This is a genomic window from Komagataeibacter oboediens, from assembly GCF_018491655.1.
GTDB lineage: Bacteria > Pseudomonadota > Alphaproteobacteria > Acetobacterales > Acetobacteraceae > Komagataeibacter > Komagataeibacter oboediens.
This window is the reverse complement of the sequence record NZ_JABLUU010000014.1, coordinates 57,672-107,278: the sequence shown is the minus strand read 5'-3', so window position 1 is coordinate 107,278 and position 49,607 is coordinate 57,672. Positions and strand designations below refer to the sequence as shown.

The window sequence follows — 49,607 nt, the reverse complement described above, 5'->3', positions numbered from 1 at the left end:
GGCAGCCGTGCCATTTGTCAGCGTAAGCGTCGGCCCGTTGTTCTCGTCCACTGACGACAGACCTGCCCCATTGGCAACCGTCGCATCTACGGGTGCATTGGAGAAGTATTCGTACTCGTCGCCCACGGTTTCGGAATCACCATCGTCACTGACCGTCTGCGTCGGGATGAAATACAGCGACCCGTTGGCATCCGAATATCCGGTGCTCTCGACCGTCTGCTGGAACTGATCGGTAACCTGACCCTCTGCCTGTTGCGTCACGGTGTCGGTGAACTGGCCATTGCCATTACTTGTCAGCGTATCGGTCTGCTGCCCGGAGGGGAACACGGACGCATCCGACGTGCCAAAACCGGAGCTGTTGTAGCCACTGGCATTGGCCTCATCAACGCCCTCGATTTCAACACTGACATCACCCTGCGTATCAGGGGCAATGATCGTGTCCCCATTGCTGTCGGTTGTCGTCGGGCTGTTGATCGCGGTGACGGGCAGGACCTGAGTAGACTGCTCATAATAGTACACGTTGCCGTCGCCTGTCATTTCCGGCTGAAGGTTTGTGGTGTACGTTTCGTTTGTCGTGGTATCGGCCATGCTAAAATTTCTCCACCGTAGCCATTACTGCTTGCATTTCCACGTTATCACCTTTTTTTAATTAAATGCTATATGGAAAAGGAACTTTTTACCGGGCATAGTTAGGAATCATTATCAGTTTTGAAATTATCCATACCACACGGTTAACAATCATTATCAGTCATGTATCTGAAAATTCAGAACATCACTGGCATCATGACCTGATTACCCGGCTTTTATCACCGCATGGCGCGTTTTCTACCACGATGCCCGCAGGGCGAGGAAAACCGATTTCCACCCTGATCTGACATCCCACACGCCCGGCCCGCGCCGGTCGGGGCTGGCATGGTGCCACCTCTGTCCATGATGCGGAAACCGGCCACCTCGTGGGCGCGGAACGGGACGGCGTGCCGCCTGTTGGCCGGGCAGCGGCCTGCCGGATGACGCGGCCCGCCATTGCAATGCCATTGGCGACAGGCTGGCGAATCTGGTCAGGACAGACCGGCATGACAGACGCCCGCCATTGAAAATACCCACCTGTGATTTCGGGACCCCGCCCGCATCCTGAATGGAGAGTGCGGGAACACGCCCCCTGTCCGTTCCGCGTCCCGCCATGGCGCGCGGAACCGGCAAGGGGCCATGACCGGCCATGCGCGCCGCACCCCTGAACCGTGCAACCCGGCCCCTGTATGGCGCACCCCGCCATGGCCGCCCCTGCCGCCGCCACCGCAGTCCTGCATGGCGGCTTTTTTCGTTTTTTCAAGGAAATGAAATTCATGGCCATCGCCAATTTCCCCGCCTCCCTGCAGCCGGTCATCCAGCAGGGGTTCCTGTCGCGCGCGTTTCAGGACGCGCTGCAGTCGCGGCTGGGCTTCCGCTCGATCGCGGACCAGATGGAATTCCCCGCCCGCATCGGCCAGACCATTACCGACACCCGTGCGGGCCTGCTGCCGCCCGCGACCACGCCGCTCAACCCCGCCGCCAACACCAGTTTCGACAACGGCATGACGCCCGCCGAATGGTCGGTCGAACAGTACACCCTGACCATAAACCAGTACGGCAACACCATGGACCTCAACCAGGTGACGGAAGGTGTGGGCATCGCCAACCAGTTCCTGGCCAATGCCTCGCGCCTTGGCATCAACGCGCGGCAGACGCTGGACCGCCTTGCGCGCAACGCGCTGTTTGGCGGGGCGCAGAACGGGGTGGGGGGCTACCTTGGCGGCAATACGCGCGTCACCACCACGCTGGGGGCTGCGGGCAGCACGGTTGCGGTGGACGACATCCGCGGGTTCCAGAACATCCTGTCTGACGAAGGACAGGTGGTGTCCGTTGGCGCATCGGCCGGCATGACCGTCACCATCGGGTCCGGGTCGTACACCCTTGTGGGCACGACAGCGGATGCCACCAGCACCTCCACCGCGCCGGACGGGGTTTCGGGCACGCTGACGTTCTCGGCATCCGTCAAGGTGGCGGACGGCACGGCGGGCAACGCGGTCATGGCCGCGACCGCGCCGCTGGTGCTGCGGCCCAACGCGCGCGCCACCACGGCGGCGCTGGCTGCGGGCGACCTGCTGACGGTGCAGTCGATCCTTGGCGCGCTGGCCACGCTGCGTGACAACAACGTGCCCACGCCCGATGGTGGGGTGTACCACTGCTATCTGGACAATGCGCAGCTTCTGGGCCTGTTCCGCGATGAGGATTTCAAGCTGCTGTATCGCGGGCAGTACGGGTCCGACACGTACCAGACCGGCCAGATCTTCGACCTGCTGGGCGTGCGGTTCATTCCCACGACCGAGGCCCCGCAGCAGGCATCGCTTGGCGCGGGCAACATCCATCGCGCCATCATCTGCGGGCAGGGCGCGCTGATTGAAGGCGATTACGCCAATATCGGCACCCATTACGCGCCGCTGCTGGATGGCGGCGAACTGACGGATGTGGACGGCGTGTGCATGATCACCCGCCCCGCGCTGGACCGTCTGGCGCAGATCATCGCGCAGTCGTGGTCGTGGATCGGCGGTTTCGCCCTGCCCACCGACCTGACTGCCGATACCTCGGTCATTCCCACCGCCACCAACAGCTACCTCAAACGCGGGGTGGTGATCGAAAGCCTTGGCGCAGGGGCATAAGACGACCCCGCCGGGCGGCGGCACACCCGCCGCCCGTACGATGCGGGGCAGGGGCAGGACAGGCACGGTCCGCCCCGTTCCCCGCATCTGGCATGCTGGCGCGCATCCCACGGCATGGCAGGGGCGACGCCAGCCACTGGACCGGACGGGCCGCCCGCATGAATACAGCGGGCGGCGTCGCCTCGGGAACGATGATACCACGGTGCAGGGGGCGGAACGACGCTCCCACATGCTGGCCCGGACGGTAACACAGACATGCTGGCGGTTATTACCGACAGGTACGCACCCGACAGGACACGACCGGAACAGCGGCCCCACGCCACCGCGGTAACGACGATGCCACGGCGCAGGGGACGGAACGATGCCCCGCATGCCAGCCTGAACGGTGACGCAGGCATGCGGATAGCCGTTGCCAGCAGGTACGGCTGCGGCAGGGCAATCCGGCACAATGGGGCAATATCCCCGGTGATACATGCAGTGCGCCTGGACAACACCGGCACATCCGCACGGCCACGTCCTGCCATACCGGGCCAGCCCCGTTGCGATCGTGTGACCCCTTTACCCGTCCGGGACAGCGCGTAGGTGGCGGGGCCGGCAGGCATGCATACAGGCCCGCGCCCTACACCACGGCCCCGTGGCAGTCCGGCATACGGGGCGCTTCATGCACAGGAGGCGGCAGGATCAGGCATGACCGATACAGATACGACAACGGCGGCCAGCGGGTCCGCCACGAATACCAGTGACACGGCGGGACCGGGCCCATCCACCGCCGTTACCCCGGCGGGCGCGGTCCCCACTGCGCCACCCACCGCCGCCACGGTCGCGGATACGCCGCTGGTGGATGACGAACTGGCGCAGGCGCGGCGTTACATGGGCTATCCCGCCATGGGCGGTCAGGACAGCGGCATGCAGTCGTGGCGGTTTTTCCGGGTGTATGGCTTCAACGAATGGCGGCTGCGCAACCTTGCCCCCGCCGAATGCGCGCAGGCCCGGGCGTTCATCATGCAGTGCCAGATGCTGGAGGGCGCGATCATGGCCGCCACCGCCAACCTGGACACCGACCGCGCGGCGGTGTGGACACGCAACCGCACCGAGGTCACGGACCGTTTCACGCTGTACACGCGCTGGCGGGTGCAGCTGTGCAATTTCCTTGGCATTCCGCCGGGGCCGGGCCTGCGTGGCATGGGGGAGATCGTGATCTGATGGACCAGCCAGCCCTGTGCCACCTTGCCGCGCGCGGTTTCGCCCGGGCGGCGGCCCGCGTGGGGGCGCCCGCGACACATTACCGCCCCGCCACCGCCACCGACCCGTGCGCCACGGCCCATGCACGGGTCATGGCGGCGTTCAGCAACGACCGGACCTTCGGCTTTGCCGGACCTGCCCTGTGGGACGTGCCCTTCGTCTATGCGCTGATGGATACGACGGACGTACAGGCGGGCGACATCCTGACCTGCGCGGGGGAGACATATTTCATCGCCCGCGCCGAACCCTTCCGCCCGCCCCTGTGCGTGCTGTGCAATGCGGTGGTGGACATCACCACGACCGTGGCACAGGCCACGGATGTGGCGGACCCCGGTGGCTATGGTACATCGGGGGACGCCACCACGCAGGTGGCCTGCGCCAGCGGCTGGCCCGCCATGATCCGTGCGGGCGGCGGGGCGGGCGTGCCCGGTCCCGCGCAGCCCGGCACGATCCACGCGGGCGGGTTCGAGATGTTCCTGCCCCTCATTCCCGGCATTAGCGTGCAGCCCGCCATGTGGGCGCGCGATGCGAACGGCCCGCGCTACACCATTGGCGGCGCGCGGGCGGGACCATGGGGCACACGCTGCCTGCTGGGCCAGCAGCAGGTCTGACCGCGGTCGATACCGATCATACTCCCCCCGAACGGGGCGGACAGGCATCTGTATGCTGACCTGCCCGCCAATATGGTTACGGGGCATGGGTCACACCCTGCCACGGCGCCGGCAGGCGGACGCTGGCGTGACATGCCGCCCCGACCATAAGCCAGCCAGCATGCGACAGCCGCACACCCTGTCCGGAGCGCATGGACACCGCGCAGCCGCCCAGCGCGCATGGCATCCGGCGGCCGCGTGGTGGGGCAGCGACGGTAGCCCGCGCCTGACCGGCCAGCCCGGTGTCACGGGCAATGCGCATGGCCTGCATGTCGCGACCGCCGGGGATGCCAGCATCACCGCCACTGCACGGCATATGCGCGGTGGCGGACAGGTAACGGGAGCCGACATCTGACACATAACCGCTTGATAAATGACCGTTTCCGGCGGGCGCCTTTTTTCAGAAAACGGCGTGTCCCGAACCGTCGTGAATAAAGCGTCACGGGTTGTTCCACACGGCCTTCGGGACCGGGCCACCAGTCCGTCACCACCAGACCAATGCGCAATATGGCGCGGCACATGCCGCCCCATGCGCACCAGCTTGCCCCACGCCACAGGGGTGCAGGAGCCGATATGACATGGCCGACATTTCCACCATCTCCACCACCATCGCGGCAGCCCTGGCTTCGGCCCTGTGCCCCGATGGCACGGCGCAGGCGGCCGCGACCGGGCGGCCGCTGGTCATCCGCCGTGGCAACCTGACACAGGCCGACCTGGGCGATGCCGCGCGGACATTGCAGCAGGGGTGCGACTTCATCACCATTGCCGACAGCGCCGAAAGCTGGGTGCGGGTGGACGAACCGCTGGGCCGCCCGTGGCGCATGGACACCACGCAGCCTGCCACCGCGCACATGGCGATCAGCGGCGACACCGCCACCGTAACGGTGGATGCGGGGGCCACGCCCGGTGGCACGGTGGGGCTGCGCGTGACCGGCCTGCCCGGTGTTGCGGGCGATGCATGCAGCCTGCACGTCGCGACCGCGGGGGATACGGCGGCCACCATCGCCGCCGTCATTGCCGCGGCCCTGCCCGGTGCCGTCGCCAGCGGGGCGGACATCACGCTGCCCGCCATGACCACGGTGCAGGCCATCAACGCCGGCACGCTGGCCGCCCGCTGTGTCGCGCGCAGGCAGCAGCAGGTATTCATCATCACCGCATGGGCGGCAACGCCTGCCGCGCGTGACGCGCTGGGCTGCGCCATTGCGGATGCGCTGGCGCTGACCGACTGGCTGACGGATGAAAACGGGTCCACCTTCCGGATCGAGGCCCGCGCCACCACCAATGACGACACCGCCATGAACCGCGGCGTGTTTTCCCGTCCCGCGCGCTTCCTTGTCACCTACGACACCGACCTGACCCGCGTGGTCCCGGCCATGCTGGCCGGTGGCACGGGGATCGGGCCCGACGTGGTGCGGGGCGACGTGCTGGTGGGTACGCCCGCGCCATGACGGCCGCGGCACGGATAAAGCCATCCGTGCCGGTCTTCCGCAACGCCCCGCCTGCCGGGGTCCGGCCATGTGGGCCGGGACCGGCCGGGCGGGCGTTCCGCGTGGCGGCGGGGCGGGGGCGCACCCGCGTCCGGCCCGCCGCCGCATATCCCCCGTCTTTTCACGTGGCCATGCCGCGCAACAGGGAAATACACAGACATGACCATTTACCAGTCCGGGCAGCTCAACACCAACAGCCTGACCGTGCCCGACCTGTATGTGCAGGTCCAGCGCCCGCAGACTCTGGCGCTGAACGGCGTGCCGTCGGGACGGATCGGCGTGGTCGGCACCGCCGCATGGGGGCCGGTGGGCACGCCGGTCATCGTGGGGGCAATGGGTGACTGCCTGTCCGCCTTTGGCCCCAAGCAGGCGCTGGCGACCGATATCGGCACGGCGGTCAACATCGCACTGCTGCAGGGGGCGGCGGATTTCCGCTGCGTGCGCGTGACCGATGGCACGGACGCCGCCGCCACCGGCACGCTGGATGGCATCAGCCTGACCGCCATCCATACCGGCAGCGCGGGCAACGCCATTGTCGCCACCGTGACGCAGGACACGATCATCACCACCAGCTATACCCTGACCGTTACCCACGCGGTTCTGGGCAGCCGGACCTATCGCGGCGCCACGTGGTCCACGCTGGCGGCGGCAATGGCGGCGGACGGCACGGCGCTGGTGCGCGCGACCCTGCCCAGCACGGTCCCGGCGCTGGCGGCGGGCACGATCACGCTGGCGGGCGGGACCGATGGCGCGACACCGGGCACGGCGGCCTTCACCGGCACGGACGGCGTGGCGCGGACCGGCATGTACGCCCTGCGCGGGCAGGGCTGCGCGCTGGGGCTGCTGCATGGTGTCAGCGACAGCACGTCATGGACCACGCAGGCAGCCTTTGGCCTGGGTGAGGGGATGTACATGATCGCCTGTGGCCCGGCGGGCGACACCATTGCCAACGCAGCGGCGCAGAAGGCGGCGGCAGGCGTGGACAGCTACGCCGTCAAGCTGATGTTCGGTGACTGGCTGTGGTGGGATGACGACACCAACGGCAGCATGCTGGTGTCCCCGCAGGCCTTTGCCGCCGGTATCCTTGGCGGCCTGTCGCCCGAGCAGTCGGGCCTGAATAAGGAACTGTCAGGCGTGATCGGCAGCCAGAAGGCGGGGCTGGTGTCCAGCGGGCAGGCCGCGACCTATTCCACGGCCGAGCTTTCGGCCCTGTTCGGTGCCGGGATCGACGTGATCTGCAATCCCGCCCCCGGCGGCAGCTACTGGGCGGTGCGTGGCGGGATCAACACCAGTTCCGATGCGGATACGGATGATGACAGCTACACCCGCCTGACCAACTACATTGCCGAAACCGTCAATGCGGGCATGGGCACGTTCGTGGGCGCGGTGATCAGCCCCACGCTGTTTGGCGACATTCGCGCCGTGCTGCTGGGCACGCTGTCCAACATGGTGGGCAGCGGCGTACTGGGGGCCGCCACGGATTACGCGGTGGTGTGCGACACGACCAACAACCCGCAATCCGCCACGGCGCTGGGCTACGTGCGTGCGGACGTGCAGGTGCGTTACCAGGGCATCAACCGCTTCTTTGTCGTCAACCTGCAGGGCGGGGCGAGTGTAACGGTCAGCACCGGCACACCCGCCGCCTGAGGGCGTTACGTCGCGCGACGGTTTTCTTCCGACAGCACGCGACCGCAGAGTTCCCTTATCTCCTCATGCGTCAGCTTTTCCGGGTGGCTCAGCCCACGCGCGGCAATGGCGGCGAGGTCTTTCGTCGGTGGTTTTTCGGGTGTGGTGCCCATCAGGGTGCTCCATGCGGGGTGAGAAACCATGTTCACGCCGGCGTGACCCGTCCCGCCAGATGAAAGAACGCATGACACCCATACACGACAATAATGGGCCACACGCGCGGTGGCCCTTTTTTCATGGAGCGACACATGTCCGCCAAACCCTTCAATATCGGTCGCGACTGCCGTGTGGTGCTGGTCTATGACGGCAGCCGCGTGGACCTGCCCACCGTAACCGGCTTTACCGCGCAGCAGCGCACGCACCAGCTGACGTCCAACCCGCTGAACGACATGCCCATGTTCTATGACGTGCCGGGCGGCTGGGGCGGGCAGTTCACCTTCCAGCGCGATGGCGCGGGGGCGGATGACCTGTTCGCCGCCATCGAAAGCGGCTTCTGGTCGGCGGGCACGGTGGTGCTGGGCAGTATTTACCAGTACGTGACGGAATGCGACGGGTCGCTCAGCACGTATGAATTCGTGGGCGCGTCGCTGCAGCTGTCCGATGCGGGGCATTACCAGTCCGAAACGCTGGTCAACCAGACCATTACCTTCACCGCGCGGGCGCGTAACCGCATTTCCTGACGGATTTCAAGAAACAGCCCGTTGAGGAAACCGGCTTCAGGGGCCGCCTTTTTCCACAAAGGCACTTCCTGAAGCCGTCCGACATCCACAGGACCGCCGCGCAGCGTTCCTGACAGCCGGAGAGCCATGGCATGAGCGAACACACCATAAAAACCAGCGATGGCCGGACCATCACCTACCGCGAGCGCGGGCCCGGGGATGTACTGGCGCTGCTGGAATTCGGGCCTGACAGCCCGTCACCCGCATGGGTGGAATATGCGCTGATGGTCTGCAGCGTGGAGGCGATTGACGGCGTGCCCGCCATGCGCCCCAAAAACCGCGTGCAACTGGAACAGCTGGCCAACCAGATTGGCAATACCGGCATCACCGCCCTGTCGGACGTGCTGTTTGGCGCGGATGGGGCGGATATTGCGGCAGCGGAAAGCACCACCGCAAAAAACTGAGCCGGCACCCCGCCTTGATCGAGGTCGCGGCCCTGGTCGGGAACGGGGTGCCGTGGGATGTGGCCATGGCCATGCCGCGCGTGCGGCGCATGGCCTTTCTTGTCGCCTTTGGCGAACTGGCGGGCGGGCGATATGACTGGACCACGCAACAATGGGATTACCCCGATGGCTGATGCCTGCCGCGCCGCGGCGCGGTTGCTGGCCCGGCTGCCGGGGCGGGGCCGCCTGCCGCGGACGGGCCAGCAGCAGGGCAGGCTGGCACGGATGGCGGCGGTGGCCGGGCGTGTGGGCCGCGCCCGCGCCATGTGGGGCAGCGTGGCGTTTTTCCGTCGCCGCCCCGGGCGGGATACGCCGCGGCAGGGGGCAGCCGGCATGCCCCTGCCGTCATCATCGGGCAAGCGTGCGTTCCCTGCCGTGCAGGCGGCGGCAGTACGCCCCGGTGGCGGACGCGGCGGGGCAGGTACGCCCGCTGCCATACGGGATGGGCGGGACTGCCGCCCTCCACCACCGGCAACCATGCGCCGTCGGGCACGAAAGGGGGCGTATCCGCGCCTGCAACGCCCCGACGGGGCGGGCATGCGGCCCGCCGTGGCGCTGTCGCGGCGCGCGGTATCCGGGTCTGTGCGCGTGCCGCAGGGGCAGCCTGCCGCACCGGTCCCCCATCCCGCTCCGCCCGGTGCAGGCCCGGCGCGACGGGGAACCGGTCAGGCCACCGCCATCATTCCCCCATTCACGCACCCGGCGGGTGGCAGGACAGACCCGGCACGGGTCCGCCACACCCGTCGCGCGCCCAGGGGCACGTCGGCAGCCCTGTCCCGCGGCAGGCCCCGTGTCGTCCACCGTGTTGTTCCACGGGCACCGGCCATGACCGCGCGGATGTCGGCCATCGCCGCGCGAAACGGCAGTAATCCGCGCGAACCTTCGCCGGTGCTGATCCGTACGGCGCGGGAACCCGTTCCCGGCACCGTGCCGGGGACAGGGCAGGCAGGGAGCCGCCCGGCCCGGTTCCTGCGCCCCGATGGGGCGGCGGGCCGGTTTGCGCGCGCGCTGCCCGACCGGCAGCCTGCGGGCCGGCATACCGTCACCATCCCCCGGGCGGCGATGCCCGGCCTTTCCGTCGCCCGCGTTATACGGGGCGGGCCCGTGCCCGTTGCGGGTGGGCCAGCCAGACCCCGCAGGCCGGGCCTGATTCCGCATGTCGCGCGGGTGCGGGGCGTTGCCCCGTTGCGCGTCCCGCCGCCGGGGGCGGTCATGCGGGGCAGGCCGCCCTTCATCAACCCCGCCCCGGTGGAACGGGCAGGCAGCATCCCGCCCGTCCCGCGTGGCGACAGGCCGCCGGTCGTGCAGGTCACCATTCCCGTCACGCTGGACCACCAGGCGGTGGGACAGGCCATGGCCCGGATCGACACCGCAGCCGCCCGCCACGAACTGCGCGCCACCGGCACCGCGCCCGATGTCATCCGGTATCCACAGATGCCGGGCCGGGCGGTGGGGATCTGATCGCCGGGGGGGGGGCTGGACGTTGTCTGGAGCAGGCCACTGATAAAACGTTTCCGGTCGGCATCCCTGTCATAAGTGTTCTGAAACAGGCCCCGCCAGAAACACCCCTGCGGGTGCCGGGTATTTTCGGGATATTTCCCGCCGCAGCCTGACAGGCGGGCACGGGTCCATGCGCGCCGCATGCTTCCAGCCTGCATGATCTGGCGTTAGACAGGGGCAATGATGGCATGGCTGCGCGATACCGCGCGCCACGGCCCGTTCCCCCATTTTCCGTTTCATATTCTTCATTCCGCCCACGCACCGCCCGCGGGCGGTGGCATGCGCGCCGGGGGAGGCCACTGATGTCCCTGACCCTTATGAACGCACAGACCGCGATCGGCTCGATCGGGCGGCTGTGGGCGTCGGCCCCCGTGACCATTGGCGGGCTGACCCTGACCGGCATGGAGGTGCCGCACCTGATCCGCGATGGCGGCACCCAGCAGGTTGCCGTCCACCGGCTGCCCGGTGGCAACCGGGTTATCGACGCGGTGGGCAACGACCCCGACCGGCTGGAACTGTCGGGCACGTTTGTGGGGCCCACAGCCATCGAACGGGCATGGATGCTCAAGCAGATGCGCATTGCGGGCCAGCCCGTGGCCTTTACCGGGGCGGGGCTGTCGCTGCTGGTGCGCATCGTGCAGTATTCGTACGACTACACGCAGAAGGGCATCGTCATTCCCTACCGGCTGGTGCTGGAACAGCCGCCGCAGGTGGCCGCGGCATCCGGCGTTACGTCAGGGCTGTCGGCGCTGGTGGGTGATGATGCGGGGGCCGCCCTGTCGGGCCTGACCGGCGCGCTGGATGATGTCGCGACCATTGCGGGCAATATCACCGGCCAGCTTTCGACCGTCATGGGACAGGTCACGCCCATTGCCGACATGACCGGCGCGGGCGGGGTGTTCGCGGGGGTGCAGGACCAGCTTGGCATGGTTGGCGGCCTGTCGGGGGCGGGGGTCAATCTTGCTGCCGCCCCGGGCAGCGCCGCCAGCGTCATATCGGGGCTGGAGGCATCGGGCGCGGGGCTGACCACCGCCATGGGCCTGACCGGCGCGAACCTGGACGCCATAAGCCTCACCAGTGTCGGCAGCCTGTCCACCCTGACCCAGAATGCGGAACTGCACGGCAGCGCGCTGACATCCGGCGCGCTGGTCAACCGCGCCTATGCCAACACGCTTTCGGCCACCGGCGGCACGCAGGACGGCCCGCTGGTCACGACGCAGTAGGAACCAGACAATGGCAAGTACGATCAAGGTCACGGCCAGCGACATTTCCCTGTATCACGTGGCGGCGGCCCGGCTGGGGGACGCAACGCAGTGGTGGCGCATCGCACGGCTGAACGGCATGGACGACCCCGACCTGTCCGGGTTCACGACACCCGTCAGCCTGCTGCTGCCCGGGGTTGACGCATCACAGGACAGTGGCGTGCCGGGGGTTACGTCATGAACGGCGGCCTGAATGGCACGGCACCACCCGTCTGGCGCATGCCGCGTGCGCGCGTGCTGGTGAACGGGGCGGAGCGCGCGGAAACCGGGCTGGAGGAATTCACGCTGGTCCGCACGCGCTACAGCCGCGCCGATACGCTGGACATGACGCTGGCGGTGGACCGGACGCGCATCCCGTCAGGCGGGCTGTGGTTCGACCTGCAGCCAGACGCGCAGGGCGGCGCGCTGCCCGATATCGACATTACGGTGCAGATGCGCGACGCCGCGCGCGACGGGGCGCAGTGGGTGACGGTATTTCGCGGTATCGTGGACCATGTGGGCCTGCTGCCCGCCGCGACATCGGTACGGGTGCAGTGTCGCGACTACCTTGCGAAACTGCTGGACATGCGGGTGCGGGCGGGGTGGCTGAACATGACCGGGGCCGATGTGGTCCGGGCCATGGTCACCGCTGCCGGGCTTGTGCCCGATGTCACCATGACCGACGCCATGGTGGGGCAGTTCTGGCAGGTGGAGCACAAACGCATGTCCGCCACCACCCACAGCCGGTTCCAGACCGCCTTTGACCTGGCCCGTTACATGGCCACCATGGCGGGGTGCGACCTGTATGCCGATGGGACCACCATTGTCTGCGCGCCATGCCCCACCGCCACCACCGCCAATACCCACGTGCTGGACTACACCGACAGCGGCCCGGACAGCCCTGTGGCCATGGGCGCGTACGGCCTGCATTTCGCCCGGGATTATCAGGTGGGACGCGGCGTGATCGTGCATGTCATGAGCTGGGACAGCCGCCAGCGCACGCGCGTCGAGTACTACTGGTCCGCAACTGGCGGCGCGACCACGCCGGGCGACAGCGCGGGCACGCTGCACAGCTTTGCCATGCCCGGTGCGCGGCTGGATGACCTGCGGCGCCTGGCACGGCAGAAATACAGCCAGATCACGGCGCATGCCCGCACCATAACCGGCACCATACCCGGACGGATCACGCTGGCGCCGCGCGATTTCATGCGCCTGACCGGCACGGGCACGACATGGGACGGCACGCTGGATGTGGATGCCGTGACCAGCAGCTTTTCATGGCAGGGCGGCTTTTCCCAGCAGGTCACCCTGCGCGCACGCACCATCACACAGGACGGGGGAACGGATGACTGACACGCGCATGATCGCCGCCGGCATGACCGGCACGCTGGCGCAGCCGGGGTTCGGGCTGGTCAGCGCGGTGGACCCGGTGAACCACGCGGTCAGGGTGGTGGCCCAGCCATCGGGCGTGGAAACCGGCTGGCTACCTTACGCCGCCATGCAGGTGGGCAGCCTGCGCATTGCCTGCGTGCCCGACATCGGCACGCACGTGCTGGTGGTGCATGTCGAAGGCGACGCCGAACATGGCGTGGCGGCCGTACCGGTCTATGACGCCGTGGTCATGCCGCCCGTATCCCCCGCCACGGGCAAGCCGGCCCAGCCGGGCGAGATGCTGGTCATGGCAGGTTGTGGCGCCCCCCCGGCAGATGGCGCCGCAACACCGGGGCAGGCAGCGCGGGACGCGCCGTGGTGGCACCTGACCCCGGATGCAATTCACAGCGGGGCAGGCGGCACGACCGAAACGCTGACCGGCAGCGGCAAGGCGTGGATTGCGGGAGCGGTCACCATGACGCTGGATGGCAACGGCCTGTCCGTTACCGGCGGCCCGATCACGACCGACAGGGACATCACCGCGCAGGGTACCGTAACCGGGCAGACGGACGTCAGGGCCGCAGGCATTTCCGGCCATGCACACACCCACCCGGTCACCAGCGCACCCGGCACGACAGGAGCACCGCAATGAACACAACAGTCACCACGCGCGCCGGCCACCCCCGGTGCGTGACCGCGCGGAACCCAGCCGCCGCCATGCACCGGCACGGACCACGGCATGGCGCGGCATGGGGGCACATGCACCCGCCGGTCATGTCATGAGCGCGCTGTCACATACCATGGGCGGTGACCTGGACCTGTCGGCTACGGGTGGAATTGCCGTGGTCACGGGTGCGGAACAGACCCGTCAGGCGCTGCTGCGCAGGCTGTGCACCAATGCGGCGGCCTATATCTGGCAGCCGGATTATGGCGCCGGACTGCCCGCGCGCGTGGGCACGGTCTTGGATGAAGCCGGCATCCGCGCCCTTGTATTGGAACAGGCACAGGGCGAGGCAGGCATTGACCCGTCGCAGCCCGTTACCGTGACCATCACAAATCCCCGGGTCGGGGCGTACCTGCTGGCCATATCCTACACCGACGCCACGACCGGCACGGTGCAGGAACTTACGCTGGGCACGTAGCCGACCAAACGTGATCGGGCCGGTGGGCGGGGCAGGTGATCCATGCCGGACATCGTGCCGTGGTCATTGCCCGCCGGGTCCCCCTGCATGTCCCGGCCATGCGGGTCCGGTCACGCCTTTACCTACCCTTTCATGCCCACAGGCATGACGGCGCGACCCGGCACGGGAAAGCCCGCCATCCCCTTTCATGCTGCAGCCAGCAGCCCCAGCGCTGTAGCCGACCCGGGCGGCAGGCAGGACATTCATCCGGCGCTTCATACCCATCAGCCTGAAACGCTCATGCGCCGCGCCAGATGGCAGCGCACGGGTGATCCCGACATGATTCCGGCCACGATGCACGCAGGAGCCGGGTGACGGAATGGCCGCAGGAAGTGACATCGGGGCATTGCACCGCCCGGTGCCCATTACCCTGTGCCGATCCCCGGCGGGCGCAGGCGGTGTCGCCATTATTTCCGGCCAGGGGCGGGACAGGGTGGCGGGCAGTCCGCCCCATGCAGGCCGCACCACAACACAGGGATCATTCCCCAACCAGAACGGAGAATCCGGGTGGCCATCACCTTCCAATCCTTCAAGACCACGCTGGGCAACATGGTGGCGGCGGCGCAGGGGGCGTGTCCCGCGCTGCTGGACCTGAACGTGGGGTCCGCAGGCCGCGCCATGCTGGAAGCCGTGGCGGGGCTGGGGCTGTGGTTCCAGTTCATCGCGCTGCAGATCCTGTCGCGCACGCGGCTGGCCACGTCCATCGGGTCGGACGTTGACAGTTTCGTTGCGGATTTCGGCCTGTCGCGCCTGCCGGGAACGGCGGCCACCGGCATGGTCACGTTCACATCGTTCACGCCGGGCAGCCAGTCCGCCACCATTGCGGCGGGCACCACGGTCAAGACGGCGTCGAATGTCGTCTATACGGTGGTGGAGGACAGCACGAATACGGCATGGTCGGCGGCGGACAGCGCCTATATCCGCCCTGCGGGCACGGCCTGCGTCACCATCCCAGTACAGTGCGCAACGACCGGGACGGGCGGCAATGTCGCGGCGGGCGCTGTGTGCCTGCTGGGCACGGCGGTTTCAGGCATCGATACGGTTACGAACGCCGCCGCCCTGACCAATGGCAGCGACGGGGAGACGGATGCGGCCCTGCGCACGCGGTTCGTGTCCTATATCAACAGCCGGTCAAAGGCGACGGTATCCGCGATTGAAAACGCGGTGACGGATGTGTCCGCCGACCTGATCTATCAGGTGGTGGAGAATGTCGATACGTCCGGCGCGACACTTCCCGGCAACGTGGTGGTGTTTGTCGATGACGGATCGGGCGACGTGTCCGACAGCGTGATTGACGAAGTCTATGCGTCCGTGGATGCCGTGCGCCCGGCCGCCGTGTCCATTCAGGTCGTGCGCCCCAATGTGGTGCGCCCGCCCGTGACCATGACCGTCAGCGTGAACGGCACGGGCGACCTTGCCACCGTGCAGGCCACGATCAGCACCAGCATCGCCACCTACCTCAACGGCCTCGCCATCGGGGATGCGGCCAGCTATTCGCGCCTGATCCAGATTGCCTATGCCGCCAGCACGTCCGTCACCAACGTGACCGGCGTGACCCTGGCCGGTGGCACGGTTGACCTGCCGGCACTGACCGGTACGGCCTATCGTGCGGGGACGGTGTCCTTTGGCTGACGTAACGCAGAACGGTTTCGCCCTGCGCATCCGCAGGCTGCTGCCGACCGGCTGGTTTCCATCCGCGCCCGCCGCGGGCGAGGCGGAACAGGCCCCGGTGCTGAATGCGCTGCTGCAGGGTTTCGGCAGCGTATTCACATGGATATGGGCCATGCTGTCAGGCACGGCGGACCAGACCCGGCTTGCCACCATGAGTGGCGCGTTTCTGGACATGTTCGCCGCCGACTTTTTCGGCACCATGCTGACCCGCAACCCGGGCGAGAGCGACGACGCCTTCCGCGCCCGGATCGAGGAAGCGCTGTTCCCCTCATTGGGCACGCGACCCGATGTGGTGAACGTGATTGCCGATGAGGTCGGGCAGGCCGGGCGCGTGATCGAACCGCGCAACGCAGCCGACTGCAAGGGGATTGCCAGCATGGCCAGCCCGGCCATTGGCGGCGGATACGGGTATGGCGTCGCCGCCCTGCGCTACGGGTCACGCGGCGCACCCTTCCAGCTATTCGCACAGTTGCCAACCGGCGACACCAGCCAGCCCGCAACGCAGACACTGGACCGCATTGCCGATGTGATGCCCGCAGGCACCATCGCATGGGTTCAGGACGTGGAGACCCCTGAATAATGGACAGACAGATCGTTTATCCGGCACAGATACCGCTGGACAGTGACCAGTTGAACGCCCAGCGCAATGCGTATGTCGGTCTGGGCCAGCTTGCGGCCATGGCCTATGGCTGGGCCACGGTTTCGGCCAGTGGCTTTGCCTGCATGCCGGGCGGCAGCGGGCTTGCAGTGGTGGTCGCGCCCGGTTCGCTGCTGGCCCCCGGCGTGGTGGACAAAACCGCCTATGGCACGTTGCCTGCCATTTCCAGCGCGCTGGTGCGGCAGTATGGCAGCCGCGATCCCGTCACGCTGGACGTGCCGGGGGCGGGGGCAACCTACAGCGTGTATGTCACGCCCGCCACGGTGGATGCGGATGATACCGTACTGCCGTTCTATAACGCCGCCGACCCGTCCGTGACCTATGCCGGTGCCGATAACAGCGGAAAGACCGCGCCCACCGTGCGGCAGGATGTGGCGCAGCTCGGGATTGGCACGTCGGTGCCAGCGGGCGCGTATCCGCTATGGACCGTGACCGTGCCCGCCGGGGCGGCAGCCATCACGGCAGCCATGATCACGCAGGCCGGTGGCGCGCCGTTTTACGATACCATCCCGCAGTTGCAGGTCAGCGTTGACAGTCGCGTTCCCACGGCTGCCGACGATACGGGTGCGGTCAATGGCAGGGTCAGCGCCCTGTATTACGACAAGGTCCAGCAGCAGCCCGTCGTCTATGCCCCGTCCGCCACATCATCGGGTCTGGCATTGCTTGTGTCGCAGACGTTCGGCGCGACCGGCTTCAGCACGGTTTCCAATTTCGTCTATCGTGCCAGCGATGGTGCGCTGCAGATCAATGTGGGGTCAATTTCTGCCGGCGTAGTGGCCGACTTCGCTCCTGTCGCATCGGTACAGGCCAACCTGTCGTCCTTTCAGACCACCCAGACCAATACCAACGCCACGCTGTCTGCCGACATCAGCCAGTGCGTGTCGGGCGTTTATGGTGTCAGCACCGCATCGGGGGACAGGCAGGGCAAGGGGCTGTATCAGGCAGGTGGAAGCGGGCGCCCCACCTTCGTCTACAACAACGGCGCCACCGACGTTTATAGTGCGCTGGCCTATTACGCTGACGTGACGGCGCTGTCTGCCACGCTGTCCACGGACATAAGCAACTGCGTGTCGGGCGCTGCTGCGTCCGGGGATGCGCAGGGGCTGAAACTGTATCAGTCCGTTGGCAGTGGACGGCCGCATTTTTTCTATACGGGCGGGGATGAATACCTTGCCACCTATACGGATGTGACAACCGTTCAGGCCAACCTGACATCGTTCCAGACCAGCCAGGCAAACCAGAACAGCACTTTCGCCACCGAGATCGCATCAAAGGTCGGCACCAACATCACGAATGACGGTGTCAATTCACCCATTACCTATCTGGGCCACAATAATGCGTCCGGTGCGCCTTTCGTTATCAGTTCCCTGGCGGGTTCGTACCGGATCATCCCCTCGCGTCCGGGGGCTGGATTTAACTCCATTTCCAACATGAGCACGGACGGCTCCGGGAATATTATTCTTAAGGACAGTTCGACTGCAGATGCCTATGTATATGCCCCAACCAGCACCGGAACGATAGCTGCCAACGGCAATATTTCGGGCGGCTGGTGGGTAAAAACGGGCAATATCCTGCGCCAGTGCCTGAAGATAACTTCGACCACGGTTTCAGGCACAATCCAGATCACGTTCCCTACAGCGTACGCCGACGTTCCGACCGTCTCCGCGGAATGGGCCGATCTCGATGGCAATTCGGCATGGGCCAATGTCCTCACCCAAAATGGGGCGCCTGTAATATCTGCAACAGGCGTGAGCCTATGGGCGCGCGCCCTGGGGCAAGGTGGCGCACTGGCTGATTCCGCCGGGTGGGGCTGGGTGACCGTTGAAGGCCCTGTATCAGGCTAACACCAAGGGAAATTATCATGACAACGCAGAACTACATCCTCTACCGCACCGCTGCCTTCATGTACCAGCCGGGCTATGCCTATACGCAGGGCGCGACGCCTTTTGTCCCGGCAGCACAGGTTTCGTCCCCGGTTGGCGCGGTTGTCGGAACCCAGCAGATGGCCAGCCTGACTGGCGTAACCGCACCCGACGGGTTCGCCTATGCGCTGGATGCGGACGGCAGATACCCGCCGGGCAGCATCTATACACCGTCCACGGAATATACGCTGTCCGGTAACTCCACGGCGACGGCGGGAACCGCCCTGACGCTGACCCTGACACCGGATAATGACGGGCCGGGCACGGATACGACGGTCACGCTGTCCGACGGAAACGCAGGCGGGACGTTCTCGGCCGATACCGTGACGTTCAACGGCTGCACGAACACGGCCCGGACCGTGACCTATACGCCCAAGGCGGCAGGGACGGTCACGATCAGCGCCACGAACACCGGCGGCCTGACCAACCCGGCCAGCCTGAGTGTTGCGGTTGCCGCCGCCACGGCCTGACCGCCTGCACAATCCGCGCCTGCCCGACCGCCCGCGAGGCGGTTTTTTTATGAGAAAATGAATGAGCGAATACATGAACCCGCCTCCCGCCGGGCAGGCTGCTTCTGTGCGATGTGCCACGGCAGAGGAAATGGCGCAGGTGCGAGAGCGACTGGCGAAGGTGGAAGGCGGTCACGACAATCTGCGTGATGGCCTGAATACCTTATCGCGGCAGTTTTCCGACTTGCGGCGCGACCTGACCCGCACCGTGTCCGAAAATGCCGACCAGACCCGGCGTGAAGTGATGGGCCGTGTCGACACGATGGCTGATAACGCAGCGGAACGGGACACGGAAATATCCGGCCGTCTGTCCAGAATTGAGGGCGGTCTGAAACTGACATCGTGGGTGACCATGACCTTCATCGTGCTGGCCACCGGCCTGCTGGGCTGGGGACAGATTGGCGATGCGGCATGGTCGTTCTGCAAGCGTGCATTTGGATACGGAGCATGACCGGCCTGAACCTGCCGCAGTTCAAGGCGGAAATCGTCGTCCCCACCCTGAACGCCATTGGTCTCGGCGGGGATGCCGCGGTCAACCTGCTTACAGGCACTGCCCTTGTCGAAAGCAGTCTGGTCTATCTGCGCCAGGTGAACGGCCCCGCGCTGGGTCCGTGGCAGATGGAGCCTTTCACGGAACACGACATCTGGATCACGTTTCTGCCTGATCCGCGTCTGGGCAGCCTGAAAACGACCATGCAGGCCATGCTGGCGCGGGACATACCGCACACTGACCAGCTTATCACAAACTGGCGATATGCCTGCGCGATGGCGCGGCTGAAATACTACCGGTCGCCTGATCCTCTGCCAGCCGCCAATGACGCGCCGGGGCAGGCCCATACGTGGAAGCGGATCTACAACACATCGCTGGGGGCAGGGGACATTGATGCCAGTCACATCGCCCTGTTCCAGCAGGCCATTGAGGCATGACATGAACACCACCGCAAAACTCGGCGGCCTCGGGGCCGTCATCGCGCTGCTGCTGACCGAGGTGCCGGAGCAGTATGCCTTCTACGTCGCCCTGTTCATCATCGCCTGCGGGGCGTTGACCGCGCTGGTGCCGCCGCCGCATGCGGGCAGCCGGTGGGCCGTGGCCTATCAGGTCATGACCACCATCGGGCTGAACATCGGCTGGGCGGAAAACCACTTCAAGCCGGGACAGTCGGGCGTGCGGGTGCCGCTGGCGGACAAGCCCGCGGCCAGGCAGGCCGTGCAGGCTGCGGGTATTCCCGTCCTCAACCGCAGGGGCGCGCCGGAACCGGCGGCGACAGACTGAAAACAGAAGGGGGATGCGGTCCCGATGCTAGGTGGATGGCCGATGCTGTCCGGGACCGCACGCCTGATCATACGGGACTTTGTGGCAATTATATGAATGGAACCGTTATGATTGCCCGGTTCCATGCTTTTTCTGCCAGCCGCCCCACGGGCGGCTTTTTTTTCGAGATGGAGCAAGACCATGGCCCACCTGTCCCCCGATCCCGCCCGCCGCATGGTGCTGCGCACAGGCTGCGCCGCGCTGGCCGCGGGCCTGCTGGCGGCATGCACGCGCGCACGTTCGGGCAGTGTGACCACCGTGACCCTGAACGTGGCCGACGTGGTGGATTACGGCAATGCCGTCCTGTCATTCGCAACCACCGCAATCGGGCTGACATTCGTCTCCACCGCCATGGGGGCGGCGAACGTGGCGCTGGCGAATGCGGTCATTGCATCACTCAGGGCAGCGCTGGCCGCGTTCCAGTCCGCCGCGGGCGCCAGCATGTCCGTCACCTATGACAGCGCCAGCGTGAAGACGGCGTTCGACAGCATCCTGACCGATGTCGGGAAGGTGGACACGCTGATCATTTCCGTCATTACCGGCACGGCCACCAACCTGACCAGCAGCGTGGTGTCCGACGCAAGAACGGCCGCCGGTGCGGCGCAAACGCTGATCGACCTGCTGAAGGCGATGGTGGACATGTCCGGCCCGCGCCTGCGTGGCATGTCGCCACCGGGCGGGGCGGCGGCGATTGGCGAAATCGCCATCTTTGCGGCGATGCGGGGATGAACGTCCACGCGCTTGCCGGTCTGGGGCTGTTCCTGACCGGCGCTGCGTTTTCGCAGGTGCTGGCCTTCGGCATTGCTGCATGGCGGGAGGGGCGGCGCAGGCGGCAGATTACCGACACGCTTGGCCCCCCGCCGCCTGACTGACGCGGTACCAGATCGGCATGCGGTGGCGCGATCCGGCCCGCACGCCACGCAACCGGCATGGGGGGCGGGCAGTTGTCATGTGCATGACGGTCCTGCCACATTTCGCCTATTCCGCCCCCGGTGAGGGATGGCTGCAGCTGGGGGAGCTTGCACTGGCGTTCGTGCTGTCGGCGCTGGTGGGGCTGGAACGGGAATTCCGGCAGAAAAGCGCCGGGCTGCGCACCTATACACTGGTGGGGGTCGCGGCGGCGCTGTTCATGCTGGTGTCGAAATACGGATTCAACAACATTCTGGACAGTGGCCGGGTCGTGCTGGACCCCTCGCGCATCGCGGCCCAGGTGGTGTCGGGCATCGGGTTTATTGGCGGGGGCGTGATCTTCATGCGCCGCGATGTGGTGCGCGGGCTGACCACGGCGGCGTCGGTATGGCTGACGGCGGCGCTGGGCATGGCGTGCGGGGCGGGGCTGATCGCGCTGGCGGTGGCGACCATGGTCGGGCACTTCATCATCATGCTGGTGTTTCCGCGTCTTGTGCACCTTGTCCCGCGCGACCATGCGGCGCGCTCAGCAGGGCTGTACATATCCTATCCTGATGGGCAGGGGCTGCTGCGCAGCATCCTGATCCGCTGCACCCAGCTGCGCTTTACCATCCACCGCGTCCGCATCGAATCCCCCGCGCCGCCTGCTGGTGACGCATTGCAGGACCTGCGCCATCGTCATCCCGACCCGGCACCCCCGGCGGCGGATGCTGCTGCGGGCCATGCCACGGTCACGCTGTTCATAAAGGTGCGGGGCAGGCGACCGCTGTCGCATCTGGTCGCCGCGTTATCGGATATCGAGGGCGTGATTGGCGTGGAAACCGAAGACGCCGATAACGACCCCGACTGACCCGCCACGGGCCGGTATCAGGCCGGCAGGTCCACCCCGCCGTCGGCCGTACGCGTCACCGGGCCGGTCGCCACCACCGCGCCAATGGGCAGGGGCGCATACAGGTGGGGAAACAGCTGCCCCCCGCGAGAGGGTTCCCACCGCACCACCGCCGGGTCCAGCAGCGACAGGTCCACCGCCACCAGCACCAGCCCGGACCGGCCACTGAAATGCCGGTCCAGCGTGTCGGCCACCTGCGGGCCGGCGGACAGGTGGATGAACCCGTCGGCAAGGTCGACAGGGGATCCGGCAAGGCTGCCGGTACGGGTGAAGGAATCGTATTCGTCGGGCGTCATGATCTTGTAAACGATACGGTCGGTCATGGGGTGTATCCTGTCGTCTGCATGGCGTGACCATAGGCCAGGGGCGCATCCCCGCCAACCGCGCCGGAACCCCCGGCAATGGCGACAGGGAAAAAAAATAGTACCTGAACGGGCTGAAATGGGGTGGCCTTTGCCGCCCCGACGCGGCACCCTAGGGCCAGCCCGACGCCGCAAGCCGTGCCGCGCGGACCCCAGACAGAGGCTTTTCGTTGCGATGCGCCCCCATAACGACAACACCAGCCCGGATGTGCTGCATTTTCCACGCCGCAACATCTTTTCGCCACAGGAGGCATCGCACTACCTTGGCATTGCGCCGTTGCGCCTGCGTATCATGAAATGGCTGCGCTGCGGGCCGAAGCCCATCTCCATCAATCGTGAAACATTCTATACCGAAGCCGAACTGCGCAGTTTCCGCCTCGGCCTGATCCGCGCGGTGGGGGTGGAGGAAAATGGCGGTCCCTACCGCGAACGGTACATGGCCGACACGCAGGGGGAAAAACCGGTGATGGACCCGCTGGTCACGCTACTGTCTGCCAACCTGATCCGGCGGCGGGCGATCGGGCTGTCGCTATGGGGCCTGCTGGTGCTGGGGATCGGCATTGACCTGATCCTGTTCTGACCCACCACGTCATGCGCGGGACAGGGGAGCAGGCATGAAAAAAGGGGCGTCCCGGCATGGGACGCCCCTTTTCGCGCTACGATAGCTGCAGATTACTGCTGCTGACCGTCGTGATCATGCTCACCGTGTTCGCCATGTTCACGGTCACCATGTTCACCGTGTTCGCGATCGCCGTGCTCACGGTCACCATTCTGGCCGTTTTCACCGTTTTCGTTGTGGTGCTTGCCATGATGCTTGCCGTGGTGTTCGCCATGACGGTTCTGGTCGTTACCGTTGTTGTCGTCAGCATGAGCAACAACCGGGAGCGACAGACCAAGAACGGCTGCCAGGATCAGGGACTTTTTCATACTATATCGTTTCCTTAGTTTTAACCGGTTTCTAAAAACCTGCTCTATACATATAGAAGGATAACCAGAAATGAGAAGACCTGTACCAATAAATTATTTGTAACAGAATGCATCATGCCCCTGATCGGGCTGAATATTTACAATAATCCGGTATACTCAGGCTTCATCCGGCATGAAACCCTCATCAGCGCGGATGGGCGATGTTTCATGCGTGCGGACGTAGCCGCGACGGTTCTTCCATGCATGGATCAGGGCTTCGCGCCATTCTTCATGCGGCTCTTTACGGGTTTTTTGGGGGGAAACGGCTTGCGTATTCATGATCCGGAAACCTCTTAAAAAGCCAGCACAAGCGCGGGCAGGAACAGAGTAACAAAAACAGCGGACTGTAAATGTGATAATTCTGTGAATCCGTCCGACCATGCCGAATTCGGGGCGACGGGAACATGTGTTATGGTTCTGTTAAGATATTAAGACGGTCTCTGGGCTAATATTCACGAAATATCACGAATGACAGGAACTTATTCCTGTTCTGCGAATGCTTTCCGGAAACGGGTCCGAAGTAAGACAGGCCGAATCTGTTTGTAACAATATTGGCCCTATCAATCGCCGCTTCGCTTCCCGATATCTTGGGTGTCAATCCATAGGAGACATCATGAAACGTACAATCCTGCTGGCGCTTGCCCTTGGCGCGTCCCTTCCGCTTGCAGCGCAGGCACAGTCCTTCGACCAGAACCAGGGTGGCGAGCACCGTGGTGGCCGTGGCGGCGAAGGCGGCGGATGGGGACAGCGTGGTGGCGAAAGCCGCGAGGGCCAGAACGGCGGTGGCTGGGGCAACCGTGGCGGCCAGAACGGTGACAGCCAGAATAACGGTGGCCAGAACGGCGGCGGCTGGGGACAGCGCGGTGGCGAAGGCCGCGAAGGTCGTAACGGCGGTGGCTGGGGCAACCATGGCGGCCAGAACGGCGACAGCCAGAATGGCGGTGGCCAGAACGGTGGCGGCTGGGGACAGCGCGGCGGTGAAGGCCGTGGTGAAGGTCATAACGGCGGTGGCAACGGCGGCGGCTGGGGCGGTCGTGGCCATGGTGGCCACAACGACAGCGACAGCAGCAGTTCCAACTAACGCAGCGCGCGGGGACCGGTCCGGCCGGGCCATCCCCGTCTGCCTGCTCGTCGCGGCATGAATTCATGCCCGAGCGGGTAGCCGCAATGAAAAAGGCGTATCCTGCCCACCCGCCCCATCATATGGGACGGCGCGGGACAGGGTGCGCCTTTCGTGCATGAATGGATGCGGGCCGCCGGGAACAGGGTGGGCTACGCCCCGCCATGATGGGGAATGGCGATCCGGGCCGGACTGCCGCATGCCATGGCCCGGATGCACCAGCCCTGTCCGCCTGCCGTCATTATGCCAGCAGGGACAGTGTGCCACGCGGGTTTACGCGCAACGTGCGACCGGGGCCATCCACCCGCCGGCGCGTTCCGGTTCATTCATCCATATTACCCGTGGGCGGCGTGGACGAAGATGACGGCGCGGCCCCGCCACCACGCGTGCCGGGAATGTCCGGGTTGCTGGGGTCCTTGCGCGGGCAGGGGTGGGAATGGCCATGCGCGGTGTCCTGCGTCCTGCATGCGCTGTCCGGTGTGTGGGAGGTGGAGGTGCCCCCGTCCCGGGGCATGGTCTCGACGGGCATTCTGGGCGGCGTGTTGCCCTGCGCGTGGGCCGCTGTTCCCATACATAGCCCAAGGGCCAGAAGTGACGCGATATGAAGGGGTCGTGCGATCATTGTCCTGATCCTTGTCCGGTCACGTCGCGGCATGCGGCGTTTCTTTGTAACGCCCGTCATTATTTCCGGTTTTATTTTATATTCATCCCCCGCCGCACGAAAACGGCCCGGTCCGTCCATCCATGCCGCCATATCCGTCGCAACCCATGCAGGGGGGCGACGTTCACCCGGCAGTGCGACAACCGACCGGAGGCACGACATGACACCGGATATCAACGCCAGGAAAATTCGTTACGCCGTGATCGGCGGCGGCCAGATTTCCCAGCAGGCCTTCATGCCCGGCATGGCGCGGGCAGGCAATTCCGTGCTGTCCGCGCTGGTGACGGGCGACCCGGAAAAGGCCCGCAGGCTGGCAGCACGGTACGATATTCCCGCCTGCCATTATGATGACCTGCCGACCCTGCTGCATTCGGGGCATATCGACGCGGTCTATCTGGCAACCCCCAACGCGCTGCACCGGCAGTACGCCGTGCCCGTGCTGGAGGCGGGGCTGCACCTGCTGGTGGAAAAACCCATGGCGACCAGCGTTGAGGACTGCGAAGCCATTCTGGATGCACAGAAACGTGGCGGCGGCAAGCTTATGGTCGCCTACCGCCTGCATTGCGAACCGGGCACGGTTGACCTGATTTCACGCTGTCGCAATGGGGATTTCGGGCACCTGATCGCCTTTGATTCCATGTTCGGACAGAACTTTGCCGAAGCCAACCATCGCGGCCATAGCGGTTACTGGTCCGGCCCGGTGCCCGACATGGGCACCTATCCGCTGAACGCGGTGCGCAACCTGTTTGCCCGCGAACCGCTGGAGGTCCACGCCGTGGGCACCAAAACGCCGGGGCGAGGGTTCAATTTTGATGATACGGTATCCGTCACCCTGCGCTTTGCCGAAGGGCGGATGGCCCATTTCCTTGTCAGTTACGCCTGCGCGCCGGTCGAGAATTTCTCGCTGGTGGGTGACAGGGGCAGCGTCACCGCCGGGCCGTGCTATATGTTCGGCCCCGATGTCGGCATCACCTACACCACCACCATAGATGGCCGGAAGGAAACGCACCGCCATGACCCGGTGGAACAGTTTGGCGGGGAAATCGCCTATTTTTCCGACTGTATCCTGCATGACCGCGACCCTGAACCGGATGGGGAGGAAGGATTGCGCGACGTCCGCGTGCTGGCGGCAGTGGAACGCGCACTGCTGACCGGACAGCCACAGAAACTGGACCCCATGCCGCCCGCCCGCGTCGCCCTTCCCGATCAGGTCATGACCCTGCCGCCGGTGCGTGAACCGGATGTGGCGGACATGATCAGCATCGTCCCGCAATCGGCCTGACCCGATCCGCCTTCGGCCCGGCAGGTGCGTGAGGACTGTCTGAAAACGGCAGGCGGATCAGGGCGGGAGACAGGATTGCGGGTATCGCCGTCTGCAATAAAGACGATATTCCCGAATCCTGCCCCTGACCGGCTGACGTGGTCCGGCCGGTTGGTTCAGGTAATCCGTTACAGCATGGGGCGACCGCCGGTTACGGGAATGATGGCGGCGGTGACGTAACTGCTTTCATCCGATGCCAGAAAGACATAGGCGGGGGCGACTTCCGCCGGTTGTCCCGCGCGGCCCATGGGCGTGTTGCGGCCGAATTCCTTTATGTGTTCCGGCGGCATGGTCGCCGGGATCAGCGGCGTCCAGATCGGGCCGGGGGCCACGGCATTGACCCGGATCCCGCGCGCGGCCAGCATGTCACCCAGCCCCACGGTGAAATTGGCGATCGCCCCCTTGGTCGTGGCATAGGCCAGCAGGTGCGGCGAGGGCGATGTCGCGTTGATCGACGTTGTATTGATGATCGCGGCCCCCGCCGCCATATGCACCACGGCGGCCTGCGACAGGAAGAACATGCTGTAGATGTTGGTGCGGAACGTCCGGTCCCACTCCTCCTCCTCAATATCTTCCAGCCGGTCGATGCTTTTCTGGTGCCCTGCGTTATTGACCAGGATGTCAATCCCGCCCAGCGTTTTGACCGTACGCGCGATCAGGTCCGTGCAATGCGCCCTGTCGGCTACGTCACCGGGCAGCAGCAGCGTCTTCCGGCCTGCCTTTTCCACCCATGTTGCGGTCTGCCGCGCATCGTCATGTTCATTGTAATAGGCAATGGCGACATCGGCCCCCTCGCGTGCGAAGGCAATGGCCACCGCGCGCCCGATGCCGGAATCCCCACCTGTAACCAGCGCCCTGCGCCCCGCAAGCCGGCCGGACCCGCGATAGCTGGTCTCGCCATGGTCGGGGCGGGGATGCATGTCCCGGGTTTGCCCCGGTGGGGCCTGCTGCTGCGGCGGAAAGCCGCCGTCATGTCCGTCCATCGTGCCGGGCTCCCGGTTGTCTTTTCCAGTTCATGCCAAAAGCGGAAAAACGCAGACTGCAGGCCGGGCCGGGCCCATACCTGCAGTTGCGTCCCGTCCGGCCTGCGGCCGGCCTACATGCCGGGCAGGCCGCCGTAATAGGTATCGACCTGACTGCCGTAACGGCTGTTGGTCCAGTCGGGGGACATGTCCTCGGCATAGGCAGGGGCGGCTTCAAGCTGTTCACGCGTCAGGGACACGATATACCCGCCGCGTTCCCTGTCGTAATGCAGCGCCTTCCACGGCAGCGGGTGGTAACTGTTGCCCATGCCCAGAAAGCCGCCAAAGCTCATGACGACATAGGCGACATCGCCCGAATTCTTGTCGACCATGAAATACTTGACCGTGCCCAGTTTTTCCCCCGACGGGGAGTACACGGACGTGCCCTCCACCTGGTCCGAGGAAATCAGGTCATGCCTGCCGGTCATTTCAGGGGATATGGTTGTATTATTCGTCGTGGAACCGTTTGTCATGGATGCTGACATGGAACTTCTCCATACGTGTCATGGACATCGCCCGACGATGGCGACATCCGATGGTATCGGCAGGTCGGGCGGAACCCGGCTGCAGGTTCCGCCCACCCGTTCTACTTACGACTTGCCATGACTGTGCAGGCCGCCCTTGCGTCCGGCTTCCGCCGCACGTTCGGGGTTGTCGGCAAAATTGCCCGCGCCATGCTGCGTGCCCTTCTGGGTGCCGGACGCCGCCGTTTTTTCCGACGTGTGCCCGGTGCCGCCATGGCTGTGCTGTCCGCCCTTGCGCCCGGCTTCCGCCGCACGGGCCGGGTCATTGGCGAAATTGCCGGAACTGTGCTGCCCGCCCTTGTGGCCGGCTTCGGCCGCGCGGGCGGGGTCGTTGGCGAAGTTGCCGGGGTTGTGGGCCGCACCGCCGCCGCCACGGCTGTCGGCCGGGGCCAGAGCGGGCAGGCTTGTGCGTGTGTGCAGGGAGATATGATAACTCATGATCCTCACCTTTTCATATCACAGCGGCTACGCGGGGCCCTTGTTTTTCCATGGTTCCATGACGGATGTGCCAGTGGAAGCGACCCCGGAACTGCGCGCTGTGGGAAGATCAACGGCACATCGCGTCCACGGTTGCGTATCGGGCAAACAAAATAATAAGAGATGGATCATACTTCATGATTCTTAAAAAACCCGTCGGTTCCATAATATAATTACGACCGTATACTTTATAATTCCCGATCACATGGCGCGCGTCCCGTGCCATGTGGCGGTAAATGCGCTGTCGTGCCCGCTGCAGTCATGGCAGGCGGGCGGAAATACACGGCGCGCCGTTATTGCACTGCATCATTACTTTTGTTCCGACCGGAAAACATCATGAACGGAGATGGGCGCGCACTGCGGCGGCACCATCATCTGGCGCGCATGCCATCCGGCGTGTGACAGCCTTATCCGGCACCGCACCACACGCGGGCCGACCAGCATGACCGGACATTACATGATCTGAAATAATAAACACCTTCAGGCGCTGCCTTCTGTCAATAAAGGCGATGATACCTGACGCTTTTCAAAAAGAGTTTTCACCATATACTTCGTACGGTCGACCGCTATTACCCGGGCAGGCTTTTCAGGCCGAGCGTGGCCCCGTCCCGGTTGCGTGCGGGATGAACCGCATGGCGTGTCCGATATGCTGCCGCGCGGGAACCGGCAACGTACGCCGGCCTTCACGCCGCCCGCATCGTATTCACCACATTCATGCGAAACATGTAGCCCGGCAATGGCGACTGTCCCGCGGCATTGCAGGGGGACGCCGCCGCCCCGGCTGAAACAGGCGGCGCCCCGGAACCGGCGGTACCGGCGTGAATACGCGACGTCAGAACAGGCCGTTACTGGTTTTTCAGCGCGTCTTCTTCTTCCTGCCGCGTGGCGAAGGGTACTTCCTGCCTGTCATCAAGTTCGTTCATGCTGCCGCCGGAATTGCCAAGGTTTTCCTCAAGGAAGGCTTCCTCGACCGGCTGGCCGTTTTCATCAAGCGGCACGGGAGAGTCCACGGGAATCTGCCCCGCGTCGGGGTTGCTTTCCATCCCGATCAGCTCCGACGCCGCTTCCTTGTACGCATCCGGCCCGCAGCCCGGCCTGCCATCGGCTTCCCACATTTCCTTTGCCTTGGCGGCGATGCGCGCCTGTGTCTCGGGGGTGGTCTGCAGCGGGTTGTCCATTGTCATCATCCTTGCACAGTGACCTGAAAGGGGCATCAGGCCCGATCTTGCATACCCATCCATAGCGTAATCGGGCACGCCCCGTTACCCGCAACGCGGATACCAGCCTTTCGTCCACAGGCCATGGCGGGAGCAGGCACGCGAAAACCGGGACAGGCCACGCCGCGGGTCAGTCCAGACCTTCCTCGCTACGGGCCTTCTGTGCTGCCGGGCGGGCGAACACCGCATCACGCAGGGCGCAGGCGCGGGGATAGGCCGACAGGTCCACCTGCAGCGGGTCAGCCCAGCTCAGGATCACGGCCATCAGCGCATCCGCCTGCGTGAAGCCTTCGGGCAGCAGGTGCCCGTTGCCGCAGGCCGCCAGCATGGCCTCAACCTGTCCCAGGCGGCGCGGGATCAGCGTATTCAGCAGATGGTCGCGCGTCACATCCGGCAGGCCGGGGGCGAACAGCGCGCCGAATGCGCCGTGCACGTCCTCGCAGAATCCGATGGCTTCGAGCAGGCGAAAAAACGCCACCGAGTCCGGGGACGGATGCATGGCGACATTACCGGCCTGCAGCCCGATATAGGTCAGCACCGCGACATTCTGCGTCAGTACCTCGCCCGGCGCGATTTCCAGCGCAGGCACCGCGCCACGCGGGTTGATCTTCAGGTAATCCGCGCCGCTGGCGGTTGTCTTGGCCTTCAGGTCCACCCGTTCAAGCGTGTGGGGCAGCCCGGTTTCATTCAGGATGATGTGGGCTGCCAGCGAACAGGCGCCCGGCGTATAATACAGCTTCATTGCAATGGCCTTCCATGATGGCGCGCCGGGCGAACGACGCCCGCCCGGCCGGGCAGGAGCCTGACATACACACGCGGCCCTGAAAAGCGCATGGCTGCACGCCGCAGCCCCCGCGCGGAACCTGACAGGGCATGACCGGCGGCATGGGCAGGGAACCAACCCGACACCGGCGCTGTTTGTGCCAGCAGGGGCAGGGCGCGGTCTGCGCGCGCCTGCCGTACGTAAAGGGGCCCAGCCGCCATGACCTTTCCCTTCGAAGCACTGGCCGCCTGCCGCGCGGAACTGGAAGCGGAAGCCAGCGCGGGCGACGCGCAGGCAACCTTTCCGGCCGCGGGGCTGCAACGCCTGCGGCAGCTGGGGGTGCTGGCGGCGGCGCTGCCGCGCGTGCATGGCGGGCTGGGCCTTGGCACGGAACCGCACGGGGCGGCGGGCCTGCTGCACATGCTGCGGCTGGTGGGCCAGGGCAGCATGGCGCTTGGCCGCGTGGTGGAGGGGCATGTCAACGCCATCCGCCTGGTCTGCCTGTACGGCACGTCCGCGCAGGTGGCCCGCATTGCGCAGGATGTGCATGACGACGCGCTGTACGGCCTGTGGGTAACCGATGGCGCGACCCCGCTGCGCATGGAACAGGCCGCGGGCGGGCTGATGCTGCATGGGGGGAAGGCCTTTGCCTCGGCCGCGCGGCAGGCGACCCATGCGCTTGTCACCGCACGGGCGGAACGGGATACGACCCGGATGCTGCTGGTGGCGCTGGATGAAGGCCGCACCGTGCAGGCCGGGGGCGCGGGCCTTGCGGGCATGCGTGGGGCGGGCACGGGACAGTGCGACCTGACCGGCATGGCCGTGCTGCCGGCCGCCATGGTGGGGCAGCCGGGGGATTACCTGCGCCAGCCCGAATTCTCGGCCGGGGCATGGCGGGGCATGGCCGTGGCGCTGGGCGGTATCGAACGGCTGAGCGCGCTTCTGCGCAGCCAGCTTGCCACGCGTGGCCGGGCGGCGGCCCCCGCGCAGCAGGCACGTATTGGCCGGGCCCTGATCGCGGCGGAAACCGCCCTGCTATGGACCCGCCGCGCCGCCCGGATGGCCAGCGGGCAGGACCAGGTGGATGCAGGCGACATTGCCGCCACCGTCAACCTTGGGCGTCTGGCGGTGGAACGCGCGGGGCTGGAGGTGATCGAACAGGTCGAACGCGGGCTGGGGCTGTCCGCCTTCGTGCGTGGCAACGTGGTCGAGCGGCTGGTGCGCGACCTTGCCACCTACCTGCGCCAGCCCGCCCCGGACGAGACATTGTGCGAAGCCGCCGCCTGGTTCACCCACCGCGACCTTCCCCAGCCGGACGTCCGGCCATGAAGGCCGCCACCATGCATGCCGCCCTGCGCGAGCTGCCGCTTGCCCCGCTTTCGGCCATTGCGCCGGGCACCGTAATGGTCCTTGCCCCGCACCCCGATGATGAAAGCCTGGGCTGCGGGGGGCTGATCGCCGCCTGCTGTGCCGCGGGCATGCCGCCCGTTGTCGTCATCATGACCGATGGAGCAGCATCCCACCCCAATTCGCGCCAGTGGCCCGCCCCCCGGTTGCGGGCAAAGCGCCAGCAGGAAGCCCGCAATGCGGTGTCCTGCCTTGGCCTGCCGCCCAACCGGCTGGTTTTCCTTGGCCTGCCCGATGCCGCCGCCCCGCATGACGGTCCGGTGTTTGCGGATATGGCGACGCGACTGGCCCATCTGGCCACGGCACGGGGCTGCACCACGCTGCTTGTGCCATGGCGGGCGGACCCGCATTGCGATCATGAAGCGGCATGGAAAATGGGCGTGGCGGTGCAGCGCCTGTGTGGCGCAACGCTGCTGGCCTATCCTGTATGGGGATGGCTGCTGCCCGATGACATGGATCTGGACCACACCCCGCCACGGGGCCTGCGGCTGGACATCACCGCCCACCGCGCGACCAAGGCCCGGGCGATCGGCATGCATGAAAGCCAGTACGGCGGCCTGATTACCGATGACCCGGACGGGTTCCACCTGCCTGACCGCCTGCTGGACGCGCTGGTGACGGATTACGAGGTCTTTGTCCAGCCATGAGCCCCCCAAGCTGGTCACGGACAGTTTTCGAACGCCTGCACAGACGCCGCCCCGACCCGTGGGGCGTGGGAACGCGGGCGTATGAACATGACAAATACCGCCAGACGCTGTCGGTGCTGTCGGGCAGGCATTTCAGATTCGCGCTGGAACTGGGGTGTTCGATCGGCATGATGACGGCGCGACTGGCGCGGCGGTGTGAACGGGTGCTGGCGGTGGACGTGGCCGAGGCCGCGCTGGAACGCGCGCGCCGCCGCTGCGCGGGGCTGAATGGGGTATCGTTTTACCGGGGGCAGGTGCCGGACGGGTTCCCGCCGCTGCCCGCGCGGGCGTGCGACCTGATCGTGGTGTCGGAAATGCTGTATTTCCTTTCCCGCCGTGACATCCGCCGCCTTGCCGCCCACTGCCTGCGGGTGCGGCAGGCAGGTGCCCCGATCGTACTGGTCAACTGGACCGGGCCAACCGATACGCCCTGCACCGGGGATGAGGCCGCCCGCCATTTCATAAATGCCTGCCGCGCGGGCGGGCTGCATGTGACCCATGCACGGCGGTACCCGCGCTACCGGCTGGATGTGGTCAACGGACCGGATAGCGCGCCCCCGGTAACGGACCCGACGTAAGGCAGTGCGCACGACGGCGTGGCCAGCAGGCCGCGCACGATCCGCCGCGCCTCATCAATGTACATGGGCAGGTCAGCCCGCCGGACGGGCATGCGCCGTAGTTCCGGGCTGAGCGTCTCCAGCCTGTCCCATGCCATGCCCATGAACCGGCCACGCGCCATATGCGCCACGGTGGCGACCGGCAGGCGCAGCAGGGCCGCAAGCCCGTCCGCCGCGTCATGCCACGCATCGCACCCCGGTGGCAGGCCCCGCAACCCGCGCAGTGCCGCCCGCGCCCGCGCGCGCCGCAGGCAGGTGCGTGGGGGTTCAAGGCTGTCATCCAGCATCTCGTCCTGCCGCACCATGCGCCGCGCCATGGTATCGGCCATGCCGCCACGCGCCCGCCCGTCAATGCGGCCCGAAACGCTGACCATGACATCGGGCGCATGGCGGATCGTGGCATCCACCTGCCGCAGGGCGCGGATGAACCCGCGATCTTCACCCAGCGGCAGGGCAGGGATACCCCCGGCGCGCCGCCATGCGGCCACGCGCACGGCAATGCTGGCGCCGGAATGTTCCGTATGGCGTGGCCATGGATCATGCGGGTCGGGATCGCTCAGGTCATGGATACGGTCCAGCATGGTGGCATAGGCGGTTTCCATCCGGTCATCATCATGCAGGTGCGCGGGAATGATCCGTGCGTCTGCCGGGTCGATCAGGGCGCGGCCACAGACCGCATCGGCACCCGCGTCAAACGCCGCAAGGATATTGGCCAGCCAGTCGGGCGCGACGCGGCCATCGGCATCGGTTGTCAGCACGATGCCGTCCGGTTCGGCCAGGGCCGCGGCAATCTGCATGGCCGCACGCCGGGCCGTACCCGCATGGGCCACGGGCGGGGCATAGCTGCGTTCGGCCACGATCACGCCGAAGGGCAGGGACGTGGCAAGGGCGCGGACCGCGCCACGCGTATCATCGGTACAGTTGTTGAGCAGCAGGACCACATGGCCCGGACAGGCCCCCTGCTGCGCAGCAAGGGCACGCAGGCAGGGACCAATACGCTGTGCTTCGTTTCGCACCGGAATCGCCACGACGGGGGGGCGGGCAGGCGGCATGGGGCACCTGTTGGAAAGGGAAACGGTAAACGCCACGCAGGCCGGAACAGTTGCAGGCAATATGACAGAGTGTTGCCCACGGCCACAGGCACCGTTTTGGGGCCGGATCACGCGCGGGCGTGCTGTCGCGGCTGTCGCGACCCGTCCGGGCCACGCGGTTGCCCTTGCCATGCATGTGTCATGCGCGCACAGGCAGGCCAGTTATGCAACACCGTGCAGATCCCGCAACTGATGGCGAAAATTCACGGCAGGCGCCCGGAGACATGTATTGCGTTTCAGGGATGGCACGAAACAAGTCATTGATAAAAATTGTTTTTTGTGTCGCCGTTTGTCCGGACAGGCGGCGCTTCGGGACGGTTTTTGAAACATGACTGCCCGATGCCGTCCGGGCGTCCCTTCCAGACGGCAGTTTTCCGGTCCCGGACAGTGGGGCATGCCTGCGCGGCAGGTGTCGGCTGACATGGGGAAAGGTTCCCTGTTAACGTATTTTTTATTTATCCGGTTCCGAAGTTTATAAACTATACTTCATAAAATATTGGAAATAATAACGAATACTCCCTGTCATGAATATTATTTTAAATCTTATCTGTTCATAGTTTGTAAAAAAACACTGTATCTGTCGTTTCAGGCAGATGCCGCATGACCCCATGCCGGCCCGCCCGTTACCGATCCCGCCGGAGTGCTGCCCCATGCCCGTCACGCCCAACATGACCCGCAGGCCCTAGTTCCGTCCCACGCGCGCGTGGGACTGTAAAAACCGATCAATGCAATAAAAACCGCATGCCAATACTGTGGGGCATTCCCGTAGTGCTGCGCGGTTATTCGTAATACAGGGAATGATCCACCCCATGAACGCCATCGTAGTGACCGCACTACGTCGGCCCTATACCTTCGTGGTGCTGTCGATCCTTATTGTGGTCTTTGGCATCATGTCGGTATTGCGCACGCCGACGGATGTGTTCCCCAACATAAAAATTCCGGTCGTATCCGTTGTCTGGACCTATGGCGGCATGCTGCCGGAGGAATTCGCAGGACGTATCATATACAATTACGAACTGATGGTGACCTCGACCGTCGAGGGCATCGAACATATGGAAAGCAGTTCGTATTACGGGCGCGGCATCGTCAACATATACTTCCAGCCCGGCACCGATATTGGCAAGGCGGAAGCGGAAGTGACCGCCATTTCACAGACGGTCATCAAACAGCTGCCCGAAAACATCCCGTCACCCATGGTGATGAGCCTCGACGCTTCCTCCGTGCCGGTGCTCACACTTCAGGTTACGTCCGACAAGCAGACGCCATCGGACCTGTTCAAGCTGGCGATGATCCGCGTGCGCCCGTTGCTGGTGACCGTTCCGGGCGCGGTGGTGCCGCAGGCCTATGGCGGCATGGACAGTTTTGTCATGGTGGCGCTGAACCAGCAGCAGCTTCAGGCGCACCACCTGTCGGCCATGGACGTGCAGAACGCCCTGCGCGGGCAGAATATCGTGCTGCCCGCGGGCGACCAGAAAATCTCGGCCACCGACTGGATGGTGCAGACCAACGCCACCCCGCGTTCCATGAAGGAACTGGGTGATATTCCCGTCAAGCGCGTGGGCAATGCCGTGATCTATGTCCATGACGTGGCGGAGGTCTATCGCGGCGGCCACCCGCAGACCAACCTCGTGCTGGTAAAGGGCAAGCAGGGGGTGGAAATCGTCGTGATGAAAAGCGGCGACGCCTCGACGCTGGATGTCGTGGCCGGGGCCAAGGCACTGCTGCCGCGCATACAGAGACTGCTGCCGCCGGATGTGAAGGTCAGCATACTGGGCGATGCCTCTGTCTTCGTGAAGGATTCCATTTTCGACGTCGTGCGCGAAATGCTGACGGCGGCGGCCCTGACCGGCATGGTGGTACTGCTGTTCCTGGGGTCGTGGCGGCCGACGGTCATCATCGCCACCTCCATCCCGCTGGCGATCCTGTGCGCGATCATCGGCCTGCACTGGGCGGGGCAGACGATCAATGTCATGACGCTGGGCGGTCTGGCGCTGGCGGTGGGCATACTGGTGGATGACGCCACGGTGATGATCGAGAACATCGACGCGCATCTGGAAATGGGCAAGACGCTGGAACCCGCGATCATTGACGCGGCGAACCAGATCGTCATTCCCACCTTTGTCGCCACCACCTGCATCTGCATTGTCTGGCTGCCGCTGTTTGGCCTGAGCGGGGTTGCAGGCTGGCTGTTCATGCCCATGGCCGCAGCCATCATCTTCGCCATGATCGCGTCCTTCATCCTGTCGCGCACGCTGGTGCCGACCATGGCCAAATACCTGCTGGCCGGTCACAGCGTGGCGGGGCATGGGGATTCCCACCACTGCCAGCCGCAGGTCCATAACCTGCAATACCCCCGGCGCCTGCCCGAACGCTTCCAGCAGGCGTTCGAACGCGGGTTCAACAATTTCCGTGAAGGGTACGCGGGCGTGCTGGAACGCGCGATTGCAGGGCGCAGGCGCTTTGTTGCCGTGTTCCTTGGCGTCTCGGTCTGCTCGCTGGGGCTGTACCTCGTCGCGGGGCGCGATTTCTTCCCTGAAACCAAATCCGGCACCATCCAGATGCACATGCGCGCCCCGCTGGGCACCCGCATTGAAGTGGCAGGGCGCGAGGCGTCACTGGTGGAAGACCGGATCAACCAGCTGTTCCCCGGCAAGGTGGAAAGCATGATCGAAAACTGCGGCCTGCCCGAAGGGGCGCATAACCAGGCCTTCATTCCCACCCCCACCATCGGCACGCAGGACTGTGACATCACCATTGCGCTGAAGGATGAGGAAACACCCGTATGGAATGACCGCACCATCCTGCGTCATGACCTGTCGGCACGGTTTCCCGGCACGGTGTTCACCTTCCAGCCTGCGGACCTTACGGCAAAGATCCTGAATTTCGGGTCGCCTTCACCCATCGACATCCAGATTTCCGGGCCGGACCTGCGTGACAATTACGATTATGCCCGCCTGCTGGTAAACCGCCTGCGCGCAGTCCCCGGTGCCGCCGACGTGGTGATCCAGCAGACCATGAAAACGCCGACACTGTTCGTGCAGGGCAACCGCACCTTCGGGCAGGCCACCGGCATGACGGAAGCCGACCTGGCCAATAACGAACTCATGACCCTGTCGGGCAGCCAGACGGTAGACCCGCAATACTGGCTGGACCCGGCCACGGGCATTACCTTCCCGCTGAATGTGTATGTGTCACAGGATCAGCTGACGCATTTCAACAACCTCATGACCATTCCGGTGGACAAGGGCGATGGCGACCCGCAGGGACGGCATATGCAGCTGCTGGGTGGTATCAGCAATGTCAGCGCCACCGGCACGCCGGGGCAGGTCTCGCACTTCAATTCCATGCCGGAAGTGGACATCTATGTCTCGGCCGAGGGCGCGGATCTGGGGCAGGTCACGACCGGCGTGCAGCACGTTCTGGACCAGACACATGACAGGGTGCCCTCCACCGCCGCCGTGGTGGTGCGCGGCCAGACCGAAACCATGCGCCATGCCTATGTCGAACTGGTGTTCGGGCTGGTGGTGTCGGTGCTGTTGATCTACCTGCTGATCGTGGTCAATTTCCAGTCGTGGCTGGACCCGTTCATCATCATCACCGCACTGCCTGGCGCACTGGCGGGGATCGCGTGGGCGCTGTTCCTGACGCATACGCGGCTGTCGGTGCCGGCGCTGACCGGGGCGATCATGTGCATGGGCACGGCCACGGCCAATTCCATCCTTGTGGTGTCCTTCGCCCGTGAACGGATCGAGGAACATGGTAATGCCCTGCGCGCCGCGCTGGAGGCAGGCTACGGCCGCATCCGCCCGGTGCTGATGACCGCGCTGGCCATGGTGATCGGCATGGTGCCCATGGCCATGAGCAATTCCCAGAACGCGCCCTTGGGCCGCGCCGTCATTGGCGGGCTGCTGGTGGCCACCGTGTCCACGCTTCTGTTCGTGCCGTGTGTTTACGCAATCCTGCACAACCGTCCATCCCGCATCCGGGAGGAAATGAACTGATGTCCACCCAGAAAAACCGAAAAGTCGTCATGCTGGCCGGTGCCGCCGTTGTCGTGGGGTGGTGCGGTTACCTGCTGGTCGGGCGCGTGCAGCATGCAGCCGCCCTGCGGCGGGAGGCCGCTGTCGCCTCCGTACCCGATGTCATGGTCATCTCGCCCCGGCGCGAGGCACGCCATGTCAGCCTGGACCTGCCCGGCACGATCGATGCGTGGTACCAGGCCCCCATCTACCCGCAGGCGTCCGGTTACGTGCGCATGTGGTACAAGGATTACGGCGCACGGGTGGCCGCGGGCGACGTGCTGGCCGAAATCAACACCCCCGGCCTTGATGCGCAGTTCGCGCAGGCGCAGGCCGACCTTCAGTCGTCACAGGCGAAATACGACCTTGCGGTGGTGACGGCCCAGCGCTGGCGGCTGATGGGCAAGTCACAGGCGGTGTCGGGGCAGTCCGTATCCGTGCAGGACGCGAACGAGAAATCCGCCGCTGCCGACCTGGAGGCCGCGCGGCATAACCTTGACCGTTATGCCGCCCTTGAACGCTTCAAGATCATTGTCGCCCCGTTTGACGGCGTGGTGACGCAGCGCGACATCAACGTGGGCGATTACGTGCACGAAGGCGGCGGCAACCTGAACGCCACGGGGGCGGCCAGTGAACTGTTCAGCGTGGCGGATACGCACCAGATGCGGCTGTTCGTCTCGATCCCTGAAAACATGTCCTACATCCTGCAGCCCGGCCTGCAGGCCAGCGTGCAGGTGCCGCAGTTCCCCGACCGCCGGTTCGAGGCGAAGTTCCTGACCGTATCGGGCGGCTACGACCCCGACACCCGCACCAGCGTAAGCGAGTTCGTGATCGACAACACCGACCATGCCCTGTGGCCCGGCACCTTTGCCGCCGTCACCCTGACCGCGCCCGAACAGGCCGCCCACCAGACCATTCCCACCGGCGCGCTGGTGTTTCAGGAACACGGCATGCAGGTGGCCGTGGTGGATGGGCAGAACCATGCACATTTCCACGATATTACCGTGGGCCGCATGGGCGACGGGGCGACGCAGGTGCTGTCGGGCATATCCCCCGATGACCGGATCATCGACAACCCGCCTGCCGACCTGCTGGATGGCGAGAGCGTGCGCGTGGTCCAGCCCGTGGCCGGCTACAGCAGCGATACCGATGAAAAGGACGATGAATGATGGCACACACCATCCGCCGCGCCGCCGGCATGGGGGGCGCATGCGCCATGTCGCTGCTGTCACTGGCGGGATGCGACCTGGCCCCGGCCTATCATGCGCCGAACTACATCATTCCCGCCACATGGCAGGGGCAGGCCCCGTTTGGCGTGGCCCGTCCCATGGATGACGCCATTCCCGCGCAGTGGTGGGAAAGCTTTGCCGACCCGCAGCTTGACATGCTGGAAACCACCGCCATGGCCCATAATGGCGACCTGCAGGCCGCCAGCGAACGCTTCCTGCAGGCACGCGCGATCGTAAGCGAGGCACGGGCCGACCTGCTGCCGCATTTTGGCGTGGCCTTTGGCGGCAGCAACAACAAAAGTTCGGCCGAGCGGCTGTTCCGCTACAAGGGGCCGATTACGGATTCCGACGAATTCTATGGCGGCATGGCATCGTGGGAACCGGATTTCTGGTCCGCCATCCGCAACCGGGTGCGGTTGCAGAAAGACTATGCGCAGGAACAGGCGGCGGAATACGCCGCGGCACGGCTGAGCCTGCAGGCCGAACTGGCCAGTGACTATTTCACCCTGCGCGGGCTGGATGCTCAGGCGGCGATCTATACGCAGTCGATCCGGTATTACCAGGACTCCCTGCGCGTGACCCAGACACGGCTGGTGGACCAGGCGGCATCACGGCTGGATGTGGCGCGCGCGCAGAACCAGCTGTACACCACGCAGGCCCGCCTGCTGGACATCCAGGCCCAGCGCGAGGTGATGGAACATGCGGTGGCCGTTCTGGTCAACGTCGCCCCGTCGTCGTTCCACATCGCGGCGGACCCGCACCTCAACGCCACCCGTTTCGCGCTGCACGCGCCCCTGCCGTCGGCCCTGCTGCAGCGCAGGCCCGACATTGCCATTGCCGAACGCCAGATGGCGCAGGCCAACCGGGCCATCGGCATAGCGCGCGCCGCGTTCTACCCGCATGTGTCGTTCCAGATGAACGGGGGGTTTGATGACAATGGCTTCAACCTCGCCAACCTTGCCAATTCCATGTGGTCGTATGGCGCGACCGTGACCATGCCGGTGTTTGAAGGCGGGCTGCGCCGCGCGCAGCTGCAGCAGAGCTGGTCCGCCTACCGTGAAACCCGCGACCATTACCGTGTCACCATCCTCAACGCCTTTCGCGATGTGGAGGACGGGCTGTCGCGCACCAACCGGCTGGATGGGGAAAATGGCCGCCTGCGCGCCGCCGTCGGCGCCGCAAGCGAGACACAGGACATTACCATGAACCTGTACAAGGGCGGGCTTGCCACGTACCTTGACGTCCTGATCGCGCAGGTCAGCACGCTGGACGCCCGCATACAGCAGGCCGAAATCCAGACCCGTTACCTGCAGGCGCAGATCGGCCTGATCCGTGGATGTGGCGGGGGATGGGACGCTGCCAGCCTGCCCGCGCCCAATCAGGTCTTCGGGGTTGATCCGCTCCAGTATTCCGGTCTGCACAACGCCCCGCCCGTGGGCGGCGTGCCCGCCCCGCACAGCCACGGGCCCGACCCCGACGACAACCTGACGCAGCCGGTGCTGTCCCCCGCCGTGGGGCAGTAAGGGGCCGCATCAGGGCAGCCTGCCGTGCGTGCCGCCCATGCTCACATGGGCGGCATTCCCCTGAAGCGTTCGGGACAGCGCGCCATCACGATGCGTCGCGCGCGGATGCGGCGGCGATGTTGCGGTCAACCTGATCCAGCAGCGCCGCATGCTGCGCGCCCCAGCGGTAGAGCATTTCCAGCGGTTCGACAAAGCGCTGTCCCAGCGCCGTCAGCCGGTATTCGACCACGGGCGGCATGACCTGCATGATCTTGCGGTCCACCAGTCCCATCCGTTCCAGGTCGCGCAGGGTCTGGGTCATCATCTTTTTCGACAGGCCGGGCAGGGCGCGCTGAAGCTGGCCGGGGCGCGAGGCACCGCCACACAGGTGCAGCGTATGCACGATCATGGTGGTCCATTTGCCCGAAAACAGCCGCAGCAGACGGCGCGGGGCACAGTCCTGCGCGAATGGCGCATGGCGGTAGGCGTCGGGCAGGGGGGCGATATCCATGGGCGGCCTCACGGGAACGTTCAGGTAACCAGGGCACGAAAAGGTGCCGGATTGTCTTTTATGGCGTTACCCGACAGCGTGTGAAGCCCACGTCATTCATGGAGGAAAAGATGTCCCACAGGGCGCTTGTCATCGGTGCGACAGGTATTGTCGGCCAGAACCTTGCCAACCGGCTGGTCGCGGAGGGCTGGGGCGTTTACGGCCTGGCGCGGCGGACCGAAAACCTGCCCGGCACAATAATACCCGTCGCGGCCGACGCGCTGGACCCGGAATCCCTGCGCACGGCGCTGGCCGGTATCGTGCCGACGCATGTATTCTTCACCACATGGACACGCCGCGACAGCGAACGTGAAAACTGCATTGCCAACAGTGCGATGCTGCGCAACGTGTTTGCCGCCCTGCCACGCCCGCACGCGCTGGTGCATGCCAGTCTGGTGACCGGGCTGAAACACTACCTTGGCCCGTTCGAGGCCTATGCGCAGGGTGCGCCGCCACAGACGCCGTTCCGTGAGAGCATGCCGCGGCTGGCGGTGGAAAATTTCTATTACAGTCAGGAAGATGTCCTGTTCGAGGTTGCAGACCGGCTGGGTATTCCATGGACGGTTCATCGCCCGCACACGGTCATCGGGTATGCGATCGGCAACCTCATGAACATGGGTACGACACTGGCGGCCTATGCCACGCTGTGCCGCGAGACGGGGCTGCCCTTCGTTTTCCCCGGATCGCCCGCGCAGTGGAACGGTCTGACGGACGTGACCGACGCCCGCCAGCTTGCCAGCCAGATCCTGTGGGCGGCCAGCGGCCCCGCCGGGCACAACCGGGCGTTCAATGTGGTCAATGGCGACGTGTTCCGCTGGAAATGGCTGTGGGGCGAACTGGCCGCCTGGTTCGGCATTGACGCCGCCCCCTATCCCGGTCACGCCACGTCACTGGAACACATGCTGGCGGACAGGGGCGGACAATGGGCGGACATCGCCCGCCGGCACGGCCTGCGGGAAGAAGTGCTGCACCGTCTGGCATCGCCATGGCACACGGATGCCGACCTGGGCCGCCCCGTCGAATGCGTGACCGACATGAGCCTGAGCCGCAAACTCGGCTTCACCGGCTACCGCTACACGCCTGATTCCTTCTTCGACCTGTTCGACCGCCTGCGCGCCGAACGCTATATTCCCTGACCGCGCGGACTGTAACCGCTGCTACCGCAGCACAGTCCGCCTGCCGTGTCCGGATGCGCCCGCCCGCTTCAGTGACGGGCGCATCGGGCTCATGCGGTCCGTGGCCATGAACGGCATCAGGGAAACACTGTCTTTTCGCAAAAGACAGCGTGCGGAAACTGTTCCTGTATCTTTCTTAAAAATGCCGTCTGGCAAAGCTTTTTTCGGGAAGCTCTGAAAGACATCGCCTGTTTGAAAAAAGGCGACACCCAAAAAACTTTTTTCTGTTCTTCATGAATGGTGTCTTTAAAAAAAATCTTCAGTGATCATTCTGAAATGAATCAGTTACGGAAATAAAATTTTATGGGCGCTGCCTATTTTAAATAAAGGCAGCGTTACTGAAATATGTTTTCATAAAAACCATCACCAGAAACGTCTGGTTACACGCAGTATATGACGACAGGCTCAGCCATTTTCACTACGGAACTTTGAAATGATGCGGTAGATGGTCGCCTTGTGTACGCTGAACTGTTCGGCAATATCCGCAATCGGCAGGCCGTCCTGCGTTGCCATTTTGTATATTTCCGCATTATCCGCCGGGCTCAGCTTGGACGGGCGGCCCATATGGATGCCACGCTGGCGAGCCTGCATGCGGCCTGCCGTCGTGCGTTCGCGGATCAGCGCGCGTTCAAAATCGGCGATGCCTGCAAATACCGTCATGACAATACGGCCTTCGGGTGATGTCGTATCCGCCCATGGTTCACGGATGGAACGTAGCCCCGCACCCTTCTGCCGCAGGCTTTCCGCGATCTCCAGCAGGTGCTGTGTCGAACGGGCAAGACGGTCAAGGCGATAGACGATCACGATGTCGCCCGTACGGGCGACCTGCAGAAGGCGTGTCAGCCCGGGGCGTTCCTTTTCTTCCTCCGGCAGGGGGTCTTCATAAATGGTTTCGCAGCCTTCGTCATGCAAATGCCACACTTGCTCCTCAAGTGTGCACTCGTCCGTACCTGCACGCGCATAACCGATCAGCATCTTATCTTCAGATCACAATTAAATTTCAATTACATATGTAGTCAAAAATCGAACAACTGAACAGACATCGCGGCGATGTCACAAGACGTTCACATTTTCTTCTCATGGCAGGATGCAGAGCTAAGGAATAAATTCCCAGTATTCAATTAAAAAAGCATTTATTCCCTAGGGTCGAAATAAGTTGCATTACTGTTGCAATATATGTATAAGCCCAAAATTATCGAAACATTAAGACTTTTGCGAAATCAGGATAACATAATTAATGGGACGCCGAACGGACGATGAACGTCGAGTCCTGACCAGTCGGGATACGGATCAGGAAATTCGCGGTGGTTTTTTTGTCTTGCGGCATGCCCTGGTGGAGGTCGCACGGAATGCGTCGGCGTTTCACACCCATCACCATGCATCCGAACGCCCGGTGGTCGGGGCGGATAGATGGCTGCGTGCATCACTGAGCGATATCGCCAGCAGCTGCCAGCGCGACTATGTGCTGCGTGGTGGCACGATGGAATTTGAAAGTTCCGGCACGCTTCATATCCTGTGGGTGCGCATTGCGGTCAGGGCAGGCGGGGGCCATCTGATTTTTGGCCCGAAATTACCGGATTCCGGCCTGCTGCTGGTTGATGTCACGCTGGAGGAGGACGCCCCGGGCGCCGTCTCCATCACGTTCCGCGATGTCGCCAGCCTGAGCGTCACCTATGACGCCGAAACGGATATCACCCTGATCGGGCTGCTCAGTGGTGCCTCGAACGAACTGGACTGCAATGCATGGGCCGTAGTCCGGTTTCTGGGAAATGTCTGTGGCCTGCCCGATGAATGCAGCGAGGCCATACCCGGACAGCACGGCGGCGCGCCGCTGCACATCCGGCACTATACGGCCGGCGAAACGCACGAAATCTGCATTGTCGTGAAAAAATAGAAATTCCTGAATACTGTTGATGGACATGAACCAGAACACGCCGCTTTTCCTTCGTCCCCATCATTCTTTATCCGGAACAAATGCGCTGCAGGTCATGCATGGCGCGGCGGACGCCATTGTGGTGATTGACGAACGCAACAGGATCGTCTTCTTCAACGCCGCGGCCGAAAACCTGTGGGGATATACGCAGTCCGATGTGATCGGGCAGAATGTCAGCATGCTGCTGCCTGCGGGCATGCGTGCCGACCATGATGCCTTCATCAATCGCAACCGCAGTACCGGCGTCAATACCATTATCGGCACATCGCGCGAAATCCGGTTTGAAAACAGGGCAGGGGAGTACGTGGCGGGCGAACTCGCCCTGTCCATGGTCACGCTGCGGCCTGACAACCGGAAATATTACATGGCCACCATCAAGGACATGACCGGCGATGGCCGCCGCCGGAACCTGCAGGGCCTGCAGAACACGGTATTCCGCGCCCTTTCAACCGACATGACGATCCAGGATGTGGCTGACCTGATCTGCCGCGAGACGGAAACATTCGTACCCGACACCGCCGCCGTGCTGATGCTGGTGGCCCCGGACGGACGTCTGCGCATCCTGTCGGGTGCAGGGTTCCCGCGCCGGTATGCCGCCGCCCTTGAAAACGTCACGCTGTCGGACGCCGACCGCGCGATCCTTGTCCGTGACCCGTCCCGTGCGGGGGCGATGGTATGGGAAAGCTATTACTCGCTGGCCCTCTCGCTCGGGCTGCATCACTGCCGCGCCACGGCCACCGTGTCACCTGCGGGGAAGGTGACGGGCATCTTCGCACTGTTCTTCCGCAATCCCGGCCCGGTATCCGACTGGGCGGAAACGGTTGTCAGCGGGTGCGTGCCGTTCTGCGGCGTGGTGATCGAACAGTACGAAGCCCGCCAGCATATCGCGCAACTGGCCAGTTACGATCCGCTGACCGGTTTCCTCAACCGTTCCGCAGTGCAGGCTGTCCTTGACAAACTGGTGGGACAGCCGGGGGACCACCAGTTTGCCGTGCTGGTACTCAATGTTGACCGGTTCCGTGACATCAATGAAGCCCTCGGGCACGCCAATGGCGATGTGCTGCTCAAAACACTGGCCACCCGCATGCGCGCGCTCACGCGCCACGACCATGTCCTGTGCCGTTCCAGCGCCGATGAGTTCATCATCGTCCTGCCCGAAACCCGTCAGGACGAAGCGATGCGCCGTGTCCACACCCTGCTGGACGGACTGGCGCAGCCCGTCAACGTCAGCGGCAATCACATCACGCCGTCGCTGAGCGTGGGGATCAGCATGTTCCCCGATACCGGGCCGGACAGTGAAACCCTGATCGGGCTGGCGGAAACCGCCATGCGGCAGGCCAAGGAAACCGCGCGCGGCACCTGCCGCATCGCAACGCCCGCCGGGCATGGCACGGCGCGGGGGCGGCTGCTGGCGGGGCCGGCGCTGCGTGAAACGCTGGCGCGCGGGCTACTGCACCTGCATTACCAGCCGCAGGTCCGCGCGCGGTCGGGACAGCTTTATGGCGTGGAGGCACTGGCACGGTGGCACCACCCGCTTCTGGGCAATATCTTTCCGTCGCGCTTCATGGCGGTGGTGGAAGAGACCGGTCAGGCCGAAATCATCGGCACATGGTCGCTGGAGGAAGCCTGCCGCCAGATCGTGGCATGGGAACGCGACGGGGTTCATGTGCCGACCGTTGCGGTCAACCTGTCCGCCGGGCAGTTCCGTGAACGCAGCCTGCCCGAAACCATTTCCCGGATGCTGGACGCCCACGACCTCGGGCCGCAGCGCCTGACGCTGGAAATTACCGAAAGCGTCATGATGGATGAAAACGAGGACACGATGGCGGTCCTGCGCGCCATTCGCACGCTTGGGGTCGGCCTGTCCATTGATGATTTCGGCACCGGCTTTTCCAGCCTGTCACGGCTGGCGCGCCTGCCGCTAAGCGAAATCAAGATCGACCACAGCTTCATCATGAACCTTGAACACAATGCCAATGCACAGGCGCTGACAACGGCGGTGGTTGGCATGGGCGGCATGCTGGGCATGACGGTGGTGACCGAGGGGGTCGAAACCGAAGCCCAGAAGGCGCTGCTGGAAAACCTGCAGTGCGACGTGATGCAGGGCTACCTGTTTTCCCGGCCACTGGCCGCCGCCGAACTGGCGCGCTGGGTCCGTGACCGGCAGGAACAGCAACATGAAATATAAAAACTGAACAGATTCATACAGTCATAATAAAAAAGGTGCGGAGATGGGTAAGGAAGTTTTCCCCGTAACAGAAGAGAATGTCAATTCCGGCATCTGTATGGACATGCTGGAACAGGCGCGCGATGGCGTCATCATCATTGATGACAGGAACTGCATCGTCTTTTTCAACCACGCGGCGGAAAAGCTGTGGGAATATACGGCAGACGAGGTCATGGGCCGCAATGTCAAATGCCTGGTACCGACGGAATACCGCAGCCAGCATGACGGCTTCATCGCGCATAACCGTGAAACGGGCATCAACCGCATTGTCGGCACATCGCGCGAGATCACGTTCGAAAGCAAAAGCGGCGATTACGTTTCGGCCGAGATGTCCATTTCAACCGCGCTGATCGGGCCGGACAAGAAACGCTACTACATGGCCTTCATGAAGGGGGTCACGGAAGAAAGCCACCGCCGGAAACTGCTGGACCTGCAGAACACGGTCTTCCGATCCCTTTCGGGTGACATGCTGATACAGGACGTTGCCGACCTGGTGTGCCAGGGGGTGGAGGAATTCGTGCCCAATTCGGTGGCCGTGCTCATGCTGCTGACATCGGACCATACGCTGCAGATCCTGTCCGGGTCGGGGCTGCCGCGCCGGTTTGCAACGGCGCTGGAACACATGACGCTGACGGAAGCCGATATCACAGCACTTGCCAATGATCTGGATGAAGCCAGTTCGGTGGTATGGGAAAGCTATCGCTCGCTGGGGATCTCGCTCGGGCTGCATGACTGCTGGGCTTCGGCCATCAGGGCGCCGAACGGAAAGATATCGGGTATTCTGGCACTGTATTCGCGCAACCAGCACAAGGTCGCGGAATGGCCACGGAAAATCGTGTCGGGCGCCGTGCCGTTCTGCGGTGTCGTGATCGAACAGTATGAGGCCCGTCAGCATATTTCGCAACTGGCGAATTACGATCCGCTGACCGGCTTCCTCAACCGCACTTCGCTGCACAAGGTGCTGCGGAACATGATCAGCCAGCCGGGCGACAACCACTTCGCCGTGCTGCTGCTGGACCTTGACCGCTTCCGCGACATCAACGACGCTCTGGGACATGTGCAGGGGGACACGTTCCTGAAGGTCATTGCCGAACGGCTGAAAAAGCTGTGTCGCAGCAACTATGTCCTCAGCCGCTCGGGCGGGGATGACTTTGTCATTGTCATTCCCAACGCCACGGCGGACATGGCGGTCGATTTCACCAAGACGATCATCAACGCCATGCAGCGCCCGCTGGATGTCGCGGGCAACCAGCTTTCCGCATCCTTCAGCACGGGCATCGCAACCTTTCCCGAGAACGGGCCGGATGGTGAATCCCTGATCAGCCATGCCGAAGTGGCCATGCGCCAGGCCAAGAAGGAGGCGCGTGGCAGCTACCGGCTGGTCAGCACGATCGACAGCAAGGATGCGCAGGACCGGCTGGTTCTGGGCAGCGCGCTGCGGGATTCCCTGTCCAAGGGGCTGCTGAACCTGCATTACCAGCCCCAGATCGAAGCCCGGACGGGGCAGATATATGGCGTGGAGGCCCTGGCGCGGTGGAACCATCCCACGCTGGGCAACATCTTTCCCTCCCGCTTCATTGCCGTGGCGGAGGAGACGGGACAGATCGAGGCGATCGGCCGGTGGTCGCTGGAGGAAGCCTGCCGCCAGATCGTGGCATGGGAACGCGATGGCGTGCACATACCCGTCGTATCGGTCAACCTGTCGGCGGCGCATTTCCACAACCGCGGCCTTGTGCCCATGATTGCCGCGCTGCTGGACAAATACGGGCTGGCGCCTGAACGCCTGACGGTTGAAATTACCGAAAGCGTGATGATGGAGGAAAGCGAGGAGACGATGAATGTCCTCGCCGCCATCCGCAAGCTGGGGGTGGGCCTGTCCATGGATGACTTCGGCACCGGATTTTCCAGCCTGTCGCGCCTGACCCGCCTGCCGCTGACGGAAATCAAGATCGACCGCAGCTTCATCATGAACCTTGAACACGACGCGAATGCGCAGGCCGTCACCACCGCCGTCATCGGGATCGGCAACCGGCTGGGCATGACGGTCGTGACCGAAGGGGTGGAAACGGAAGCGCAGTACGACCTGCTGGAAAGCCTGCACTGCGATGTGCTGCAGGGCTATCTGTTTGCCCGCCCCATGTCGGCCACCGACCTGGAAGCATGGGCCCGCCAGCCCCGCCTGCTCATGCCCGCCATGACCAGAAAGCCCGATCAGGGCCAGTCCTGACCAGCCACAACACGACTGCCTGCCGGGGGAAATATATCCCCCGGCAGCCGGCCCGCAGCATGCGGTCCTGCCACGGCGCACCCGGCGGGGCAGGGGACCGCGGGACTGCTCACCCGGAAATCCCGTTTTTTATCAAACTATCCGCGCCATGGATCATTACCCTTCATGAACACGCCATCGCGGCCCACGCCGCCACCGGGCGGGGACACGGCCTGCCGGACAGGCAGGACGGGCCGCCATGGCGCCCCCCGGACCCATGCATGAAGCGGAGACACCACCATGAACAGGACAGTCCTCATTACCGGCGCCGGATCGGGTTTTGGCCGGGAAATCGCCCTGCGGCTGGCGGCACGCCAGTGGACGGTCATCGCAGGCGTGCAGATCCCCTCGCAGATATTCGCCCTGCATGCCGAAGCCGAACGGCG

General features: G+C 64.6%; 57 protein-coding genes (1 of these 57 only partly in view). 42 read left to right on the top strand and 15 right to left on the bottom strand.

The window, feature by feature from the left end; translation table 11 throughout:
• Together HNO79_RS12040 and HNO79_RS12035 are read right to left on the bottom strand one after the other, a co-directional pair.
• The coding region (locus HNO79_RS12040; RefSeq protein WP_214165861.1) for a hypothetical protein at positions 1–588 on the bottom strand (588 nt) is incomplete at its 3' end.
• A 237-nt stretch (positions 589–825) separates the two neighbouring features.
• Positions 826–1,218, bottom strand: a complete 393-nt coding sequence (locus tag HNO79_RS12035) for a hypothetical protein (RefSeq protein WP_214165862.1) — start codon at positions 1,216–1,218, stop codon at positions 826–828.
• A 125-nt stretch (positions 1,219–1,343) separates the two neighbouring features.
• Between HNO79_RS12035 and HNO79_RS12030 the strand changes: the two genes are divergently transcribed.
• From HNO79_RS12030 to HNO79_RS12000, 7 genes are all read left to right on the top strand, one after another.
• On the top strand, positions 1,344–2,696 hold the full coding sequence (locus HNO79_RS12030) for a hypothetical protein (protein ID WP_048857233.1): 1,353 nt from the start codon (positions 1,344–1,346) through the stop codon (positions 2,694–2,696).
• Entirely contained in the window at positions 2,680–3,027 is a 348-nt protein-coding gene (locus HNO79_RS12025) for a hypothetical protein (RefSeq protein ID WP_146221644.1), read from the top strand. The genes HNO79_RS12030 and HNO79_RS12025 overlap by 17 nt, the downstream gene beginning before the upstream one ends.
• 356 nt (positions 3,028–3,383) lie before the next feature.
• Positions 3,384–3,899: a hypothetical protein gene (locus HNO79_RS12020; RefSeq protein ID WP_048857262.1), complete on the top strand. Its 516-nt coding sequence runs from the start codon at positions 3,384–3,386 to the stop codon at positions 3,897–3,899.
• Positions 3,899–4,549 (top strand): hypothetical protein, encoded by a 651-nt coding sequence (locus tag HNO79_RS12015; protein ID WP_214165863.1) that lies wholly within the window; start codon positions 3,899–3,901, stop codon positions 4,547–4,549. The genes HNO79_RS12020 and HNO79_RS12015 overlap by 1 nt, the downstream gene beginning before the upstream one ends.
• Positions 4,550–4,709: 160 nt before the next feature.
• Entirely contained in the window at positions 4,710–4,943 is a 234-nt protein-coding gene (locus tag HNO79_RS12010) for a hypothetical protein (RefSeq protein WP_214165864.1), read from the top strand.
• A gap of 223 nt (positions 4,944–5,166) precedes the next feature.
• Complete coding sequence (locus HNO79_RS12005) at positions 5,167–6,036, top strand: hypothetical protein (RefSeq protein WP_214165865.1); 870 nt, start codon at positions 5,167–5,169, stop codon at positions 6,034–6,036.
• A 198-nt stretch (positions 6,037–6,234) separates the two neighbouring features.
• Positions 6,235–7,722, top strand: a complete 1,488-nt coding sequence (locus tag HNO79_RS12000) for a phage tail protein (protein WP_214165866.1) — start codon at positions 6,235–6,237, stop codon at positions 7,720–7,722.
• A 5-nt stretch (positions 7,723–7,727) separates the two neighbouring features.
• Here HNO79_RS12000 and HNO79_RS11995 read toward each other — a convergent pair whose 3' ends face one another.
• A complete protein-coding gene (locus HNO79_RS11995; protein WP_200409282.1) occupies positions 7,728–7,904 on the bottom strand; it encodes a hypothetical protein in 177 nt (58 codons plus the stop codon).
• Positions 7,905–8,009: 105 nt separating this feature from the next.
• Here HNO79_RS11995 and HNO79_RS11990 point away from each other — a divergent pair, with 105 nt between their 5' ends.
• The 20 genes from HNO79_RS11990 (at position 8,010) to HNO79_RS11895 (ending at position 22,047) form a co-directional block, all read left to right on the top strand.
• Positions 8,010–8,441: a hypothetical protein gene (locus HNO79_RS11990; RefSeq protein ID WP_048856787.1), complete on the top strand. Its 432-nt coding sequence runs from the start codon at positions 8,010–8,012 to the stop codon at positions 8,439–8,441.
• A 131-nt stretch (positions 8,442–8,572) separates the two neighbouring features.
• Positions 8,573–8,884, top strand: coding sequence for a hypothetical protein (locus HNO79_RS11985; protein WP_214165867.1), 312 nt, complete (start codon positions 8,573–8,575; stop codon positions 8,882–8,884).
• 14 nt (positions 8,885–8,898) lie between these two features.
• The gene (locus HNO79_RS11980) at positions 8,899–9,057 is read left to right on the top strand and encodes a hypothetical protein (protein WP_214165868.1); all 159 of its coding nucleotides are present in this window, start codon (positions 8,899–8,901) and stop codon (positions 9,055–9,057) included.
• On the top strand, positions 9,050–10,384 hold the full coding sequence (locus tag HNO79_RS11975) for a hypothetical protein (protein WP_214165869.1): 1,335 nt from the start codon (positions 9,050–9,052) through the stop codon (positions 10,382–10,384). Before HNO79_RS11980 ends, HNO79_RS11975 begins: the two co-directional genes overlap by 8 nt.
• Before the next feature lie 341 nt (positions 10,385–10,725).
• Positions 10,726–11,646, top strand: coding sequence for a hypothetical protein (locus tag HNO79_RS11970; protein WP_214165870.1), 921 nt, complete (start codon positions 10,726–10,728; stop codon positions 11,644–11,646).
• A gap of 10 nt (positions 11,647–11,656) precedes the next feature.
• Entirely contained in the window at positions 11,657–11,866 is a 210-nt protein-coding gene (locus HNO79_RS11965) for a hypothetical protein (RefSeq protein ID WP_214165871.1), read from the top strand.
• Positions 11,863–13,017, top strand: coding sequence for a hypothetical protein (locus HNO79_RS11960; RefSeq protein WP_214165872.1), 1,155 nt, complete (start codon positions 11,863–11,865; stop codon positions 13,015–13,017). Before HNO79_RS11965 ends, HNO79_RS11960 begins: the two co-directional genes overlap by 4 nt.
• Complete coding sequence (locus HNO79_RS11955) at positions 13,010–13,687, top strand: phage baseplate assembly protein V (protein ID WP_234448223.1); 678 nt, start codon at positions 13,010–13,012, stop codon at positions 13,685–13,687. Before HNO79_RS11960 ends, HNO79_RS11955 begins: the two co-directional genes overlap by 8 nt.
• On the top strand, positions 13,632–14,177 hold the full coding sequence (locus HNO79_RS11950; protein WP_244987531.1) for a hypothetical protein: 546 nt from the start codon (positions 13,632–13,634) through the stop codon (positions 14,175–14,177). The genes HNO79_RS11955 and HNO79_RS11950 overlap by 56 nt, the downstream gene beginning before the upstream one ends.
• Positions 14,178–14,321: 144 nt before the next feature.
• Positions 14,322–14,531, top strand: coding sequence for a hypothetical protein (locus HNO79_RS11945; RefSeq protein WP_214165873.1), 210 nt, complete (start codon positions 14,322–14,324; stop codon positions 14,529–14,531).
• Between the two features lie 192 nt (positions 14,532–14,723).
• On the top strand, positions 14,724–15,848 hold the full coding sequence (locus HNO79_RS11940; RefSeq protein WP_214165874.1) for a baseplate J/gp47 family protein: 1,125 nt from the start codon (positions 14,724–14,726) through the stop codon (positions 15,846–15,848).
• Positions 15,841–16,467: a hypothetical protein gene (locus HNO79_RS11935; protein ID WP_214165875.1), complete on the top strand. Its 627-nt coding sequence runs from the start codon at positions 15,841–15,843 to the stop codon at positions 16,465–16,467. The genes HNO79_RS11940 and HNO79_RS11935 overlap by 8 nt, the downstream gene beginning before the upstream one ends.
• Positions 16,467–18,389, top strand: coding sequence for a hypothetical protein (locus tag HNO79_RS11930; protein ID WP_214176810.1), 1,923 nt, complete (start codon positions 16,467–16,469; stop codon positions 18,387–18,389). Before HNO79_RS11935 ends, HNO79_RS11930 begins: the two co-directional genes overlap by 1 nt.
• Positions 18,390–18,406: 17 nt before the next feature.
• On the top strand, positions 18,407–18,937 hold the full coding sequence (locus HNO79_RS11925) for a hypothetical protein (protein ID WP_214176809.1): 531 nt from the start codon (positions 18,407–18,409) through the stop codon (positions 18,935–18,937).
• A 61-nt stretch (positions 18,938–18,998) separates the two neighbouring features.
• Positions 18,999–19,427, top strand: coding sequence for a hypothetical protein (locus HNO79_RS11920; protein ID WP_010514411.1), 429 nt, complete (start codon positions 18,999–19,001; stop codon positions 19,425–19,427).
• Positions 19,424–19,903 carry a hypothetical protein gene (locus tag HNO79_RS11915; protein ID WP_214165521.1) on the top strand — a complete coding sequence of 160 codons (480 nt, stop codon included), beginning with the start codon at positions 19,424–19,426 and terminating at the stop codon, positions 19,901–19,903. The genes HNO79_RS11920 and HNO79_RS11915 overlap by 4 nt, the downstream gene beginning before the upstream one ends.
• A 1-nt stretch (position 19,904) precedes the next feature.
• Positions 19,905–20,249, top strand: a complete 345-nt coding sequence (locus tag HNO79_RS11910; protein ID WP_214165520.1) for a hypothetical protein — start codon at positions 19,905–19,907, stop codon at positions 20,247–20,249.
• A 180-nt stretch (positions 20,250–20,429) separates the two neighbouring features.
• A complete protein-coding gene (locus HNO79_RS11905) occupies positions 20,430–21,017 on the top strand; it encodes a hypothetical protein (RefSeq protein WP_214165519.1) in 588 nt (195 codons plus the stop codon).
• A complete protein-coding gene (locus HNO79_RS11900) occupies positions 21,014–21,160 on the top strand; it encodes a hypothetical protein (protein WP_010514415.1) in 147 nt (48 codons plus the stop codon). Before HNO79_RS11905 ends, HNO79_RS11900 begins: the two co-directional genes overlap by 4 nt.
• A gap of 77 nt (positions 21,161–21,237) precedes the next feature.
• Complete coding sequence (locus HNO79_RS11895) at positions 21,238–22,047, top strand: MgtC/SapB family protein (RefSeq protein WP_214165522.1); 810 nt, start codon at positions 21,238–21,240, stop codon at positions 22,045–22,047.
• Between the two features lie 17 nt (positions 22,048–22,064).
• Here HNO79_RS11895 and HNO79_RS11890 read toward each other — a convergent pair whose 3' ends face one another.
• Complete coding sequence (locus tag HNO79_RS11890; protein WP_010514417.1) at positions 22,065–22,409, bottom strand: DUF952 domain-containing protein; 345 nt, start codon at positions 22,407–22,409, stop codon at positions 22,065–22,067.
• A gap of 214 nt (positions 22,410–22,623) precedes the next feature.
• On the opposite strand from HNO79_RS11890, the gene HNO79_RS11885 reads away from it, so the two are divergent.
• The gene (locus HNO79_RS11885) at positions 22,624–23,028 is read left to right on the top strand and encodes a hypothetical protein (protein ID WP_214165518.1); all 405 of its coding nucleotides are present in this window, start codon (positions 22,624–22,626) and stop codon (positions 23,026–23,028) included.
• Positions 23,029–23,084: 56 nt separating this feature from the next.
• On the top strand, positions 23,085–23,393 hold the full coding sequence (locus HNO79_RS11880) for a hypothetical protein (protein WP_244987530.1): 309 nt from the start codon (positions 23,085–23,087) through the stop codon (positions 23,391–23,393).
• A gap of 138 nt (positions 23,394–23,531) precedes the next feature.
• Here HNO79_RS11880 and HNO79_RS11875 read toward each other — a convergent pair whose 3' ends face one another.
• Positions 23,532–23,693 (bottom strand): hypothetical protein, encoded by a 162-nt coding sequence (locus HNO79_RS11875; protein ID WP_010514423.1) that lies wholly within the window; start codon positions 23,691–23,693, stop codon positions 23,532–23,534.
• Between the two features lie 334 nt (positions 23,694–24,027).
• Here HNO79_RS11875 and HNO79_RS11870 point away from each other — a divergent pair, with 334 nt between their 5' ends.
• On the top strand, positions 24,028–24,495 hold the full coding sequence (locus HNO79_RS11870; protein WP_214165523.1) for a hypothetical protein: 468 nt from the start codon (positions 24,028–24,030) through the stop codon (positions 24,493–24,495).
• Between the two features lie 361 nt (positions 24,496–24,856).
• Here the strand turns inward: HNO79_RS11870 and HNO79_RS11865 are convergent, their stop codons facing one another.
• Entirely contained in the window at positions 24,857–25,156 is a 300-nt protein-coding gene (locus HNO79_RS11865) for a hypothetical protein (RefSeq protein WP_029329473.1), read from the bottom strand.
• A 199-nt stretch (positions 25,157–25,355) separates the two neighbouring features.
• Between HNO79_RS11865 and HNO79_RS11860 the strand changes: the two genes are divergently transcribed.
• Entirely contained in the window at positions 25,356–26,477 is a 1,122-nt protein-coding gene (locus HNO79_RS11860; protein WP_010514426.1) for a Gfo/Idh/MocA family protein, read from the top strand.
• Positions 26,478–26,644: 167 nt separating this feature from the next.
• On the opposite strand, the gene HNO79_RS11855 is transcribed toward HNO79_RS11860, so the two are convergent.
• The 5 genes from HNO79_RS11855 to HNO79_RS11835 form a co-directional block, all read right to left on the bottom strand.
• Complete coding sequence (locus HNO79_RS11855; RefSeq protein ID WP_214165517.1) at positions 26,645–27,499, bottom strand: SDR family oxidoreductase; 855 nt, start codon at positions 27,497–27,499, stop codon at positions 26,645–26,647.
• A gap of 113 nt (positions 27,500–27,612) precedes the next feature.
• Positions 27,613–28,023: a PRC-barrel domain-containing protein gene (locus tag HNO79_RS11850; protein WP_338034407.1), complete on the bottom strand. Its 411-nt coding sequence runs from the start codon at positions 28,021–28,023 to the stop codon at positions 27,613–27,615.
• 105 nt (positions 28,024–28,128) lie between these two features.
• Positions 28,129–28,500 carry a con-10 family general stress protein gene (locus HNO79_RS11845; protein WP_214165516.1) on the bottom strand — a complete coding sequence of 124 codons (372 nt, stop codon included), beginning with the start codon at positions 28,498–28,500 and terminating at the stop codon, positions 28,129–28,131.
• Positions 28,501–29,384: 884 nt separating this feature from the next.
• Positions 29,385–29,717: a hypothetical protein gene (locus tag HNO79_RS11840; protein WP_010514431.1), complete on the bottom strand. Its 333-nt coding sequence runs from the start codon at positions 29,715–29,717 to the stop codon at positions 29,385–29,387.
• Between the two features lie 169 nt (positions 29,718–29,886).
• Positions 29,887–30,498 (bottom strand): glutathione S-transferase N-terminal domain-containing protein, encoded by a 612-nt coding sequence (locus HNO79_RS11835; RefSeq protein ID WP_214165515.1) that lies wholly within the window; start codon positions 30,496–30,498, stop codon positions 29,887–29,889.
• Between the two features lie 240 nt (positions 30,499–30,738).
• Between HNO79_RS11835 and HNO79_RS11830 the strand changes: the two genes are divergently transcribed.
• Genes HNO79_RS11830 through HNO79_RS11820 form a run of 3 tightly spaced genes read left to right on the top strand, consistent with a single transcriptional unit; the run spans position 30,739 to position 33,190 of the window.
• Positions 30,739–31,848 carry an acyl-CoA dehydrogenase family protein gene (locus HNO79_RS11830; protein WP_214165514.1) on the top strand — a complete coding sequence of 370 codons (1,110 nt, stop codon included), beginning with the start codon at positions 30,739–30,741 and terminating at the stop codon, positions 31,846–31,848.
• Positions 31,845–32,573 (top strand): PIG-L deacetylase family protein, encoded by a 729-nt coding sequence (locus HNO79_RS11825; protein ID WP_214165513.1) that lies wholly within the window; start codon positions 31,845–31,847, stop codon positions 32,571–32,573. Before HNO79_RS11830 ends, HNO79_RS11825 begins: the two co-directional genes overlap by 4 nt.
• A complete protein-coding gene (locus HNO79_RS11820; RefSeq protein ID WP_214165512.1) occupies positions 32,570–33,190 on the top strand; it encodes a class I SAM-dependent methyltransferase in 621 nt (206 codons plus the stop codon). The genes HNO79_RS11825 and HNO79_RS11820 overlap by 4 nt, the downstream gene beginning before the upstream one ends.
• Here the strand turns inward: HNO79_RS11820 and HNO79_RS11815 are convergent.
• The gene (locus tag HNO79_RS11815) at positions 33,130–34,281 is read right to left on the bottom strand and encodes a glycosyltransferase (RefSeq protein WP_214165511.1); all 1,152 of its coding nucleotides are present in this window, start codon (positions 34,279–34,281) and stop codon (positions 33,130–33,132) included. The genes HNO79_RS11820 and HNO79_RS11815 overlap by 61 nt on opposite strands.
• 848 nt (positions 34,282–35,129) lie before the next feature.
• On the opposite strand from HNO79_RS11815, the gene HNO79_RS11810 reads away from it, so the two are divergent.
• The 3 genes from HNO79_RS11810 to HNO79_RS11800 are packed head-to-tail and all read left to right on the top strand — an operon-like array spanning position 35,130 to position 41,091.
• Positions 35,130–38,321 carry an efflux RND transporter permease subunit gene (locus tag HNO79_RS11810; protein WP_214165510.1) on the top strand — a complete coding sequence of 1,064 codons (3,192 nt, stop codon included), beginning with the start codon at positions 35,130–35,132 and terminating at the stop codon, positions 38,319–38,321.
• Entirely contained in the window at positions 38,321–39,508 is a 1,188-nt protein-coding gene (locus HNO79_RS11805) for an efflux RND transporter periplasmic adaptor subunit (RefSeq protein WP_010514440.1), read from the top strand. Before HNO79_RS11810 ends, HNO79_RS11805 begins: the two co-directional genes overlap by 1 nt.
• Positions 39,505–41,091, top strand: coding sequence for an efflux transporter outer membrane subunit (locus tag HNO79_RS11800; protein ID WP_048855446.1), 1,587 nt, complete (start codon positions 39,505–39,507; stop codon positions 41,089–41,091). Before HNO79_RS11805 ends, HNO79_RS11800 begins: the two co-directional genes overlap by 4 nt.
• A gap of 85 nt (positions 41,092–41,176) precedes the next feature.
• Here the strand turns inward: HNO79_RS11800 and HNO79_RS11795 are convergent, their stop codons facing one another.
• Positions 41,177–41,581: a winged helix-turn-helix transcriptional regulator gene (locus HNO79_RS11795; RefSeq protein ID WP_010514442.1), complete on the bottom strand. Its 405-nt coding sequence runs from the start codon at positions 41,579–41,581 to the stop codon at positions 41,177–41,179.
• Between the two features lie 110 nt (positions 41,582–41,691).
• Here HNO79_RS11795 and HNO79_RS11790 point away from each other — a divergent pair, with 110 nt between their 5' ends.
• Positions 41,692–42,756 carry an SDR family oxidoreductase gene (locus HNO79_RS11790; protein ID WP_214165509.1) on the top strand — a complete coding sequence of 355 codons (1,065 nt, stop codon included), beginning with the start codon at positions 41,692–41,694 and terminating at the stop codon, positions 42,754–42,756.
• 444 nt (positions 42,757–43,200) lie between these two features.
• On the opposite strand, the gene HNO79_RS11785 is transcribed toward HNO79_RS11790, so the two are convergent.
• Complete coding sequence (locus tag HNO79_RS11785; RefSeq protein ID WP_010514446.1) at positions 43,201–43,770, bottom strand: recombinase family protein; 570 nt, start codon at positions 43,768–43,770, stop codon at positions 43,201–43,203.
• A 262-nt stretch (positions 43,771–44,032) separates the two neighbouring features.
• Between HNO79_RS11785 and HNO79_RS11780 the strand changes: the two genes are divergently transcribed.
• Genes HNO79_RS11780 through HNO79_RS11770 form a run of 3 tightly spaced genes read left to right on the top strand, consistent with a single transcriptional unit; the run spans position 44,033 to position 49,182 of the window.
• Positions 44,033–44,689 carry a hypothetical protein gene (locus HNO79_RS11780; RefSeq protein WP_214165508.1) on the top strand — a complete coding sequence of 219 codons (657 nt, stop codon included), beginning with the start codon at positions 44,033–44,035 and terminating at the stop codon, positions 44,687–44,689.
• A gap of 25 nt (positions 44,690–44,714) precedes the next feature.
• Positions 44,715–46,916, top strand: a complete 2,202-nt coding sequence (locus tag HNO79_RS11775; RefSeq protein WP_244987529.1) for an EAL domain-containing protein — start codon at positions 44,715–44,717, stop codon at positions 46,914–46,916.
• A gap of 43 nt (positions 46,917–46,959) precedes the next feature.
• Positions 46,960–49,182 carry an EAL domain-containing protein gene (locus HNO79_RS11770; protein ID WP_010514449.1) on the top strand — a complete coding sequence of 741 codons (2,223 nt, stop codon included), beginning with the start codon at positions 46,960–46,962 and terminating at the stop codon, positions 49,180–49,182.
• Between the two features lie 137 nt (positions 49,183–49,319).
• Here the strand turns inward: HNO79_RS11770 and HNO79_RS11765 are convergent, their stop codons facing one another.
• Positions 49,320–49,463: a hypothetical protein gene (locus tag HNO79_RS11765; RefSeq protein WP_214165506.1), complete on the bottom strand. Its 144-nt coding sequence runs from the start codon at positions 49,461–49,463 to the stop codon at positions 49,320–49,322.
• Here HNO79_RS11765 and HNO79_RS11760 point away from each other — a divergent pair.
• Positions 49,462–49,607 carry the 5' portion of an SDR family oxidoreductase gene (locus HNO79_RS11760; protein ID WP_214165505.1) on the top strand. The gene runs 706 nt beyond the window's last position, so only the first 146 of its 852 coding nucleotides appear in the window; it begins with the start codon at positions 49,462–49,464; the stop codon falls past the right edge of the window. The genes HNO79_RS11765 and HNO79_RS11760 overlap by 2 nt on opposite strands.

What these genes read in the sequence shown, in the direction of transcription:
- HNO79_RS12035 (WP_214165862.1), bottom strand. Translation starts at nt 1,218, where the DNA reads ATGGCCGGTCATGGCCCCTTGCCGGTTCCGCGCGCCATGGCGGGACGC.
- HNO79_RS12030 (WP_048857233.1), top strand. Translation starts at nt 1,344, where the DNA reads ATGGCCATCGCCAATTTCCCCGCCTCCCTGCAGCCGGTCATCCAGCAG.
- HNO79_RS12020 (WP_048857262.1), top strand. Translation starts at nt 3,384, where the DNA reads ATGACCGATACAGATACGACAACGGCGGCCAGCGGGTCCGCCACGAAT.
- HNO79_RS12015 (WP_214165863.1), top strand. Translation starts at nt 3,899, where the DNA reads ATGGACCAGCCAGCCCTGTGCCACCTTGCCGCGCGCGGTTTCGCCCGG.
- HNO79_RS12010 (WP_214165864.1), top strand. Translation starts at nt 4,710, where the DNA reads ATGCGACAGCCGCACACCCTGTCCGGAGCGCATGGACACCGCGCAGCC.
- HNO79_RS12005 (WP_214165865.1), top strand. Translation starts at nt 5,167, where the DNA reads ATGGCCGACATTTCCACCATCTCCACCACCATCGCGGCAGCCCTGGCT.
- HNO79_RS12000 (WP_214165866.1), top strand. Translation starts at nt 6,235, where the DNA reads ATGACCATTTACCAGTCCGGGCAGCTCAACACCAACAGCCTGACCGTG.
- HNO79_RS11995 (WP_200409282.1), bottom strand. Translation starts at nt 7,904, where the DNA reads ATGGTTTCTCACCCCGCATGGAGCACCCTGATGGGCACCACACCCGAA.
- HNO79_RS11990 (WP_048856787.1), top strand. Translation starts at nt 8,010, where the DNA reads ATGTCCGCCAAACCCTTCAATATCGGTCGCGACTGCCGTGTGGTGCTG.
- HNO79_RS11985 (WP_214165867.1), top strand. Translation starts at nt 8,573, where the DNA reads ATGAGCGAACACACCATAAAAACCAGCGATGGCCGGACCATCACCTAC.
- HNO79_RS11975 (WP_214165869.1), top strand. Translation starts at nt 9,050, where the DNA reads ATGGCTGATGCCTGCCGCGCCGCGGCGCGGTTGCTGGCCCGGCTGCCG.
- HNO79_RS11970 (WP_214165870.1), top strand. Translation starts at nt 10,726, where the DNA reads ATGTCCCTGACCCTTATGAACGCACAGACCGCGATCGGCTCGATCGGG.
- HNO79_RS11965 (WP_214165871.1), top strand. Translation starts at nt 11,657, where the DNA reads ATGGCAAGTACGATCAAGGTCACGGCCAGCGACATTTCCCTGTATCAC.
- HNO79_RS11960 (WP_214165872.1), top strand. Translation starts at nt 11,863, where the DNA reads ATGAACGGCGGCCTGAATGGCACGGCACCACCCGTCTGGCGCATGCCG.
- HNO79_RS11955 (WP_234448223.1), top strand. Translation starts at nt 13,010, where the DNA reads ATGACTGACACGCGCATGATCGCCGCCGGCATGACCGGCACGCTGGCG.
- HNO79_RS11950 (WP_244987531.1), top strand. Translation starts at nt 13,632, where the DNA reads ATGCACACACCCACCCGGTCACCAGCGCACCCGGCACGACAGGAGCAC.
- HNO79_RS11945 (WP_214165873.1), top strand. Translation starts at nt 14,322, where the DNA reads ATGACGGCGCGACCCGGCACGGGAAAGCCCGCCATCCCCTTTCATGCT.
- HNO79_RS11930 (WP_214176810.1), top strand. Translation starts at nt 16,467, where the DNA reads ATGGACAGACAGATCGTTTATCCGGCACAGATACCGCTGGACAGTGAC.
- HNO79_RS11925 (WP_214176809.1), top strand. Translation starts at nt 18,407, where the DNA reads ATGACAACGCAGAACTACATCCTCTACCGCACCGCTGCCTTCATGTAC.
- HNO79_RS11920 (WP_010514411.1), top strand. Translation starts at nt 18,999, where the DNA reads ATGAGCGAATACATGAACCCGCCTCCCGCCGGGCAGGCTGCTTCTGTG.
- HNO79_RS11915 (WP_214165521.1), top strand. Translation starts at nt 19,424, where the DNA reads ATGACCGGCCTGAACCTGCCGCAGTTCAAGGCGGAAATCGTCGTCCCC.
- HNO79_RS11910 (WP_214165520.1), top strand. Translation starts at nt 19,905, where the DNA reads ATGAACACCACCGCAAAACTCGGCGGCCTCGGGGCCGTCATCGCGCTG.
- HNO79_RS11905 (WP_214165519.1), top strand. Translation starts at nt 20,430, where the DNA reads ATGGCCCACCTGTCCCCCGATCCCGCCCGCCGCATGGTGCTGCGCACA.
- HNO79_RS11900 (WP_010514415.1), top strand. Translation starts at nt 21,014, where the DNA reads ATGAACGTCCACGCGCTTGCCGGTCTGGGGCTGTTCCTGACCGGCGCT.
- HNO79_RS11895 (WP_214165522.1), top strand. Translation starts at nt 21,238, where the DNA reads ATGTGCATGACGGTCCTGCCACATTTCGCCTATTCCGCCCCCGGTGAG.
- HNO79_RS11890 (WP_010514417.1), bottom strand. Translation starts at nt 22,409, where the DNA reads ATGACCGACCGTATCGTTTACAAGATCATGACGCCCGACGAATACGAT.
- HNO79_RS11885 (WP_214165518.1), top strand. Translation starts at nt 22,624, where the DNA reads ATGCGCCCCCATAACGACAACACCAGCCCGGATGTGCTGCATTTTCCA.
- HNO79_RS11880 (WP_244987530.1), top strand. Translation starts at nt 23,085, where the DNA reads ATGGGACGCCCCTTTTCGCGCTACGATAGCTGCAGATTACTGCTGCTG.
- HNO79_RS11875 (WP_010514423.1), bottom strand. Translation starts at nt 23,693, where the DNA reads ATGAATACGCAAGCCGTTTCCCCCCAAAAAACCCGTAAAGAGCCGCAT.
- HNO79_RS11870 (WP_214165523.1), top strand. Translation starts at nt 24,028, where the DNA reads ATGAAACGTACAATCCTGCTGGCGCTTGCCCTTGGCGCGTCCCTTCCG.
- HNO79_RS11865 (WP_029329473.1), bottom strand. Translation starts at nt 25,156, where the DNA reads ATGATCGCACGACCCCTTCATATCGCGTCACTTCTGGCCCTTGGGCTA.
- HNO79_RS11860 (WP_010514426.1), top strand. Translation starts at nt 25,356, where the DNA reads ATGACACCGGATATCAACGCCAGGAAAATTCGTTACGCCGTGATCGGC.
- HNO79_RS11855 (WP_214165517.1), bottom strand. Translation starts at nt 27,499, where the DNA reads ATGGACGGACATGACGGCGGCTTTCCGCCGCAGCAGCAGGCCCCACCG.
- HNO79_RS11850 (WP_338034407.1), bottom strand. Translation starts at nt 28,023, where the DNA reads ATGTCAGCATCCATGACAAACGGTTCCACGACGAATAATACAACCATA.
- HNO79_RS11845 (WP_214165516.1), bottom strand. Translation starts at nt 28,500, where the DNA reads ATGAGTTATCATATCTCCCTGCACACACGCACAAGCCTGCCCGCTCTG.
- HNO79_RS11840 (WP_010514431.1), bottom strand. Translation starts at nt 29,717, where the DNA reads ATGGACAACCCGCTGCAGACCACCCCCGAGACACAGGCGCGCATCGCC.
- HNO79_RS11835 (WP_214165515.1), bottom strand. Translation starts at nt 30,498, where the DNA reads ATGAAGCTGTATTATACGCCGGGCGCCTGTTCGCTGGCAGCCCACATC.
- HNO79_RS11830 (WP_214165514.1), top strand. Translation starts at nt 30,739, where the DNA reads ATGACCTTTCCCTTCGAAGCACTGGCCGCCTGCCGCGCGGAACTGGAA.
- HNO79_RS11825 (WP_214165513.1), top strand. Translation starts at nt 31,845, where the DNA reads ATGAAGGCCGCCACCATGCATGCCGCCCTGCGCGAGCTGCCGCTTGCC.
- HNO79_RS11820 (WP_214165512.1), top strand. Translation starts at nt 32,570, where the DNA reads ATGAGCCCCCCAAGCTGGTCACGGACAGTTTTCGAACGCCTGCACAGA.
- HNO79_RS11815 (WP_214165511.1), bottom strand. Translation starts at nt 34,281, where the DNA reads ATGCCGCCTGCCCGCCCCCCCGTCGTGGCGATTCCGGTGCGAAACGAA.
- HNO79_RS11810 (WP_214165510.1), top strand. Translation starts at nt 35,130, where the DNA reads ATGAACGCCATCGTAGTGACCGCACTACGTCGGCCCTATACCTTCGTG.
- HNO79_RS11805 (WP_010514440.1), top strand. Translation starts at nt 38,321, where the DNA reads ATGTCCACCCAGAAAAACCGAAAAGTCGTCATGCTGGCCGGTGCCGCC.
- HNO79_RS11800 (WP_048855446.1), top strand. Translation starts at nt 39,505, where the DNA reads ATGATGGCACACACCATCCGCCGCGCCGCCGGCATGGGGGGCGCATGC.
- HNO79_RS11795 (WP_010514442.1), bottom strand. Translation starts at nt 41,581, where the DNA reads ATGGATATCGCCCCCCTGCCCGACGCCTACCGCCATGCGCCATTCGCG.
- HNO79_RS11790 (WP_214165509.1), top strand. Translation starts at nt 41,692, where the DNA reads ATGTCCCACAGGGCGCTTGTCATCGGTGCGACAGGTATTGTCGGCCAG.
- HNO79_RS11785 (WP_010514446.1), bottom strand. Translation starts at nt 43,770, where the DNA reads ATGCTGATCGGTTATGCGCGTGCAGGTACGGACGAGTGCACACTTGAG.
- HNO79_RS11780 (WP_214165508.1), top strand. Translation starts at nt 44,033, where the DNA reads ATGGGACGCCGAACGGACGATGAACGTCGAGTCCTGACCAGTCGGGAT.
- HNO79_RS11775 (WP_244987529.1), top strand. Translation starts at nt 44,715, where the DNA reads ATGAACCAGAACACGCCGCTTTTCCTTCGTCCCCATCATTCTTTATCC.
- HNO79_RS11770 (WP_010514449.1), top strand. Translation starts at nt 46,960, where the DNA reads ATGGGTAAGGAAGTTTTCCCCGTAACAGAAGAGAATGTCAATTCCGGC.
- HNO79_RS11765 (WP_214165506.1), bottom strand. Translation starts at nt 49,463, where the DNA reads ATGGTGGTGTCTCCGCTTCATGCATGGGTCCGGGGGGCGCCATGGCGG.